The organism is Mumia sp., from assembly GCF_028803055.1.
Taxonomy (GTDB): Bacteria; Actinomycetota; Actinomycetes; order Propionibacteriales; family Nocardioidaceae; genus Mumia.
Genome location: NZ_JARBCJ010000005.1, coordinates 1 through 43,443, shown reverse-complemented (window position 1 = coordinate 43,443; position 43,443 = coordinate 1). Strand labels below are relative to the sequence as shown.

37 protein-coding genes and 1 pseudogene are annotated in these 43,443 nt (G+C 70.8%); 25 read left to right on the top strand and 13 right to left on the bottom strand.

Annotation, left to right across the window (positions count from 1 at the left end; all coding sequences use genetic code 11):
- Positions 1 to 506: galactokinase family protein (locus tag PV363_RS01260; protein ID WP_301021519.1), on the bottom strand; the 506-nt coding region annotated here is incomplete at its 3' end.
- A gap of 41 nt (positions 507 to 547) precedes the next feature.
- On the opposite strand from PV363_RS01260, the gene PV363_RS01255 reads away from it, so the two are divergent.
- From PV363_RS01255 to PV363_RS01235, 5 genes are all read left to right on the top strand, one after another.
- Entirely contained in the window at positions 548 to 1,882 is a 1,335-nt protein-coding gene (locus PV363_RS01255) for a hemolysin family protein (RefSeq protein WP_301021518.1), read from the top strand.
- Positions 1,875 to 2,897, top strand: a complete 1,023-nt coding sequence (gene trpS / locus PV363_RS01250) for a tryptophan--tRNA ligase (RefSeq protein ID WP_220341952.1) — start codon at positions 1,875 to 1,877, stop codon at positions 2,895 to 2,897. Before PV363_RS01255 ends, trpS begins: the two co-directional genes overlap by 8 nt.
- Before the next feature lie 68 nt (positions 2,898 to 2,965).
- A complete protein-coding gene (locus PV363_RS01245) occupies positions 2,966 to 3,478 on the top strand; it encodes a 2'-5' RNA ligase family protein (protein ID WP_220341951.1) in 513 nt (170 codons plus the stop codon).
- Between the two features lie 31 nt (positions 3,479 to 3,509).
- A complete protein-coding gene (locus tag PV363_RS01240) occupies positions 3,510 to 4,598 on the top strand; it encodes a YihY/virulence factor BrkB family protein (protein ID WP_220341950.1) in 1,089 nt (362 codons plus the stop codon).
- Positions 4,595 to 5,554, top strand: a complete 960-nt coding sequence (locus tag PV363_RS01235) for a serine/threonine dehydratase (RefSeq protein ID WP_220341949.1) — start codon at positions 4,595 to 4,597, stop codon at positions 5,552 to 5,554. The genes PV363_RS01240 and PV363_RS01235 overlap by 4 nt, the downstream gene beginning before the upstream one ends.
- A 30-nt stretch (positions 5,555 to 5,584) precedes the next feature.
- Here PV363_RS01235 and PV363_RS01230 read toward each other — a convergent pair whose 3' ends face one another.
- Positions 5,585 to 6,511, bottom strand: coding sequence for a LysR substrate-binding domain-containing protein (locus PV363_RS01230; protein ID WP_220341948.1), 927 nt, complete (start codon positions 6,509 to 6,511; stop codon positions 5,585 to 5,587).
- Between the two features lie 87 nt (positions 6,512 to 6,598).
- Here PV363_RS01230 and PV363_RS01225 point away from each other — a divergent pair, with 87 nt between their 5' ends.
- The 14 genes from PV363_RS01225 (at position 6,599) to PV363_RS01160 (ending at position 23,924) form a co-directional block, all read left to right on the top strand.
- The gene (locus PV363_RS01225) at positions 6,599 to 7,318 is read left to right on the top strand and encodes a succinate dehydrogenase cytochrome b subunit (RefSeq protein WP_220341947.1); all 720 of its coding nucleotides are present in this window, start codon (positions 6,599 to 6,601) and stop codon (positions 7,316 to 7,318) included.
- Between the two features lie 4 nt (positions 7,319 to 7,322).
- Positions 7,323 to 9,296, top strand: coding sequence for a fumarate reductase/succinate dehydrogenase flavoprotein subunit (locus PV363_RS01220; protein WP_220341946.1), 1,974 nt, complete (start codon positions 7,323 to 7,325; stop codon positions 9,294 to 9,296).
- Positions 9,293 to 10,039 (top strand): succinate dehydrogenase/fumarate reductase iron-sulfur subunit, encoded by a 747-nt coding sequence (locus PV363_RS01215; protein ID WP_220341945.1) that lies wholly within the window; start codon positions 9,293 to 9,295, stop codon positions 10,037 to 10,039. Before PV363_RS01220 ends, PV363_RS01215 begins: the two co-directional genes overlap by 4 nt.
- A 99-nt stretch (positions 10,040 to 10,138) precedes the next feature.
- A complete protein-coding gene (locus PV363_RS01210; protein ID WP_220341944.1) occupies positions 10,139 to 11,317 on the top strand; it encodes an amidohydrolase in 1,179 nt (392 codons plus the stop codon).
- A 156-nt stretch (positions 11,318 to 11,473) separates the two neighbouring features.
- Complete coding sequence (locus PV363_RS01205; RefSeq protein WP_220341943.1) at positions 11,474 to 12,544, top strand: BMP family ABC transporter substrate-binding protein; 1,071 nt, start codon at positions 11,474 to 11,476, stop codon at positions 12,542 to 12,544.
- A gap of 110 nt (positions 12,545 to 12,654) precedes the next feature.
- Complete coding sequence (locus PV363_RS01200) at positions 12,655 to 14,160, top strand: ABC transporter ATP-binding protein (protein WP_220341942.1); 1,506 nt, start codon at positions 12,655 to 12,657, stop codon at positions 14,158 to 14,160.
- On the top strand, positions 14,157 to 15,248 hold the full coding sequence (locus tag PV363_RS01195; protein ID WP_301021517.1) for an ABC transporter permease: 1,092 nt from the start codon (positions 14,157 to 14,159) through the stop codon (positions 15,246 to 15,248). The genes PV363_RS01200 and PV363_RS01195 overlap by 4 nt, the downstream gene beginning before the upstream one ends.
- Positions 15,245 to 16,504, top strand: a complete 1,260-nt coding sequence (locus PV363_RS01190; RefSeq protein ID WP_220341940.1) for an ABC transporter permease — start codon at positions 15,245 to 15,247, stop codon at positions 16,502 to 16,504. Before PV363_RS01195 ends, PV363_RS01190 begins: the two co-directional genes overlap by 4 nt.
- 17 nt (positions 16,505 to 16,521) lie before the next feature.
- Entirely contained in the window at positions 16,522 to 16,917 is a 396-nt protein-coding gene (locus PV363_RS01185) for a cytidine deaminase (RefSeq protein WP_220342527.1), read from the top strand.
- Positions 16,918 to 16,940: 23 nt separating this feature from the next.
- A complete protein-coding gene (locus PV363_RS01180; RefSeq protein ID WP_301021516.1) occupies positions 16,941 to 18,152 on the top strand; it encodes a cytochrome P450 in 1,212 nt (403 codons plus the stop codon).
- Entirely contained in the window at positions 18,149 to 19,438 is a 1,290-nt protein-coding gene (locus PV363_RS01175) for a thymidine phosphorylase (RefSeq protein ID WP_301021515.1), read from the top strand. The genes PV363_RS01180 and PV363_RS01175 overlap by 4 nt, the downstream gene beginning before the upstream one ends.
- A 23-nt stretch (positions 19,439 to 19,461) precedes the next feature.
- Positions 19,462 to 20,529 carry an adenosine deaminase gene (locus PV363_RS01170; RefSeq protein ID WP_220341937.1) on the top strand — a complete coding sequence of 356 codons (1,068 nt, stop codon included), beginning with the start codon at positions 19,462 to 19,464 and terminating at the stop codon, positions 20,527 to 20,529.
- Positions 20,530 to 20,594: 65 nt separating this feature from the next.
- Positions 20,595 to 22,202, top strand: coding sequence for a substrate-binding and VWA domain-containing protein (locus tag PV363_RS01165; protein ID WP_301021514.1), 1,608 nt, complete (start codon positions 20,595 to 20,597; stop codon positions 22,200 to 22,202).
- A gap of 96 nt (positions 22,203 to 22,298) precedes the next feature.
- Positions 22,299 to 23,924, top strand: a complete 1,626-nt coding sequence (locus PV363_RS01160) for a substrate-binding domain-containing protein (protein ID WP_220345268.1) — start codon at positions 22,299 to 22,301, stop codon at positions 23,922 to 23,924.
- Between the two features lie 38 nt (positions 23,925 to 23,962).
- Here PV363_RS01160 and PV363_RS01155 read toward each other — a convergent pair whose 3' ends face one another.
- From PV363_RS01155 to deoC, 4 genes are read right to left on the bottom strand one after another with little or no spacing between them, the layout of a single operon-like run.
- A complete protein-coding gene (locus tag PV363_RS01155) occupies positions 23,963 to 24,580 on the bottom strand; it encodes an ATP-binding protein (protein ID WP_301021513.1) in 618 nt (205 codons plus the stop codon).
- Entirely contained in the window at positions 24,577 to 25,437 is an 861-nt protein-coding gene (locus tag PV363_RS01150; RefSeq protein WP_220341934.1) for an aldehyde dehydrogenase family protein, read from the bottom strand. Before PV363_RS01150 ends, PV363_RS01155 begins: the two co-directional genes overlap by 4 nt.
- Positions 25,434 to 26,912 carry an aldehyde dehydrogenase family protein gene (locus PV363_RS01145; RefSeq protein ID WP_301021512.1) on the bottom strand — a complete coding sequence of 493 codons (1,479 nt, stop codon included), beginning with the start codon at positions 26,910 to 26,912 and terminating at the stop codon, positions 25,434 to 25,436. The genes PV363_RS01150 and PV363_RS01145 overlap by 4 nt, the downstream gene beginning before the upstream one ends.
- A 7-nt stretch (positions 26,913 to 26,919) precedes the next feature.
- On the bottom strand, positions 26,920 to 27,870 hold the full coding sequence (deoC, locus tag PV363_RS01140) for a deoxyribose-phosphate aldolase (protein WP_220341932.1): 951 nt from the start codon (positions 27,868 to 27,870) through the stop codon (positions 26,920 to 26,922).
- A gap of 60 nt (positions 27,871 to 27,930) precedes the next feature.
- On the opposite strand from deoC, the gene PV363_RS01135 reads away from it, so the two are divergent.
- The 5 genes from PV363_RS01135 to PV363_RS01115 all read left to right on the top strand — a co-directional run bounded on the left by PV363_RS01135 (position 27,931) and on the right by PV363_RS01115 (position 32,884).
- Positions 27,931 to 28,767 (top strand): universal stress protein, encoded by an 837-nt coding sequence (locus PV363_RS01135; protein ID WP_220341931.1) that lies wholly within the window; start codon positions 27,931 to 27,933, stop codon positions 28,765 to 28,767.
- Positions 28,768 to 29,121: 354 nt separating this feature from the next.
- A complete protein-coding gene (locus PV363_RS01130; protein ID WP_301021511.1) occupies positions 29,122 to 30,099 on the top strand; it encodes a GH25 family lysozyme in 978 nt (325 codons plus the stop codon).
- Positions 30,100 to 30,218: 119 nt separating this feature from the next.
- Positions 30,219 to 30,893 (top strand): PadR family transcriptional regulator, encoded by a 675-nt coding sequence (locus PV363_RS01125; RefSeq protein WP_220341929.1) that lies wholly within the window; start codon positions 30,219 to 30,221, stop codon positions 30,891 to 30,893.
- 174 nt (positions 30,894 to 31,067) lie between these two features.
- Positions 31,068 to 32,111: an ATP-binding cassette domain-containing protein gene (locus PV363_RS01120; protein ID WP_220345264.1), complete on the top strand. Its 1,044-nt coding sequence runs from the start codon at positions 31,068 to 31,070 to the stop codon at positions 32,109 to 32,111.
- Positions 32,108 to 32,884, top strand: a complete 777-nt coding sequence (locus PV363_RS01115; protein WP_220364995.1) for an ABC transporter permease — start codon at positions 32,108 to 32,110, stop codon at positions 32,882 to 32,884. The genes PV363_RS01120 and PV363_RS01115 overlap by 4 nt, the downstream gene beginning before the upstream one ends.
- Positions 32,885 to 32,893: 9 nt before the next feature.
- On the opposite strand, the gene PV363_RS01110 is transcribed toward PV363_RS01115, so the two are convergent.
- Genes PV363_RS01110 through PV363_RS01095 form a run of 4 tightly spaced genes read right to left on the bottom strand, consistent with a single transcriptional unit; the run spans position 32,894 to position 38,157 of the window.
- A complete protein-coding gene (locus tag PV363_RS01110; protein ID WP_301021510.1) occupies positions 32,894 to 34,924 on the bottom strand; it encodes an alkaline phosphatase family protein in 2,031 nt (676 codons plus the stop codon).
- A gap of 43 nt (positions 34,925 to 34,967) precedes the next feature.
- A complete protein-coding gene (locus tag PV363_RS01105; RefSeq protein WP_220345262.1) occupies positions 34,968 to 36,593 on the bottom strand; it encodes a phospho-sugar mutase in 1,626 nt (541 codons plus the stop codon).
- Positions 36,593 to 37,384 (bottom strand): NAD(P)-dependent oxidoreductase, encoded by a 792-nt coding sequence (locus PV363_RS01100; protein ID WP_220341924.1) that lies wholly within the window; start codon positions 37,382 to 37,384, stop codon positions 36,593 to 36,595. The genes PV363_RS01105 and PV363_RS01100 overlap by 1 nt, the downstream gene beginning before the upstream one ends.
- Positions 37,384 to 38,157, bottom strand: a complete 774-nt coding sequence (locus PV363_RS01095; protein WP_220342525.1) for a purine-nucleoside phosphorylase — start codon at positions 38,155 to 38,157, stop codon at positions 37,384 to 37,386. The genes PV363_RS01100 and PV363_RS01095 overlap by 1 nt, the downstream gene beginning before the upstream one ends.
- 92 nt (positions 38,158 to 38,249) lie before the next feature.
- Between PV363_RS01095 and PV363_RS01090 the strand changes: the two genes are divergently transcribed.
- Positions 38,250 to 38,846, top strand: a complete 597-nt coding sequence (locus PV363_RS01090) for a TetR/AcrR family transcriptional regulator (RefSeq protein WP_220341923.1) — start codon at positions 38,250 to 38,252, stop codon at positions 38,844 to 38,846.
- Between the two features lie 87 nt (positions 38,847 to 38,933).
- Here the strand turns inward: PV363_RS01090 and PV363_RS01085 are convergent, their stop codons facing one another.
- From PV363_RS01085 to PV363_RS01075, 3 genes and pseudogenes are all read right to left on the bottom strand, one after another.
- On the bottom strand, positions 38,934 to 40,850 hold the full coding sequence (locus PV363_RS01085; RefSeq protein WP_301021509.1) for an Ig-like domain repeat protein: 1,917 nt from the start codon (positions 40,848 to 40,850) through the stop codon (positions 38,934 to 38,936).
- Between the two features lie 37 nt (positions 40,851 to 40,887).
- The gene (locus tag PV363_RS01080; protein ID WP_301021508.1) at positions 40,888 to 43,032 is read right to left on the bottom strand and encodes a hypothetical protein; all 2,145 of its coding nucleotides are present in this window, start codon (positions 43,030 to 43,032) and stop codon (positions 40,888 to 40,890) included.
- Positions 43,029 to 43,443 (bottom strand): annotated as a pseudogene (locus PV363_RS01075) (hypothetical protein); the annotation flags it as partial. The gene PV363_RS01080 and the pseudogene PV363_RS01075, both read right to left, overlap by 4 nt.

Here is a 43,443-nt window from a genome sequence, read left to right as displayed (position 1 = left end):
CACATCGACGCGAGCTGGTCCATCGAACCCGTCGGGGCTCCCGCGTAGTCGTTCTCGCCCCGCTGGCAGATCAGGGCCGTCTCGACCGGGTCGACCTCCCAGCCCTCCAGGCCGGCCAGCGCCACCGCGATACCGCACTCGATCGCGGCCGAGCTGGAGAGGCCGGCGCCGAGGGGGACGTCGGAGGAGATCACGAGGTCGGCGCCCCCGGTCGTACGGCCGGACTCTGCGAGGGCCCACACGGTGCCTGCCGCGTAGCGCGCCCATCCGTCGACGTCGCCGGGGGCGGTGTCGGCGCCGAACTCGACCGACCGGTCGGTGATCCCCGACCACACACGCACACGGCCGTCCGTGCGCCGCCGAGCCTTCACGGTGGTCTGCAGGTCGATCGCGATGGGGAGGACCGGGCCGCCCACGTAGTCGAGGTGCTCGCCGATCAGGTTCACGCGTCCGGGAGCCGCCCAGACACCGACCTGACCATCGGGAACGGGCTCGGCTGCAGTCATGCGAGCCATCCTCGCGCATGGCGTCTCGCTACGCTGGAGGGGTGGACGAGACCCTGTGGAACATCGCCCTCGTGCTCGAGATCATCCTCCTCGGCGGTGTGTTCGCCGCGGCGGAGATGGCGCTCGTCTCCCTCCGTGACTCCCAGCTCCCCGAGATCGCCAGCCGGGGCAAGCGCGGCGCGACCGTCGCGCGACTGGCGTCGGACCCGAACCGCTTCCTGTCGGCGGTGCAGATCGGTGTCACCCTCAGCGGGTTCCTGTCGGCCGCCTTCGGTGGCGCGACGCTCGCCAACGACCTGAGCCCGCTCCTCGAGGAGCTCGGCCTGTCGTCCGGCGTCGCCTCCGTCGCCGCGCTGATCCTCACCACCGTCGTCATCTCGTACCTGTCGATCGTCTTCTCGGAGCTCACCGCCAAGCGCCTCGCGATGCAGCACTCCGTGGCGTTCGCGCTCGCGCTCGCACCGGGGGTCGACGCGATCGCCCGGTTCGCGACGCCGGTGATCTGGCTGCTGTCGGTGTCGACGAACGTCGTCGTGCGGATGCTCGGGGGCGACCCGTCGGCAGCCCGGCAGGAGATCACCGACGTGGAGCTGAGGGGCCTGGTCCAGACGACGCAGGGTCTCTCGGACGAGGAGCGCAGCATCGTCGAGGACGTCTTCGCCGCGGGTGACCTCCAGGTCCGCGAGGTGATGCTGCCGCGGACCGAGGTCGACTTCATGGACAGCTCGCTGCCGGTCTACAAGGCCGTGCAGCTGGCCCGCGAGAAGCCACACTCCCGCTACCCGGTGATCCGGGGGACCGCGGACGAGGTCGACGGCTTCGTCCACGTCCGCGACCTGTTCGACCCCGGCATGCGAGACCGCGCCGTACGGGTCGGTGAGCTGGTGCGTCAGGTCGTGATGATCCCCGGGACGCGGCCGGTGCTCGCCGCGATGACCGACATGCGTCGTGCCAACACCCATCTCGCGATCGTGGTGGACGAGTACGGCGGCACCGACGGGATCGTCACGCTCGAAGACCTCGTCGAAGAGCTGGTCGGCGACATCCGCGACGAGTACGACACCGCCGACTCCGAGACGACCCGGTTGCTCGGCGGCGCCGTCGAGGTCGACGGGCTGCTCAACCGTGACGCCTTCGCCGACGAGACGGGGATCGAGCTTCCCGAAGGCCCGTTCGAGACGGTCGCGGGATATCTGGTGGCCCGGCTCGGCCGGATCCCCGAGGTGGGGTCGTCGGTGCCGATCGACGGGTACCGCCTGACGGTGACCGCGATGGACGGGCGCCGCGCAGCGCGCCTGCGGGTCGAGCCCGAGTCCGCCGCAGCGAATCCGGAGGCGCCGCCCGAGGAGGGGCTGGCAGAATCGGAGCATGCCTGACGCCGCTACCTCGCCCCGCCGTGTGCTCTCCGGGATCCAGCCGACCGCGGACGCGTTCCACATCGGCAACTACCTCGGCGCGGTGCGGCACTGGGTGGCGCTGCAGGAGGACCACGACGCGTTCTACTTCATCCCCGACATGCACGCGATCACCGTCGCGTTCGATCCCGCCGTCGTGCACGCCCGGACCTACCGTGCCGCCGCGCAGCTGATCGCGCTCGGCCTCGACCCGCGGCGGGCGACGCTGTTCGTCCAGAGCCATGTCCCCGAGCACGCCGAGCTCGCGTGGGTCCTCAACTGCATCACCGGGTTCGGCGAGGCCCGCCGGATGACGCAGTTCAAGGACAAGTCGGCCAAGGGCGGCATCGAGCAGGCCTCGGTCGGGCTCTTCACCTATCCGGTCCTGATGGCTGCCGACGTGCTGCTCTACCAGGCCGACGGCGTCCCGGTCGGAGAGGACCAGCGTCAGCACCTCGAGCTGACCCGCGACCTCGCGCAGCGTTTCAACAGCCGCTACGGCGACACCTTCACCGTGCCGAAGCCGCTCATCGTCGCCGACACCGCCAAGATCCTCGACCTGCAGGACCCGACGATCAAGATGAGCAAGTCGGCGTCGTCGCCGAAGGGCATCCTCGAGATCCTCGAGGAGCCCAAGTCGGCGGCCAAGAAGATCCGGGGCGCGGTCACCGACTCCGAGGCGGAGGTGCGCTTCGACGCTGAGGAGAAGCCGGGTGTGTCCAACCTGCTCTCGATCTACTCGGCCCTCACCGGGCGGTCGGTCGACGACATCGTCGCCCAGTACGCCGGCGGCCAGGGCTACGGCACCTTCAAGGTCGACCTCGGTGAGGTCGTCGCCGACTTCGTGACACCGCTGCGCCAACGCACCGAGGCGCTGCTCGCCGACAAGGCCGAGCTGGACGCCGTCCTGCGCGACGGCGCGCAGCGGGCACGCGAGGTCGCGTCCAAGACGCTCGGCGACGTGTACGACCGTGTGGGGTTCGTCCGCGCACGCTGACACGAGCCGTCGGCGGGGATCACTCGCTGCCCGGCCAGCCCGTACGGCCGAGCGCTAGGGTGGTCGCCATGCCCACGATCGGCGTCGCCATTCCCGTCCCCGAACCCTGGGGAAGCGAGCTGCGCGAGCACCGCGCGGAGTTCGGCGACACCCAGGCTGCGCTGATCCCGTCCCACGTGACCCTCCTCCCGCCGATGGAGGTCTCCGAGCGTGCGCTCGAGATGGTCAACGACAAGCTCCGCGTGGACGCTCGTGCCATCGAGCCGTTCGTGATGAGGCTCCGGGGGACGGGCACGTTCCGGCCGGTCTCCCCGGTGGTCTTCGTCGCGGTCAGCGAAGGCATCTCCAGCACCGAGCAGCTCGCCAAGCACATCCGCGACGGACTGCTCGACGAGGGTGAGCTCGAGTTCCCCTACCACCCGCACGTCACCGTCGCGCACCGCGTGAGCGAGGCCGCGCTCGACCGGGCCTACGAGGAGCTCGCCGACTTCTCGTGCGAGTTCGAGGTCCGCGCGTTCGCGGCGTACCGGCACGACGACGAGGTGGGATGGGTTCCGTACCAGGAGTTCGAGCTCGGCTGAGGTCGCGGACGCGCGGACGGGGGGAGCGTCGTTGGGCAGGCTGATCGAGCGGGTCAAGGCCTGGTTCGCGTCGGTACGTCGTCGACGACCGTTCGTGGACCACGTGGCCCGGACCGTCGCGCACTTCATCGCGGTACGCGGCAACATCCTGTCGGGAGGCATCACCTACTTCGGGTTCCTCTCGGTGTTCCCGATCCTGGCGCTGGCCTTCTTCGTCGTCGGCTACCTCTCCGAGTACGTCCCCGGCGCGCAGGATGCGCTGGAGACCGCGATCGACCAGATCCTGCCCGGCATCGTGACGACGCAGAGCCCACCGCCCGACGGCATGATCTCCTTCGACCAGATCGCGGCGAGCCGCAACATCGCCGGTGTGCTGGGTGTCCTGGGTGTCCTCTACACCGGCCTCGGCTTCGTCTCGAACCTGCGGACGTCGCTCGAGGCGGCGTTCGTGGTGCCGCCCAAACGGACGTACGGATTCCTGCCCGGCAAGCTGCGCGACCTCGCAACGCTCGTGCTGGTCGGCATCATCCTGCTGCTCTCGGTCGGGATCTCCGGCGCGGTCACCCGCTACACCGGTGACCTTCTCGACCGGATCGGGATCTACAGCCTGCCGATCGAGATCGCCGTCGGCGTGCTGAGCGTGGTGCTGGGCGTCGCCTCGAGCACCCTCCTGTTCTTCGCGATGTACGCGATCCTTCCGCACACCGACGTGCCCCCGCACGCCCTGTGGCGCGGCGCGTTCCTCGCAGCGATCGGGTTCGAGGCGATCAAACAGCTCGCGTCGTTCGTCCTGGACGCCGCTGCCGGTGGGGGACTCGCGTCCCTGGCGCTCGCGGTGACGCTGCTGGTCTGGATCCACTTCTTCGCCCAGCTCACCATCTACGGCGCTTCCTGGGCGCTGACCTCGCCCGAGTCCCGCACGCGCGGCGTCGTCGTCGAACCCACGATCGTGCCGTCGGTCGGCGCAGAGGTCACTCCGGCAGGCCTCGCCCCAGCGCCGCAGGCGGCGCCAGGGCGAGAGGAGACGGCCACGCCGTCGCGCGTCCTCCTGCTCCTGGCCGGCCTGGCTGTGGCAGCGTGGGCCTGGCTCCGGCACGACAAGGCGAGGAACACACTGTGACCAGAAGACTGCCCTCGAACGCCGAGATCGAGGAGGCGTACGCACGGGTGCGCCCGCTGGTGCGCCGCACTCCGGTCGTCGAGATCGACGGTGGAGACGTCGGGGTCGCCGGACGCGTCCTGCTCAAGCTCGAGCTGCTGCAGCACACCGGCTCGTTCAAGGCGCGCGGCGCGCTCAACACGGTGCTGAGCATGCCCGAGGGCACGACAGGTGCCGTGGCCGCGTCGGGCGGCAACCACGGTGCCGCGGTGGCGTGGGCCTGCGGCATCGCCGGCATCGAGGCGGACGTCTTCGTCCCCTCGACCTCTCCGACCGAGAAGGTGCGGCGGATCGAGCAGTACGGGGCGACCGCGCACGTCGTCGACGGCTGGTACGCCGCCGCGTACGAGGCCTCGCGTGCCTGGGCGGAGGGCCGCGCCGTGGTGCCGGTGCACGCCTACGACGAGGACACGATCGTGGCCGGGGCGGCGGGGGTCGGGGTCGAGATCGGCGACCAGGCGCCGTACGCCCGACGGGTCCTGGTGCCGTGTGGTGGCGGCGGGCTCTACAGCGGCACCGCGCTCGCCCTGCGCGACCAGATCCCGGTGGTCCCCGTCGAGCCGGACCGCTGCCCCTCGCTCACCGCCGCGCTGGCCGCCGGTGCGCGGGTCGACGTCGAGGTGTCGGGGGTGGCGGCGGACTCGCTCGGCGCGGCGCGGACCGGTGAGCGGGCGTTCGCGGTCGCCCGCGAGCTCGGAGCCGAGCCGATGCTGGTCAGCGACGACCAGATCCTCGCCGCACGACGTCTGCTGTGGGACGAGTGCCGGGTGCTCGCCGAGCCCGGAGGTGTGACCGCGCTGGCGGCGCTGGTCGCGGGCAAGGCGGACGTCCGCGAGGGCGAGACGGTGGTCGTCGTCATCTCCGGCGGCAACCACCCGACCATCCCCGACGACGTGGTGGCCACGGTCTCTCGCTGACTCGTGGCCGAGGCAGGTTGAGAGGCAGGGTCAGCCGATCAGGTCCACGTCGACGCCCAGGTCCTCGGCGGCGAGCCCGCGCAGGTGCTCGACGAGGAGGTCCCGGAAGGCGCGGGGGGCCAGCGGGAGCGCCTCCGTACGGCGGTGTGCGAGCGCGATGGTCCGGGTGAGCTCCGGCTCGCCGATCGGGGTGCCGCGCAGCGACGGGCGTGACGGCAGCACCATGCCGGGGACCACCGCGTAGCCGAGCCCGGCCTCGACGAACCGCAGGACCGCGTTCATCTCGCCGCCCTCGATCGCCAGGGTCGGCTCGAAGCCAGCGTCGAGGCAGGCCTTCATCGTGGTGTCGCGCAGGTCGTAGCCCTCGCGGAACATCACCAGCGGCACGCCCTCGAGGTCGCGGACGGCGAGGGGATCCTTGCCGGGAGCCGGCGCGTCTGCGGGCCCGGCGACCACCAGGCGCTCGCGCAGCAGCGGCGTGGCGACGAGGTCGGGATCGTCGCTGCGCAGGGGCACGATCACGAGCGCCAGGTCCAGGTCTCCTCGGCCGAGCGCGCGGGTCAAGGTGCGGGAACCGCCCTCGGTCACCTCGAGCTCGATCCCCGGGTAGGTCGAACGGAAGGCGATCAGGGCGTCGGCCATCAGGCCCTCCCACATCGAGGGCGTCGCCCCGACGCGGACGCGACCGCGTTGGAGGCCGGCCACCTCCCTGACGGCGCGCAGGCCCTCGTCGTGCTCGATGATGATCTCCTGGGCGTGGGGGAGAAGCGCTTCGCCGGCGGGGGTGAGCCGGACGGCTCCACGCTCACGCTCGAACAGCGCGGTGCCGAGCGAGTTCTCCAGCACTCGGATCTGCTTGGACAGGCTCGGCTGAGAGACGCCGCAGTCGTCCGCGGCCTGGGTGAAGTGCCGCGTGCGGGCGACCGCGACGAAGTAGGTCAGCTGCTGGATCTGCACGACTCCAGTGTGCCATGCCTGTTGGCTATGAAAGTGAGCCTCAGTATGACTTAGCGCAGTCGGTGGAGTGCGGCCTATCGTGAGCGGGTGGCGACAACCGAGATCACCAAACCGCGACCGGGCGCCCGACGCTCCACGGTCGCGCTCAAAGCACTCATGGCGGTCAGCGGCCTCATCATGGTCGGCTACCTCCTGCTCCACATGTACGGCAACCTCAAGGTCTTCAGCGGCCAGGCGGCCTTCGACGAGTACTCGCACCACCTGCGCACGCTCGGCGAGCCGCTCCTCCCTTATGAGGGACTCCTCTGGATCATCCGCGTGGTGCTGCTCGCGGCGATCATCGCCCACGTCTACGCGGCCGTGGTGCTGACGATCCGAGACCGCAAGGCGACCCGCACCTCCCCGGGATCCCGATACAAGTCGAAGAAGAACAAGCGCGGCTTCCAGCGCAGCTACGCGTCGTTCACCCTCCGGTGGGGCGGCGTGATCATCTTCCTCTTCATCATCTTCCACCTGCTGAACCTCACGACGAACGACATCGCCCCGGGCGGCGCCTCGCCGAGCCCGTACGAGCGGGTCCTCAACACGTTCGGCGAGTGGTACATGGTGCTCGCCTACACGGTGGCGCTGCTGGCGGTGGGCTTCCACCTCCGTCACGGCGTGTGGGCCGCGGGCATGACCCTCGGCGCCAACACCAGCGCCAAGGCACGTCGCAACCTCAACCTTCTCGCGTACGCGGTCTCGGGAATCATCACCATCGGCTTCCTGATCCCGCCGTTCGCCATCTTCTTCGGATGGGTGGGCTGACCCCATGACCGTCAACGTCTCGGAACGCACCGACGACTTCACCGACCTCTACGACCTCGGCGCCCCGATCGCCGACACGAAGGCGCCCGACGTCGACGTGACCAAGCGCTGGGAGACCCGCCGCTTCGAGGCCAAGCTGGTCAACCCGGCCAACCGCCGCAAGCTCAAGGTCATCATCGTCGGCACCGGCCTCGCCGGCGCCTCGGCGGCCGCCACCCTGGGTGAGGCCGGCTACCAGGTCACCAGCTTCTGCTACCAGGACAGCCCGCGACGGGCGCACTCGATCGCCGCGCAGGGTGGCATCAACGCCGCCAAGAACTACCGCAACGACGGCGACTCGATCTATCGGCTGTTCTACGACACGGTCAAGGGCGGCGACTTCCGGAGCCGGGAGTCCAACGTCTACCGGCTCGCCGAGGTCTCGGTCGAGATCATCGACCAGTGCGTCGCCCAGGGCGTGCCCTTCGCCCGTGAGTACGGCGGACTCCTCGACAACCGCTCGTTCGGCGGCGTGCAGGTCTCGCGCACGTTCTATGCGCGCGGCCAGACCGGCCAGCAGCTGCTGATCGGCGCCTACCAGGCGCTGGAGCGTCAGGTCGCCGCGGGGACCGTCGTCAACCACACCCGCCACGAGATGCTCGAGGTGATCGTCGCCGACGGCCGCGCCCGCGGGGTCGTGGTGCGTGACATGGTCACCGGCGAGATCGAGTCGCACTTCGCCGACGCCGTCGTCCTCGCGACCGGCGGCTACGGCAACGTCTTCTTCCTGTCGACCAACGCGATGGGGTCCAACGTCACCGCGCCCTGGCGGGCGCACCGCAAGGGCGCCTACTTCGGCAACCCCTGCTACACGCAGATCCACCCGACCTGCATCCCCGTCTCGGGCGCCTACCAGTCCAAGCTCACCCTGATGAGCGAGTCGCTGCGCAACGACGGCCGCATCTGGGTCCCCAAGAAGGCCGGCGACGACCGTCCGGCCGCGGAGATCCCCGAGGAGGAGCGCGACTACTACCTGGAGCGCCAGTACCCGGCGTTCGGCAACCTCGTGCCTCGTGACATCGCCTCGCGCGCCGCCAAGTACGTCTGCGACGAGGGCCGTGGCGTCGGTCCCGGCGGCCTCGGGGTCTACCTCGACTTCGCCGACGCGATCGCCCGCCTCGGACGCGCCACGGTCGAGGCGAAGTACGGCAACCTCTTCGACATGTACGCCCAGATCACGGGCGAGAACCCGTACGAGACGCCGATGCGGATCTATCCGGCCGTGCACTACACGATGGGCGGGCTGTGGGTCGACTACGACCTGCAGAGCTCCATCCCGGGCCTGTTCGTGACCGGCGAGGCCAACTTCTCCGACCACGGCGCGAACCGTCTCGGGGCGAGCGCGCTGATGCAGGGTCTGGCCGACGGCTACTTCGTCCTGCCCAACACGCTGGCGAACTACCTGGCCGACGGCCCGTACGAGCCGGTCGACGAGTCGCACCCCGCTGCCGTCGAGGCCAAGCAGCAGGTCACCGACCGCATCGAGAAGCTGCTGTCGATCAACGGCACCCGGACGGTCGACTCCTTCCACCGCGAGCTCGGCACCATCATGTGGGAGTACTGCGGCATGGCGCGGTCCGAGGGCGGGCTGCTCAAGGCGATCGAGCTCATCCGTGAGCTGCGCACGGAGTTCTGGCGAGACGTCAAGGTGACCGGCGTCAACGAGGACCTCAACCAGACCCTCGAGCGCGCCGGCCGGGTGGCCGACTTCATCGACCTCGGCGAGCTGATGTGCATCGACGCGCTCCACCGCCGCGAGTCCTGCGGAGGCCACTTCCGTGTCGAGAGCCAGACCGAGGACGGTGAGGCGCTGCGTCACGACGACGAGTACGCCTACGTCGCGGCCTGGGAGTTCGGTGGGGACGGCGGCAAGCCGGTCCTGCACAAGGAAGCACTGGTGTACCAGAACGTCGAGATGAAGCAGCGGAGCTACAAGTGAAGATCACCATTCGTGCGTGGCGTCAGGCCAACACTTCCGACCAGGGCACGATGGTCGGCTACGAGCTGGACGACGTCTCGGAGCACATGTCGTTCCTCGAGATGCTCGACGTGCTCAACGAGCGCCTCACCCTCGAGGGGGAGGAGCCGATCGCCTTCGACAGCGACTGTCGCGAGGGCATCTGCGGCATGTGCGGCGTGGTCATCAACGGGCTGGCGCACGGCCCGGAGCGTACGACCACCTGCCAGCTGCACATGCGGTCCTTCAACGACGGCGACGTCATCGACATCGAGCCGTGGCGCTCGGCGAGCTTCCCGGTGGTCAAGGACCTCGTCGTCGACCGCGGGGCGTTCGACCGCATCATCCAGGCGGGCGGCTACATCAGCGCTCCGACCGGATCGGCGCCCGAGGCCAACAACCTCCCCGTTCCCAAGGAAGACGCCGACCGCGCCTTCGAGGCGGCCGCCTGCATCAGCTGTGGCGCTTGTGTCGCCGCCTGCCCGAACGGCTCGGCGATGCTCTTCACCGCCGCCAAGATCACCCACCTCGGCCTGCTCCCGCAGGGACAGCCCGAGCGCGCCGAGCGCGTGGTGAGCATGGTGGAGCAGCACGACGCCGAGGGCTTCGGCAACTGCACCAACATCGGCGAGTGCACGGCAGCCTGCCCCAAGGGCATCCCGCTCGAGACGATCTCGCGGCTCAACCGCGACCTGCTCGGAGCGCTTGCCAAGGGCAAGGACTGACCGACGTCCGTCCGACGGCCCGCACCTGGAGCAGGTGCGGGCCGCCGACTTGCCGCCGGCCGGGGCGGTGCGACCGAGACCTCGCGATAACCTGAGGCCATGCCCACGCCCGCGGACCTCGTCGCGGCCGTCGACGCACTCGTGCCCGACCTGCTCGACGTCCGCCGTGACCTGCACGCCCATCCGGAGCTGTCCTGGCAGGAGCACCGCACCACCGACGTCGTGGCGGGCTGGCTGGACAAGTTCGGGATCGAGTCGACGCGACTGGACCCGACAGGGCTCGTCGCCGAGGTCGGTGACGCCGAGGGACCCGTCGTGGCGTTGCGCGCCGATCTCGACGCCCTGCCCATCACAGACAAGACCTCCGACCCGTGGCGCTCGTCCGTGCCCGGTGTGACGCACGCGTGCGGCCACGACGTCCACACCGCGGCCCTCATCGGGGCGGCCGGCGCCCTCGCGCGGCACGCGCACGACGGAGGGCTCCCTGTCCGGGTGCGGCTGGTGTTCCAGCCCGCCGAGGAGGTGATGCCCGGTGGTGCGCTGTCGATCCTCGCCGCGGGCGCGCTGTCGGGCGTCTCGCGGGCGTTCGCGCTGCACTGCGACCCCTCTCTCGACGTCGGGCTCGTGGGGCTGCGAGAGGGCTCCATCACCGGTGCCGCCGACCGGGTGCGGGTCCAGCTCAGCGGCCGTGGGGGACACACGTCGCGTCCTCACCTCACCCAGGACCTCACCTTCGCCCTGGCGACGCTCTGCACCCAGCTGCCCGCGGCGCTCTCGCGACGGCTCGACCCGCGCGCCGGGGCCAGTCTCGTGTGGGGCAGCATCAACGCGGGCAGCGCTCCCAACGTCATCCCCGCGACCGGCGAGGCCTCCGGGACGCTGCGCATGCTCGACGCCACCGCCTGGCACGAGGCGGAGCACCTCGTGCGGGCGCTCGTCCGCGAGATCGTCTCTCCGTACGGCGTGGATGCCGAGGTCACCTACACCCAGGGCGTCCCGCCGGTCGTCAACGACGTGGAGTCGACCGAGATCCTGCGCGACGCGGTCGCCGTCGCCCTCGGCCCGACCGCCGTGACGACGACCAGCCAGAGCCTCGGAGGCGAGGATTTCGCCTGGTTCGTCGAGTCGGTCCCTGGATCGATGGGACGGCTCGGGACCCGCACACCTGGCGGACCGACGTACGACCTCCACCAGGGCAACCTGCGCATCGACGAGCGGGCCGTGGCGATCGGCGCGAAGGTCCTCGCCATGTCGGCGCTGGCGAGCGCGACGGTCTGACCACCCCGCGCGGACCGGTGTGGCGCCGATAACAAGTGCGCATCTACCTGGGGGTCTGTGGTTCGTGCCGCAGACGTCGGGGTTATGGTTCGAAAATCCTCCGGGCCTGGCCCGGGCACGAACAAATTTCCTGACTGAGGAGTCCCCTTGCGTCGAATGGGCAAGATCACCGCGCTGGCCGCGGTGGCTGCGCTGGCTCTCGCCGGCTGCGGCAGCGACGATGACAGCGATGACGACAACGCGAAGTCGGGCGGCAACGCGCTCGACTGCGCGGCCGCCAAGGGGGACGGCCCCAACGTCGGCATCGCCTACGACGTGGGCGGTCAGGGCGACAAGTCCTTCAACGACGCCGCCGCCGTCGGCGTCAAGAAGGCCGTCGACGAGCTCGACGCCACCTGCACCGAGGCCGAGGCCCAGGACGGCGAGGCCGAGTCCGCTCGTGAGGACCGTCTCCGCCAGCTCGCCGACGGAGGCCACAACCCGATCCTCGCGGTCGGCTTCCTCTACAGCGAGTCGGTCAACAAGGTCGCTCCGGACTACCCGGAGGTCAACTTCGACGTCGTCGACGGCTTCGATCCCGACGACCAGCCCAACGAGAACGTCGCCTACCTCGGGTTCGCCGAGGAGCAGGGCTCGTTCCTCGTCGGCGCTGCCGCGGCACTCAAGTCCAAGACCGGAACCGTCGGCTTCGTCGGCGGCGTGAACTCCGACCTCATCAACAAGTTCGAGGCCGGATACGTCGCAGGCGCCAAGCAGGCCAAGCCGGACATCAAGGTCCAGGTGAAGTACATCGAGGAGTCCGACGCGAGCGGCTTCAACGATCCCGCCGGGGGCAAGGCCGCCGCAACCGGGATGTTCGACCAGGGCGCCGACGTGGTCTACCACGCCGCCGGCGGCTCGGGTGCCGGTGTCTTCCAGGCCGCTGTCGAGGCCGGTGACGGCATGTGGGCCATCGGCGTCGACTCCGACCAGTGGCTGACCGCCTCGAAGTCCGAGAAGCCGCACATCCTGACCTCGATGCTCAAGCGCGTCGACGTCGCCAGCTTCGACGCGATCAAGGCAGTCGACGAGGGCAAGCCGCTCGTCGGCTACAAGGTCTACGATCTCAAGTCCGACGGCGTCGGCTACGCCACCTCCGGTGGGTACGTCGACGACATCGAGGGTGAGCTCAACGGCTACGCGGACGAGATCAAGAGCGGCAAGATCAAGGTTTCGGCAGCGCCGTGATCGCCAGGTAGGGCCTCGAGTCCTATCGTGACGGTCGTGGCAGCGGACCCGGGGTGGCGTCCAGTCACCCCGGGTCCGAGCCCGTTCAGCTGGAGTTCAGAAGGAGCACGATGACGACCTCCGCGGTGGAGCTCCAGGGAATCGAGAAGCGCTTCCCCGGCGTAGTCGCGAACCACGACGTCAACATGCGGATCGCGCCGAGCACGGTCCACGCCGTCATCGGCGAGAACGGCGCGGGCAAGTCGACGTTGATGAAGATCCTGTACGGGGTGCAGAAGCCGGACGCGGGGACCATCCAGGTCGACGGTGAGGTCGTCTCGTTCTCGAGCCCGTCCGATGCGATCGCGCACGGGATCGGGATGGTCTTCCAGCACTTCATGCTGGCCGACAACCTGACGGTCCTCGAGAACGTCGTCCTCGGGGCCGAGAAGCTCCATGGCACCGGCGCGAAGGCTCGTGCCGAGGTCCGAGCGATCTCCGAGCGATTCGGGTTCCACCTGGACCCCGACGTGCTCGTCGAGTCGCTGGGCGTCGCCTCCCGGCAGCGGCTCGAGATCCTGAAGGTGCTGTACCGCGGCGCCAAGATCATCATCCTCGACGAGCCGACCGCCGTGCTCGTCCCGCAGGAGGTCGAGGCGCTCTTCGCGAACCTCGAAGGACTGAAGGCCGAGGGTCACACCATCCTGTTCATCTCCCACAAGCTCGACGAGGTCCTGTCGATCGCCGACGCGATCACGGTCCTGCGTCGCGGGACCACCGTCGGCCACCCCGACCCGTCGAGCGCCACCAAGCGGCAGCTGGCCGAGCTCATGGTCGGGTCCGAGCTGCCGTCGCCCGCGACCGAGGAGTCGACCGTCACCGAGACCGTCCAGCTGTCGGTCGAGGACCTCACGATGGTCGACGAGTTCGGCCGTACGGTCCTCGAGGGGATCAACCTGCAGATCCACCGCGGCGAGGTGCTGGGCATCGCCGGCGTGGAGGGCAACGGGCAGAACGAGCTCGTCGAGGGCATCCTCGCCATGCGGCCCGCCACCGGCCGGGTGCGCCTCGGGGACGAGGACATGTCCCGCTGGGGGACACGACGCCGGCGCGCAGCAGGTGTGGGCTACATCCCGGAGGACCGGCACCGGCACGGACTCCTCCTCGACTCCCCGCTCTGGGAGAACCGCGTCCTCGGGCACACCTACGAGGACGTCGCCGTCAAGGGCGGCTGGATCAACCGCGGTGGATCGCGGCGGGACGCGGAGCGGATCGTCGAGCAGTACGACGTCCGGACCCCCGGCATCGACACGATGGCCCGCGCGCTGTCCGGCGGCAACCAGCAGAAGTTCATCGTCGGGCGCGAGCTCTCCGGTGAGCCGAGCCTGCTCATCGCCTCCCACCCCACCCGAGGCGTCGACGTCGGTGCCCAGGCAGCGATCTGGGACCAGATCAAGGACGCCCGCCGGGCGGGCCTCGCGGTCCTCCTGATCTCTGCCGACCTCGACGAGCTCATCGGCCTCTCCGACCGGATCGAGGTCATCCTGCGGGGTCGTCTCGTCGGCACCTTCGACCCGCGTACGGTCACCCCGCAGGACCTCGGTGAGGCCATGACGGGCGGACAGGAGGAAGAATGAACCGCCTGCGCAACATCGCCGTGGCCGTGGCCGCGCCCCTCCTCGCGATCGCGTTCTCGCTCGCGGTCACGAGCCTGGTCATCGAGATCTCCGGCGGCTCTGCCGCTGACTTCATCGGGATCATCTTCTCCTGGCCGGCCGACCGGATCCTGGTCAACATCGCCAACCAGACGTCGTTGATCTATCTCTCCGCGCTCGCCGCCGCCGTCGGCTTCCGGATGAACCTCTTCAACATCGGTGTCGAGGGCCAGTACCGCATGGCCGCGTACGCCGGTGCGCTGTTCGCGGGGGCTGCGCTCCTGCCCGGTGCTCTCAACGTGATCGGGGCGCTGCTGGTGGCCGTGGCGGCCGGCGCCGCCTGGGCCGGGATCGCAGGCCTGCTGCGCGTGACGCGCGGCGTCAGCGAGGTCATCTCGACGATCATGCTGAACGCCATCGCGGTGACGATCACCGGCTACCTGATCAACACCTACGGCGTCAAGGCCGGTGACTCCCGCCGTACCGAGGTGATCCCCGAGTCCAGCCAGGTGCCGGGCTGGCAGCCCTTCGAGAAGGCCGCCGGGGAGGTCTGGACCCTCGGCCTGCTCGCCGTCCTCGCGGGAGTCGCCTTCTGGCTCGTGCTCAACAAGACACGGTTCGGCTTCGACCTGCGAGCCACCGGGCAGTCGGAGTCCGCCGCGGTCGCGAGCGGTGTGAACACCAAGAAGATGACGATCCTGACGATGCTCATCTCCGGTGGCATCGCCGGTCTCATCTGGATGCCGTCGCTGTTCGGCAGCGCCCACTACTACGGCACCACCTTCCAGGTCGGCCTCGGCTTCACGGGTATCGCGGTGGCGCTCCTCGGACGCAACCGAGCGCTGCCGATCGCCTTCGCCGCCCTGCTGTTCGCCTATCTCAACGAGCAGTCGAACCGCCTCACGATCGAGGCCGGCATCTCGGTCGAGGTCATCCAGATCACCCAGGGCATCATCGTGCTCGCCGTGGTCATCGCCTACGAGCTGGTGCGTCGATATCGCGTCCGGTCCGAGGAGCAGAGGGTCGCCCAGACCCGCCAGGACACGACCACCGAGGAGGTCCCGGCATGAGCACCGTGGTCACGACGACGACGCCGCCGCCTCCTCCCGCACCGTCGGCCTCGGTCGGACGGTCGTACCGCTGGCTGATCGTCACCTTCGGCTTCCTGGCGATCGTGTCGTCGGTGCGGCTGATCAGCGGCGCCCACGAGATCGACTCCGTGGGCACCATCCAGGCCGCTCTGATCGCGACCTGCCCGATCCTGCTCGCCGCGCTCGGCGGCGTCTGGGCCGAGCGCGCCGGCATCGTCAACATCGGGCTCGAGGGACAGATGATCCTCGGGACCTGGGGTGCGGCCTACTTCACCTACTTCTACGGTCCGTGGGGCGGCCTCCTCGGTGCCGCGCTCATGGGCGCCCTCGGCGGCCTCCTTCACGCCGTCGCCACGGTGACGTTCGGGGTCGACCACATCGTCTCCGGTGTCGCGCTCAACATCATCGGCGCCGGAGCCGTCGCGTTCCTCGCCGAGGCCTACTTCCGGGACCTCGACGGCGGCGGCATCAAGCAGCTCACCGGTCTCGAGACGCCACCCAAGGTGGAGATCCCCTGGCTGGGCGACGCCGCGGCCGAGCTCGCCGGCAAGCACTGGTTCGTGATCTCCGACCTCGCGGCGGTGGTCGCAGCGCTCACCCGCAACATGTCGATCATGGTCTACCTGGTGGCGGCACTCGTGCTGTTCACGGCATGGATCCTGTGGCGCACGACCTTCGGACTCCGGCTGCGCTCGTGCGGAGAGAACCCGCAGGCTGCGGAGACCCTCGGGGTCAACGTCTACCTCTTCAAGTACGTCGCGGTCGTCATCTCCGGTGTCTTCGCCGGTCTCGGTGGCTACATGCTCGTGCTCGTGGCCTCCAGCGGCTTCGTCACCGGGCAGACCGGTGGCCGTGGCTACATCGGGCTCGCGGCCATGATCTTCGGCAACTGGCGACCGTTCGGCGCCGCGGGCGCCGCGACGATGTTCGGCTACACCGACGCGATGCAGCTGCGCAACGCCGACGCCGTGCACGCGCTGCTGCTCCTGGTCGCGGTGCTGCTCCTGGTCTTCACCGTCCTGCGCCTGCGGCAGGGCGACCGCAAGAACGCGATCCTCTTCGCCGCCGTGGGTGTCGGCTTCCTGGCCTGGTTCCTGCTGAGCGACGAGGTGCCGCGCGAGTTCGCCGGCATGACGCCGTACGTCGCGACGCTGCTGGTGCTCGCGCTCGGGACGCAACGGCTGCGGATGCCCGCGGCCGACGGGAAGCCGTACCGGAAGGGGCAGGCAGGATGACGGACGCAACACCCACGGTGACCGTCGACTGGCCCGCCCTGCGCGAGGCGGCTGTCGCGGTGATGGAGCGCGCGTACGCTCCGTACTCGCGCTACCGCGTGGGTGCGGCGGGCCTGGTCGACGACGGCCGTGTCGTGGTCGGCTGCAACGTCGAGAACGCGGCGTACGGGGTCGCGCTCTGCGCCGAGTGCGGGATGGTCTCGGCGCTGCACTCCACCGGAGGTGGTCGCCTGGTCGCCGTGGTGTGCGTCGACGGCCACGGCGACCCGGTGATGCCGTGCGGTCGGTGCCGTCAGCTGCTCTGGGAGAGCGGTGGGCCCCAGATGCTCCTGGACGGGCCGCGTGGCGTCGTGCCGATGACCGAGGTCCTCCCGGACGCCTTCGACGACGGCGACCTCGCGACGGGCCGCTGAGCGCCGCGGGCGATGATGGAGGCGTGAAGACCGACGTCGACCTCAGCGATCCCGCGTTCGTCGCGGATCCGTACCCGGTGCTCGCCGAGCTGCGTGCCGCAGGCCCGCTGCTGTGGCACGAGCCGTCCCGGCGCTGGCTCGCCACCACCCACGACGCGGTCAGCCAGACGCTGCGCAACCGACGGCTCGGCCGCCTCTGGCGGGACTGGGAGCCGGTCGACGACATGGAGCCGTTCAACGCTCTGCACCGCAACCAGATGATGGAGAACGAGCCGCCCGCACACACGCGGCTGCGGCGGCTCGTCGCCGGTGCCTTCGGGCGCGGCCACGTCGAACGGATGCGGCCACGCGTCGAGGCGCTGACCGCAGGGCTGCTCGACGGGCTCTCGGGCACGGCCGACATCCTCGGCGACTACGCCGAGCCGCTGCCGGTCTACGTGATCTGCGACCTGCTCGGTGTGCCGGGCGCCGACCACGCGCAGCTGCGCGCGTGGTCGCAGGCCATCGTGCACATGTACGAGCAGGGCGTCGACGACACGACCAAGCGGGAGGCCATCGAGGCGAGCGTGGCCTTCAGCGCGTACGTCGCCGAGCTGGTGGACGAGCGCAAGGCGCAGATGGCGCAGGGCATCCGCGGGGAGGACCTTCTCACCGACCTCATCGCCGAGCGAGACACCGCCTCGGGCGGCGCGGCCCGCCTCAGCGAGGACGAGCTGGTCGCCACCGTGGTGCTGCTGCTCAACGCCGGTCACGAGGCCTCGGTCAACGTCTTCGGCAACGGAGTCCATGCGCTCCTGTCGCACCCCGAGCAGCGTGACCGCGTGCTCTCCGGGGAGGTGTCGGTGACCACGGCGCTCGAGGAGATGATCCGTTACGACGCGGCGCTGCAGATGTTCGAGCGGACGGCGACCGAGGACGTCGACGTCGCCGGCACCCTGGTCCGCGAGGGCGACACGGTCGCCTGTCTCATGGGATCGGCCAACCGTGACGCCGCCGTCTTCACCGACCCCGAGGCGTTCGACGTCGCCCGCGATCCGAACCCGCACGTCGGCTTCGGGATGGGACTGCACTTCTGCCTCGGTGCACCGCTGGCCAGGATGGAGCTCGAGATCTCGATCTCGCGCCTCCTCCAGCGGTTCCCCCGGCTGGAGCTGACCGGGGTCGCCCCGCGTCGGCCCACCTGGGTGCTGCGAGGCTTCGAGTCCGTACAGATCAACCTCGGGGAGGCAGCATGACGATGTCAGGGCACGACGCGGTCGAGGTGATCGCGGCGAAGCGGGACGGCCACGTGCTGACCGGATCTCAGATCGACTGGGTCGTCGACGGCTTCACCAGCGGTGAGGTCGCCGACGTGCAGATGGCCTCGCTGGCGATGGCGATCGTGCTCAACGGCATGGAGTTCACCGAGATCGCCCGGTGGACCGACGCGATGATCCGCAGCGGTGAGCGGATGGACTTCTCCGGTCTCTCGTGGCCGACCGCGGACAAGCACTCGACCGGGGGAGTGGGCGACAAGATCACGCTCCCGCTCGCCCCGCTCGTCGCGGCCTGCGGCGTCGCGGTCCCGCAGCTGTCGGGCCGTGGACTGGGCCACACCGGTGGCACCCTCGACAAGCTCGAGTCCATCCCGGGCTGGCGCGCCGAGATCTCCAACGAGGAGATGATGGCCCAGCTCGAGGACGTGGGCGCCGTGATCTGCGCGGCGGGCAAGGGGTTGGCGCCGGCCGACAAGAAGCTCTATGCGCTGCGCGACGTCACCGGCACCGTCGAGTCGATCCCGCTGATCGCGAGCTCGATCATGAGCAAGAAGATCGCCGAGGGGACGGGCTCGCTGGTCCTGGACGTGAAGGTCGGGTCCGGCGCGTTCATGAAGGACCTCGACGCCGCACGCGAGCTCGCCCGCACGATGGTCGCGCTCGGCAAGGACGCAGGCGTCGACACCCGCGCCCTGGTCACCGACATGTCGACACCTCTCGGGCTGACCGCGGGCAACGCGATGGAGGTGCGCGAGTCGGTCGAGGTGCTCGCGGGCGGTGGTCCCGCGGACGTCGTGGAGCTCACGGTCGCCCTGGCGCGGGAGATGCTCTCGGCCGCCGGCCGAGAAGACGTCGACCCGGCCGACGTGCTGGCGTCCGGTCGCGCGATGGACGTCTGGCGCCGGATGATCACGGCCCAGGGTGGGGACCCCGATGCCGAGCTGCCTCGTGCCCGCGACATCCAGGTGGTCGCTGCCGAGCGTGACGGCTTCGTCACCCGGCTGGACGCGATGGCCGTCGGGCTCGCCGCCTGGCGCCTGGGCGCAGGCCGCTCGCGGCCCGGGGAGTCGGTGCAGGCGGCGGCCGGTGTCGAGCTGCACGTGCGGCCCGGTGACGCCGTGCGCGAGGGGGAGCCGATCATGACGCTGCACACGGACACGCCGGAGCGGTTCCCCCGCGCCCTCGCCGCGCTCGAGGGTGGCTACGACATCGGCGACGCGGCGCCCTCCGTGGCCGGCTCCCCGGTCCTGGAGCGCATCGTCTGACGGCGGCGAACTAGGCTGACCCGATGGTCAGTCCCGAGCAGATCGCACGCGTCCCGAAGGTCCTCCTGCACGACCACCTCGACGGCGGTGTGCGTCCGTCGACCGTCGCCGACATCGCGGACCGCACAGGGCACGAGCTGCCGGTCGACGATCACGCCGCGCTCGGGCAGTGGTTCGCCGACGCCGCGAACTCGGGCAGTCTCGTGCGCTACCTCGAGACGTTCGAGCACACGGTCGGTGTCATGCAGACCACCGAGGACCTCGTGCGTGTGGCGCGCGAGTGCGCCGAGGACCTCGCCGACGACGGCGTCCTCTATGCCGAGGTGCGCTGGGCGCCCGAGCAGCACCTTCGTGAAGGGCTCTCGCTGACCGGCGCCGTCGACGCGGTACGCGAAGGCTTCGCCCAGGGGACGGCGGAGGCCGCACGTCGCGGCCGCACGATCCACGCGCGGCAGATCCTGACGGCCATGCGGCACCAGGCGCGGTCGTTGGAGATCGCCGAGCTGGCGGTCGCCTACCGCGATCGCGGTGTCGTCGGTTTCGACATCGCCGGAGCCGAGGCCGGCTATCCTCCGACCCGCCACCTCGACGCCTTCGAGTACATGCATCGCGAGAACGCCCACTTCACCATCCACGCGGGTGAGGCGTTCGGGCTGCCGTCGATCTGGCAGGCGATCCAGTGGTGCGGTGCCGACCGGCTCGGTCACGGCGTGCGCATCATCGACGACATCGACATCAGTGACCCAGAGCGTCCCCGACTGGGCCGGCTGGCGGCGTACGTCCGTGACAAGCGCATCCCGCTCGAGCTGTGCCCGTCGTCGAACGTGCAGACCGGGGCGGCCGCGTCGATCGCCGAGCACCCCATCGGCACGCTCGCTCGGCTCGGCTTCCGGGTGACGGTGAACACCGACAACCGCCTCATGAGCCAGACCTCGTTGTCACGCGAGATGGGCCTTCTCGTGGACGCCTTCGGCTACGACCTGGACGACCTCAGATGGTTCACGGTGAACGCGATGAAGAGCGCGTTCCTGCCGTTCGACGAGCGCCTCGCACTGATCCAAGATGCGATCAAGCCTGCTTATGGTATTTAGCAATTCGGACTCTGCTACCTTGTGCGCAGTCGTGTGTGAAACGTGCCACGAGTTAGGGAGATTCTATGGGCGGGCGTCATGCCGTTGCCAAGGAGTCCGATTCCGGCCACAAGTGGCAGTACGGCATCGGGCTCGTGGTCATCGCCACCATTTTGACCGGGGTGTTCGTCCTTCAGGAGGACGACAACCCCGCTGCTGCGTCGTGCTCCACGACGCGCGACGTCACCGTCGCGGCCGCGCCTGAGATCGCGCCGGTCGTCGAGGCGGCGACCAAGCGCGTCAGCGGCGACGCGTGCGCGAAGTTCACGGTCGAGCCACAGGCTCCCGCTCTCGTCGCGCAGACGTTGGCGATCGGCGAAGGCGCACCCGATCTCTGGATCCCGGACTCGTCGCTCTGGCTCGCCCGCGTCAGCGCGCAGCTCGTCGAGGGCGCGCAGGGGCCTCAGGAGATCGCCAAGTCGGTTGCCCTGTCACCGATCGTCCTGGCGCTGCCCAAGGACGGCCCCGGGCGTCCGGAGACGTGGCTCCAGGCGATGTCGGACCCGAAGTTTACGACCGGGGACGCGCTCGCCACGACCTCGGCGGCTGTCCCTCTGCTTGCGGCGCAGGCCGAGGCGGCCAAGGGGCTGATGAGTGCCGACCAGGTCAGCGCGACGATGGTCACCATCGCCCAGCGGCAGTCGGTCACCACACCCAAGACCAATCCGTCGGAGCTCCTCGCGGAGGTTGCGAAGGCCGGGGGCAGCACGGTCGTGAGCGAGCAGGCGTTTGCCGCGCAGGAGGCCAGCCCGTTCGTCGCGGTCGTCCCCCAGACGGGCAGTCTGCTACTCGACTACCCGATGGCGGCGACGTCGGACAACCCGGGCAACAAGGAGGTCGGCAAGGCGCTCGCCTCGGCGCTCGGTTCGGCCGACGGCGTCAAGGACCTCACCGCCGCCGGGTTCCGGACCCCGAAGGGCGAGCCCCTGCCCGAGGGCGTGGGCGTCGGCAAGTTCGCCCCCATCACGATCGACAACCCTCAGCTGGTCGCGCAGACGTTGCGCAAGTGGTCCGTCATCGCCCTGCCGGCGCAGATGCTCTCGGTGGTCGACGTGTCGGGCTCGATGGAGGCGCAGGCCGGTGACTCGAGCCGGATGGCGTTGACCGTCGAGGCGGCGCTGACCGGCCTGTCGCTGATGCCCGACTCCTGGTCGGTCGGCTCGTGGGCCTTCTCCCACCGGATCGACGGCACGCAGGACTGGAAGAAGCTCGCCGCGATCCGCAAGCTCGGCACCGTCACCGATGGCGTCAAGCACCGTGATCTCGGCGTCGACGCGACGCGATCGATGCCCTCGCTCGTCGGAGGCGGCACCGGCCTGTACGACACGACCCTCGCGGCGTGGCGCACGGTGCAGGCGCAGTACGACCCGAAGTCGATCAACTCGGTCGTGATCCTGACCGACGGAAAGAACGAGGACGCCAACAGCCTCTCGCTGTCGGAGCTGCTCGCCACGCTGCAGCGCGAGCGTGACCCCGCTCGCCCGGTGATCGTCATCACGATCGGCATCACGAAGGACGCGGACGCATCGGCGCTCGAGAAGATCGCGAAGGCCACGGGCGGCCAGTCCTACATCGCCCGTGAGCCGGACGAGATCGCGAACGTGTTCGTCAAGGCACTGGAAGCCCGCGGTTAGCTCCACCCGCATGCCGTCGCTCCGCCCGGGACATCGGGGCGGAGCGGCGGCGTCGAGGGACGCCGCCGGCAGCCGTTCACGAGTCAAGGAGCAGACATGGGCGGGCGACACGCCGGGGACAAGGACCTGGGGGCTCGCGGGGGCCTGAAGTACGCGGTCGGTGCCGTGGCGCTCGTGGTCGCGGTCGCGGTGGTCGGCGTTCTGGTGGCTCGCCACGACGACCCTTCCGCATCAGCAGGGTGCGGCTCGGACGTGGTGGTCCGGGTCGCCGTCGCCCCGGAGGCGGAGGATCTCGTCGCCGCGGCAGCACGACGTGTGGATCGCGGCTCGTGCCTCACCTATGACGTGGTGGGAGAGCCCCCGGCGCTCACCGCGCAGTCGGTGGCGATCGGTGACGGCGCGCCGGAGCTGTGGGTCCCGGACTCGTCGGTGTGGGTGTCGCGGGTGTCGTCCCAGCTCGTCGAGGGCGTCGCTGCGCCGAAGACGGTCGTGCGTTCGATCGCCAGCACCCCTGTGGTCCTGGCGTGGCCGAAGTCAGACGGACCCCACCCCTCGTCCTGGCTCTCGGTGCTCACCAGCGCGACGTTCACCGCGGGCGACCCGCTCGCCACTGCCACCGCCGCGGGGCCGCTCCTCGCTGCCTACGCGGAAGCTGCCCGCGGAGTCTCGCCCACGACGTTCAACACCGTGAGTGCCGCTCAGGTGAGGCTCGCGCAGCGCCAGTCCGGCAACCCGCCTCCGACCGATCCCGCGGCGCTGCTCGCGGCGGTCGCGAAGTCGGGCGGCAGCACGGTCGTCAGCGAGCAGGCGTTCAACGCCTGGTCCGAGTCGTCTGCCGCGTTCGACCCGGTGCTGCCGACCTCGGCCAGCCTCGCGCTCGGCTATCCGCTGGTGGCGGTCTCCGGTGACTCCGAGCACGACGAGGCGGCGGAGGCACTGGGTGATGCGCTGATGTCGAAGCCTTCACAGGCCGCGTTCACGAAGGCCGGGTTCCGCTCTCCTCTGGGTGAACCCTTGGAGTCGGGACGGAGCGTCGGTGACTTCGAGGCGATGTCCCTCTCGGACGACGCGATCGTCGCCGACACCATCAAGCGGTGGTCGCTCATCGCGATGCCGGCCCGGGCGCTCGCGGTGATCGACGTGTCCAAGCAGATGAAGGCGCGTGCTGGCGGGTCGACCAAGATGGCGCTGACCGCGCAGGCCGCACTCAAGGGCCTTGGCCTGATGCCGGACTCGTGGGCGCTCGGTACGTGGGTGTTCTCCGAGAAGCTCGACGGCAAGAAGGACTGGAAGGCGCTCGCATCGATGCAGCGCCTGGACGCGAAGGACGGGGCGGGCACCCAGCGCCAGAAGGTGACCCGTGTCATCCAGAGTCTGCCCAAGCGGGTCGGTGGGCGCACCGGGCTCTATGACGTGACGCTCGCGGCCTACCGTGAGGTGCAGGCGTCCTACGATCCCAAGACGGTCAACTCGGTGATCATCCTGACCGGCGGGCGCAACGACGACCCCGGGAGCATCTCCCAGGGCGAGCTCGTGGCGGCGCTGCAGCGCGAGCGGGACCCAGCCCGTCCGGTCGTGGTGGTGGCGATCGGTATCACCCAGGACGCGGACGGCTTCGCCCTGCAGAAGATCGCCACGGCCAGCGGCGGGCAGGTCTACCTCGCGCGCGAGCCGGACGAGATCGTGGACGTCTTCATCAACGCCTTGCAGTCGCGCTACTGAGCCTTCGCGCTACTGAGCCGTCACCCTCGTCGCCGTCGTCACCGTCGTGTGGCGGCGGCGACGATGTCGATGTGGCGCTCGGCCCGGCGTGGCGTCATCGGGCGGCAGCCGTGGTCGACCGCCTCCGCGACGACGGTCGGTTCCTCCCGCATGAGGTGCCAGCCGCGTCGGAGGAGAACGGGGAGCGGCTTGCGCTTCTCGCGCAGGTCGCGCACGAGCCGGAGGACGAATGTGACGACGCGGTGGTGCCGCACGCAGATGGCGTCGGCGAGGAGCCCGCGCCGCGCGAGCTCGGCGACGACCGCCTGGGCGAACAGCCCTTCGGCCACCACCGTTGTGGCGTCACCGAGAGCGACCGTGTGCCTCCCCGTCTGCCGGCTGAGGGCGATGTCGTACACAGGGACCTCGACCTCGCCGGTCGTGCACAGGCGCTCGAGGGCGTCGCACGCGGCGGCGGCGTCCCACGATCGGGCGTCGTCCCAGTCGACGACCTCGGTGTCGCCGAACGTGATGGTCGGCAGCAGCGGGTCGTCGCCCTCGCGGTAGAAGTCGTCGAGCCGGACCACGGGCAGGCCGCTGCGTTCGGCCACGCGGGACTTGCCGGAGCCTGACGGCCCGGTGAGGACCACGACCCCGGGGGAGCGGTGAGCGGTCACACGCCGACGGGGTGCCAGACGGTCTTCGTCTCGAGGAAGGCCGTCATCCGGGAGAGCGACGGCTCTGCAGCCCAGTCCGGCCTGCTCGGGCGTACGACGCGCTTCAGGTTGACGGCGGCCTCCGCCTCGAGGTCGGTGGCGAGCGAGGCGTCGTCGACGCCGGTGAGGTCGAGCCCGTTGACGTCCAGATGACCGGCGAGCCACGGGGCGACGTCCGCTGCGTCCGCAGTGAGGATGTTGACGACCCCACCGGGCACGTCGGACGTGGCGAGGACCTCGGAGAGCGTCACCGCCGGGAGCGGGCGGGCGTACGACGTCACGACCACCGCGGTGTTGCCGGAGACGATGACGGGAGCCAGCACGCTGACGAGCCCGAGGAGGCTGTCGTCCTGCGGCGCGACCACGACGACCACGCCCGTCGGCTCGGGGGACGACAGGTTGAAGTAGGGGCCGGCCACCTGGTTGGCGTTGCCGGTGACCTGCGCGAGCTTGTCGGCCCACCCTGCGTACCAGACCCACCGGTCGACCGCGGCGTCGACGACCTTCGAGGCCTGCTGGGTGTTGAGGCCCTCGGCCGAGACGACGTCGGACATGAACTGGTCGTGGCGACCCTCGATCATCTCGGCCACCCGATAGAGGATCTGTCCGCGGTTGTAGGGGGTGCGGGCGCTCCAGCCGCCGAAGGCCTTCCGGGCCGCACCGACCGCGTCTCGGCCGTCCTTGCGCGACGCCTTGGCGGCGTTGGCGAGGAAGCGTCCCTCGGTGTCGAGGACCTCGTAGGTGTGCCCCGACTCCGACCGCGGGAACGACCCGCCGATGTAGAGCTTGTAGGTCTTGCGCACGTCGAGCCGGCTCATGCGGTCTCGCCCTCCTGCAGGTATGCGGCGAGGCCCTGGCGGCCACCCTCGCGGCCGTAGCCGGACTCCTTGTAGCCGCCGAAGGGCGACGCCGGGTCGAACTTGTTGAACGTGTTGGCCCACACCACGCCGGCTCGCAGCCGGTCGGCGATGGCCAGGATGCGCGAGCCCTTGTCGGTCCACACTCCGGCCGAGAGGCCGTACGGGGTGTTGTTGGCCTTCGCGACCGCCTCGTCGGGTGTCCTGAAGCTGAGGACCGACAGCACGGGGCCGAAGATCTCCTCGCGCGCGATCCGGTGCGCCTGCGTGACGCCGGTGAACACCGTCGGTGCGTACCAGAAGCCGGAGCTCGGCAGCTCGCACGGTGGCGACCAGCGCTCGGCACCCTCGGCGTCACCCGCGTCGGCGAGCTCGGTGATGCGCTCGAGCTGCTCGCGCGAGTTGATCGCCCCGATGTCGGTGTTCTTGTCGAGCGGGTCGCCCACGCGCAGGGTCGCCATCCGGCGCTTGAGCCGTTCCATCACCTCGTCGTAGACGTTCTCCTGGACGAGCAGCCGCGACCCGGCACAGCAGACGTGGCCCTGGTTGAAGAAGATGCCCGAGACGATGCCCTCGATCGCCTGGTCCATCGGCGCGTCCTCGAAGACGATGTTGGCGGCCTTGCCGCCGAGCTCGAGGGTGAGTCGCTTGTCCGTGCCCGCGACCGCGCGGGCGATCTGTCGACCCACGTCGGTGGAGCCGGTGAACGCGACCTTGTCGATGCCCGGGTGCGACACGAGCGTCTGACCGGTCGTTCCCGCGCCCGTCACGATGTTGACGACGCCCGGCGGGAGATCGGCCTGCTGGCAGATCTCGGCGAACAGCAGCGCGGTGAGGGGCGTCGTCTCGGCCGGCTTGAGGACGACGGTGTTGCCGGCGGCGAGGGCCGGCGCGATCTTCCAGCTGAGCATGAGCAGCGGGAAGTTCCACGGGATGACCTGTGCGGCGACGCCGAGCGGGCGCGGGTTGGCGCCGAGGCCGGCGTACGACAGCTTGTCGGCCCATCCCGCGTAGTAGAAGAACCACTGCGAGACCAGCGGGATGTCGACGTCGCGCGACTCGCGGATCGGCTTGCCGTTGTCGAGCGACTCGAGCACGGCCAGCTCTCGGCTCCGCTCGGCGAGGATGCGGGCGATCCGGTAGAGGTACTTCGCGCGCTCGCGGCCCGGCATCCGGGACCAGCCGGCGAACGCCCGCCGCGCGGCGTCCACGGCGAGGTCGACGTCGGCCTCGGTGGCCTCGGTGACCTCGGCGAGGACCTCTTCGGTGGCGGGGTTGACCGTCTTGAACGTACGGCCGTCGCTGCCCTCGGTGAACGCGCCGTCGATGAACAACCCGTACGAGGGCTGGAGGTCGACGACGGAGCGCGACTCGGGGGCGGGCGCGTAGTCGAGCCCGGTCGGGGGGACAACGGGGGGATCGGTGAACTCAGCCATCGGTGCCTCAGTCGATCGTCACGTAGTCGGGGCCGGAGTAGCGACCGGTCTTGAGCTTCTGTCGCTGCATCAGCAGGTCGTTCAGCAGGCTCGACGCGCCGAACCGGAACCAGGTCGGCGTCATCCAGTCGATCCCTGCGGTCTCGTTGACCGTCACGAGGTACTTGATCGCGTCTTTGGTGGTGCGGATCCCGCCGGCGGGCTTCACGCCCACCTGGCGGCCGAAGGCGTCGCGGTAGTCGCGGACCGCCTCGAGCATCAACAGGGTGACCGGCAGCGTGGCGGCCGGGGAGACCTTGCCCGTGCTCGTCTTGATGAAGTCGGCGCCGGCCAGCATCGCCAGCCACGACGCCTTGCGGACGTTGTCGTACGTCGCGAGCTCGCCGGTCTCCAGGATGACCTTGAGGTGGGCGTGGGTGCCGTCGGGGCGCTCGCACGCGGCGCGGATCGCGACGATCTCCTCGTAGACCTTCTGCAGGTCGCCGGCGAGGAAGGCGCCCCTGTCGATGACCATGTCGATCTCGCTCGCGCCGGCAGCGACGGCGTACTCGGTGTCGATCACCTTCACCTCCAGCGGTGCGCGGCCGGAGGGGAACGCGGTCGCGACGCTGGCCACGCCGACAGGGGCGTCGCCGAGGGCCTCGCGCGCTGTGCCGACGAGGTCGGGATAGACGCAGACGGCGGCGACACGGGGGCAGGTCGGGTCGGAGGGGTCCGGACGCAGCGCCTTGGCGGCGAGGGAGCGGACCTTGCCGGGGGTGTCGGAGCCCTCGAGGGTGGTCAGGTCGACCATCGAGATCGCGAGGTCGATCGCGGTGCGCTTGGCGTCCTTCTTGATCGATCGGGTCGCGAGCGCGGCGGCGCGTGCCTCCAGTCCGACCTGGTCGACGCCCGAGAGGTCGCCCAGCACGGTCCGGACGTCAGCGGCGTTGCCGAGGTCGGTCGGTGTCGTGGTCACCCCGACAGTCTAGGCGGGGGCCTTGGGGCGCCGTCCCCGCGCTGCGGGCATGCTGGGGTCATGACTGACGCACACGCACCCGTCCTGGTCGGTATCGACGGTTCCGACGACAGCATCCGAGCACTCCGCTGGGGCATGCGGTACGCGCGAGCGGTGGGAGCGCCGGTGCGCGCAGTCGGCGTCCTCACCGACGACCTGGCGGCCTCCGAGGCCGCCGACGAGGTCGAGGAGAGCCTTCTCGCCGAGGCTCGCGCCCTCCTCGACGGTGACGGCGTGCCGTCGTACGAGGTCGAGACCCGCACCGGCAAGCCGGCCGAGCAGCTCGTCCGCTGCGCCGAGGAGTCCTCGGTGGTCGTGATGGGCAGCCGGGGGCACAGCACGCTCTCGGACCTCGTCGTGGGGTCGGTCAGCCAGCACGTCGCCCGGCAGTCCCCGCGCCCGGTCATCGTCGTCCGTGAGCAGGCGCAGGCTCAGGCGACCCGCGTCGTGGTGGGCACCGACGGCTCGGACGGCAGCCGCCCCGCCCTCGAGTGGGCCTTCGCGTATGCCGAGGCCGCGGGCGTCGAGCTCGCGGTGGTCTACGGGTTCCAGACGTCGGCGTCGAGCCCGGCGATCCTGTCCGGCTTCATTCCCACCACCGTGGGGGACGAGATCGCCGTCGCGGAGGACATGCTGAAGGACGTGGTGGCGCCGTACGCGGCTCGTTTCCCCGGCGTCGCGGTGACGCGAGAGGCGATCACCGTCCCGGCCTCGGTCGCGCTCGCGGAGGCCTCGGAGACCGCGGCGCTGGTCGTCGTCGGGTCCCGTGGCCGCGGGGCCTTCGAGGGCATGCTCCTGGGCTCGGTGAGCCAGGGCCTGCTGCACCGTGCGCGCTGCAGCGTGGCCGTCGTGCGCTGAGGGGTAACGAACGAGGACCAGGGATCGTGGCCGCCACCGGCCGCGATCCCTGGTCCCTTTGTCACACCCCAGAGTTCTTGTGTCCGGTTTGTCATGATATGTAGGCTTGACCCATTGGAGAACGGCCGAGGTTCTGGCCGTGTGTGCTGAAACCCCGGTCCCCCGACGGGTGGTGGTCGGCGCAGGATGACGACGATCCGCTCCTGACGTCCGGCGCCCGCCGGTCAATCCGTACGCCGTGACCCCCGGAGCGTACGAGCACCTCCGTAAATGCTGAGACCCCTCGGCTGCTCGTGCCTGTCTTCCCTGCTCCTCCGTGGTCGCGGAACCCCCGCCCCGGAACAGGAGAAGTCCATGGCGACCCATGCCCTCGCCCTCACGACTCGCCGCGCGATCACGATCGCCCTGGCAGTCATCACCGTGCTCGGCCTCACAGCCTTCGCGTCGCCCTCGACGGCCTCCGCCGCCATCGACGACTCGGCCCGCAAACAGGCCGTCCGCGGGATCGACGTCTCGGGTCACCAGCACCCCCGTGGCCGTGCGATCAACTTCCGCAAGGTCCGCAAGGCCGGCTACGGCTTCGCGTTCGTCAAGGCCACCGAAGGCCGCGGCTTCGTCAACGAGTACGCGAAGGTGGACGGCCGCGCCAGCGTCCGAGCCGGCCTCGCGACCGGCTTCTACCACTTCGCGCGACCGACGAGCTCCGCGCGTGCACAGGCTCGCCACTTCGTCCGGCAGGTGCGGCGGACCGATGTGAAGGCGCCGATGCTCGTGCTGGACCTCGAGGTCTCCGACGGCCGCTCGCCGGCCCACATCCGAGCGTGGACCAAGACCTGGCTCACCACCGTCGAACGGCTCAGCGGCCAGCGGCCGATCATCTACACCGGTCCCGGGTTCTGGTCGAGCAACGTGGGGGCGCGTCGCACGTTCGCGCGCTACCCCCTGTGGGTCGCCCATTACGGGACCAGGCTGCCGAAGGTGCCGTCCCCGTGGAACAAGTACGCGATCTGGCAGCACTCCAGCACCGGTCGCGTCCCGGGTGTCCCCGGTCGTGCTGACGTGAACATCGCTCCCCGCAAGGTGCTCAACGCGCTGGCTGCCGGGGAGACCCTTCCCGGGCGCGCCACGGCGCCGCCGGTGAGCCGCAGTGCGAAGCGCCCGGCAGCGGGCACGGCCAAGGCTCCCGCGCGTCAGCCCGCCGCCAAGAAGCCGGCTGCCACGAAGCCGGCGGCCAAGCCGCTCCCGGACTTCGTCCGGATGGCGCCGGTGCCGGACTTCCTCTCGCACGTCGGCCCGCACCTCGGGATCACGATCCCCTCGCAGGCCGACTGACGCTCGACCCGACCCTCGGCCCTCGACGGCCCTCTCGCTTCTCGGCGAGAGGGCCGTTGACGTCTTACTCCCGCAGTAATACTCTGAGTCGGGTACTCGATTTCGAGGAGAAGGTGGCCATGGCCGTACGCCGACCGTCCAACGCGCTCGCGCTGGCGGTGCTGTCGCTGCTGTCGGAGCGCCCGATGCATCCGTACGAGATGTCGAGCACACTGCGCCAGCGTCACAAGGAGGAGAGCATCCGTCTCAACTACGGCTCCCTCTACTCCGTCGTCGAGTCGCTGCAGAAGAAGGGCCTGATCTCCGCGCGCGAGACGGTGCGCGAGGGGCGACGCCCTGAGCGGACGGTGTACGAGATCACCCCAGACGGTCAGGTCATGATGACCGACTGGCTGAGCGAGCTCTTGAGCGAGCCGACGGCGCAGTTCACCGACTTCGAAGCGGCGCTGTCGCTCGTCGCGACGCTGCCACCGGAGGACGTCGTGCCGCTCCTCGAGCGCAGGCTCGCCGAGCTCGCCTTCCAGAGACGGGCGTACGAGGCGATCCGCGCGGCGGTCCCCGGCGGCTTCCCGCGGCTGTTCGTCGTCGAGAGCGACTACCAGCAAGCCCTGCGCGACGCCGAGCACGCGTTCGTCTCCGGCCTCCTCGCGGAGATCCGCGAGGGATCCTTCGGCGGGCTGGGCGTGTGGCGGCGCATGCACGAGCTGCGCGACGAGGGCCTCTCGCCCGACGAGACGCAGCAGCGGCTCGTCGAGGAGTTCCCCGAGCTGAGCAACCCGATGCCCGAGACCTGACCCACGACACCCGTACGCCGCACCCGCGGCCGTACGGACACAAGCGCGGTCCCCGACCGACTGGCATCGACCGGGGACCGTGACCATCGAGTCCGACGCTGACGCCGAGCCACGACGGCTGCACCTCAAGGCTACGGCACCAGCGGTGGACTCCTCACCTCAAGGAGCACCACCATGTCCACCACGACCGATCCTCGGTCGGCGATCACGGTCGCCGATCTGACGAAGACCTACCGTGCCCGGGACCGTGAGGTCCGGGCGCTCGACGGTGTCGGCTTCACCGTCGACGCCGGCACCGTCCTCGGACTTCTCGGCCCCAACGGCGCCGGCAAGTCGACCGTCGTCAAGATCCTCACCACCCTCTCCCAGGCCGACTCGGGGACCGCCACCGTGGCGGGCTACGACGTCCGTCGCGACGGACGGCACGTACGACGGGCGATCGGCTACGTGTCTCAGAAGCCCGGCTTCGACCCCCTCGGCACAGGCGTGGAGAACCTCGTCCTGTCCGGACGGATCTACGGCATGTCGCCACGAGCCAGCCGCGGACGCGCTGAGGAGCTGCTCGAGCGGTTCGGGCTCGCCGACGCGGGACGCCGTCTCGCCCGTACCTGGTCCGGTGGCATGCAGCGCAAGCTCGACGTCGCCATGAGCCTCGTGCACCGGCCCCACGTCCTGTTTCTCGACGAGCCCACCACCGGGCTGGATCCCGAGGCACGGGCCGACCTCTGGGCCGAGATCAGCCGTCTCGCCTCCGACGACGGGCTCACCGTCCTGCTCACGACCCACTACCTCGAGGAGGCCGACCACCTCGCCCAGCGGCTGGTGATCGTCGACCACGGTCGTGTGGTCGTCAGCGGGACGCCAGAGGCGTTGAAGCGCGGGCTGTCGGGGGACGCGATCGCGGTGGACCTCGCCGACCGCGACGATGCCGACCGCGCCGTCGGCATCCTCGGGAGACTCGGCGGCGTACGCGAGCTGACCCGCGACGTCGGCACGCTCCGCGCGAGGGTCGATGACGGTGCCGCCGCACTCCCACCGGTGATGGCGGCACTCGACGCCGCCGGTCTCCGGCTCGCCGCCGTCACGGTGTCGAGGCCGTCGCTGGACGACGTCTACCTCCGCTACGCGGGGCGTTCCTTCGCCGCCGCTGCCGAGAGCGCCGCGTCGAGGCCTGACGGGACGGGGCCTGACGGGACGAGCGCGGAGGTGGCGGCATGAGCACGTCGCTCGTGCACACGCGGCTGCTCACCGAGAGATCGCTGCGGACCCTCGCACGCCAGCCTGCGTACCTCGCGTTCACGCTCGTCCAGCCGCTGGTCTGGCTGCTGCTGTTCGGGCAGCTCTTCCGCAACGTCGTGGAGCTTCCCGGCTTCGGGTCCGACAACTACCTGACCTACCTCACTCCGGGAGTCGTCGTCATGACGGCGATGTTCTCCGCAGGCTGGGCAGGGACAGGGTTCATCGTGGCGATGGACCGAGGCGTGATGGACCGTGACCTCACCTCGCCGGTGAGCCGCGCGGCGCTGATGGCGGGTTCGCTGACCTCGCAGTCGGCCACCGTCGTCGTGCAGACGCTGATCGTGATGGTGGTGGGAGTGGTCGCGGGGGCACGGTTCGACGGCGGTCCGCTCGGGTGGATCGTCGTGGTGGCCGCCGCGGTCCTTCTCGGCTGTGTGTTCGCTGCCCTGTCGAACGCCGTCGCGCTGCTCGTCCGCCAGCAAGAGGCGCTGATCGGCATCTCACAGTTCCTCGTCCTGCCGCTGACCTTCCTGTCGTCGGTGATGCTCGCGCCGTCCCTGATGCCTGAGTGGGTCGCCGACGTGTCGCGGTTCAACCCGGTGGACTGGGCGGCAGTCGCGTCACGAGAGGCGCTGTCTGCCGCACCGGACTGGTCGGTCGTCGGAGGTCGGCTCGGCCTCCTGCTCGTGCTCGCCGTCGGGATGGCGTGCCTCGCGACACGGGCCTTCGGGAGCTATCGACGCTCCGTCTGACCGACGATCCTAGGCGCCGAGCTCCGTCCGCCAGCCCTGCAGCACCCGGTGGAGGGAGTCGGCGCCGAGGATCGAGGCGGGCGGGGCGCCGAGGTCGGCCGGTGCCAGCAGCACGGCCCGGTCCTGCCAGCCGCCCAGCCCGCCGTGGCTGCCCACCAGCTCCTCGAAGGCGTGGACGGCCCCGGTCGACACGTCACACGCACTGATCACGTAGAGGTCCGGGGCCACCGCACGATCCGCGGCGGGGAGCAACCGCTCGCACGCACCGGCGCCGTACGCTGCCAGCGGGTCGCACCCGCCGACCACGGCACCGGTGCGGAGCACGTGGAGGCCGTCGGGCCCGATCGCCACCGGGCCGTCGGCAGCAGTCATCGCGACCACGCACCCGATGGTCGGGCGGGCGACGAGCCCTGGCACCAGCCCCGGCCACCGCTCGTCGATCTCGTGCAGGAGAAGACGGCGCTCGGTACGGGCCTGGATCAGCCCGAGGTTGCCCGAGGCGAGCACCAGGAGGTCGCTGTCGGCGGCCGCGGCCGGTGCATTGTCGCCGTCGGCCACGGTACGGCCGGGCGGGACGCCGCCCGGGGTCGCGCCACCGTCCGCAACTACCGACGTCCGCTCGTCGAGCCGGGCGGCGGCACGCCGCGCCGCGCCCGAGCCGGCGCCAGTCTCGGCCATGTCCTCGGCGAGAGCACGCAGCCGGGCGTAGTCCTCGCCGGTCGTCTGCACCGCCTGCACCGAGCCCGACGTGAGCTCGGCGACGGTGTCTGCGAGCGTCACGCCGTCGGCCTGGAGAAACGTGTCGCCCTGGGACTGCCCGTGGTCGCTGACGACCACGATCCGATACCGGCGCGACGCCGTCTCGGCCACCGTCTCGAGCGTGGCGAGGACCGTGTCGAGCGTCGCGAGGACGGCGAGCGACTCCTGGCGGAACAGGCCGGCATGGTGAGCCACCTCGTCGTAGTCGACGTAGTCGACGTAGACGATCGGCGTCCCCCGCAGCATCTCCTGGGCTACCACGGCGGTGGAGAGGTCGCGGATGACGCCGTTGGTGACCGCCCGCAGCAGCGCGAACGCCCAGTCCCTCGTGATCCGCGGTCGCAGGTCGCGCCGGACCTGGCGCCTCGCCTGGGTGCGCTCGCGCACGATCTCGCCGACGGCGCGAAAGAGGCTGCGCGCGAACCCGTCGGGCCGTAGGAGGAACCACGCCACCGCCTCCCGGGTGATCGTCGTGCCGCGTGCGACGCGCAGGCGCGACAGCACCATCGCCGAGCGGTCGGCGCCGCCGCTGAACAGGTTGGACACCGAGACGCCACCGTCGGCCAGCAGCCCTGGTCCGGGCGCGCGGGCCTCGATGATCGCGGCGTCCGCCGGATGGTTCGCGGTGAGGACCCGCCCCAGCTCGCGGTCGTACCACCGGAAGGCCGGCACCGGCTCCACCGTCCCGTGCAGGATCCCGAGCTGGCTGGCCGGGGTCGTCGCCGGGACGGTCGGCCGCCACTCGTGGAGCGTGTGCGAGCCGTCGCGCAGCCAACGGTCGACGGTCGGGGCGTTGCCGGCGGCGAGCGCCCACGTGAGGACCGGGTAGGGCAGACCGTCGAGCTGGACCACCAGAAGGCCGTCGGGGAGAGGGCCGTCCGTACGCGGCCGGGACCGTCGACCGCGGCGCGCCAGTGAGACGGCGAACCCCTCGTCGGTTCCTGCCGTCCCCAGCCAGGCCAGCACCGAGCCGACCAACGCGGCCAGCCACGCACTGATGACAGGGGCCCACCACGACTCCACCTCGACACCCGGGACGACCGCGAGGGCGACGGCGACCACGAGTGCCTGGCCCACGACGGCGAGCGCGATCACGGCGAGCCATCCCACCCGTGCCGCGACGGCGACGAGCAGCGGGTGCAGCACGAAGCCGATGAGACCGATCACCGCCGACGCGACGATGGGCGTCCACCAGGCGGTGAACCGGAGGTCGTCGAGCAGGACGTCGACGACCACCAGGGTGACGGTGCCCGCCACCCAGGCGACGAGGAGCCGCGCCACGTCTCCTCTGCGAACGCGGAGGATCCTCGTCGGCGCGGCCACGTCAGATCCCCAGCGCCGCCGACAGGTCGCCACGGATCGCGTCGAGGCGGGCGGCCGCGGCGATACGTGCGGCGCCGGGCCCGTCAGGTGTGGGGACCACTACCTCGAGATAGCACTTCAGCTTGGGCTCGGTCCCCGACGGACGCACCACCACGCGCGCTCCCTCCGCGAGCACGAACCTCAACCCGACGGTCGGTGGAAGCGTGCGTGATCCGCGCTCCAGGTCGTCGACGCGCTCGACGTCGAAGCCGCCGAGCCTCGGCGGCGGCGCCTCGCGCAGGCGCGTCATGGCCGCGCCGATCAGGCTGAGGTCGTCCACGCGGACCGACAGCTGCGCGGTGGCGTGCAGGCCGAAGCGCTCGGCGATCTCGTCCAGACGGTCCACGAGGCTGCGTCCCTCGGCCCGGAGCTCGGCCGCCAGCTCGAGGATGCGGACCATCGCACTGATGCCGTCCTTGTCGCGGGCGATCTCAGGCGCCACCGCGTAGCCGAGCGCCTCCTCGTACCCGTAGGCCAGACCCGGCACGCGTCCGATCCACTTGAATCCGGTCAGGGTCTCGGCGTACGGCTGGTCGTACGCCGCCGCGAGTCGGCCGAGCAGGGACGAGGACACGATGGTGGTGGCGTACGTCCCCTCGACGCCGCGGCGCAGGAGGAAGTCGGCGAGGAGCACACCGACCTCGTCGCCGGTGAGCGCGTGCCATCCGTTCGCGGTCGGGACGGCGACGGCGCACCTGTCCGCGTCGGGATCGTTGGCGACGGCGAGGTCGGCGCCGGTCCGCTCGGCCAGGGCGAGCAGGAGGTCGGTGGCGCCCGGCTCCTCGGGGTTCGGGAAGGCCACCGTCGGGAAGTCTGGATCGGGGTCGGCCTGCTCGGCCACCACGTGGAGCGGAGCGAAACCGGCCGCCTCGACCGCACGCTCGGCGGTCACGCGGCCGACACCGTGCATCGGCGTGTAGGCGACGGTGAGCTCACGAGCCCCGGGGGCGGCAAGGGCTGCCACCGCCGCGACGTACGCGTCCTCGACCTCGCTCCCGAGCACCGCGTACGAGGTGTCTCGGGGGAGGGCGTCGACAGGGCCGACCGCCGCGATCGCCGCCGCGATGTCACGGTCGGCCGGGGCGACGATCTGGCTGCCGTCGCCGAGATAGACCTTGTAGCCGTTGTCCTGCGGAGGGTTGTGGGACGCGGTCACCATCACGCCGGCGTCGGCGCCGAGGTGCTGGATCGCGAAGGCCAGCACGGGTGTCGGCAGCGCCTCGGGCAGGAGGAGAGCACGGATGCCCATCGCCTGGGCGATCTCGCAGGTGTCGCGCGCGAACACGGCCGAGTTGTGCCGCCCGTCGAAGCCGACGACCAGCGCGGGGGACCCGCTCTCGGCCCGCGACAGGACGTACGCCGCCAACCCGGCGGCGGCCTGGGCGACGACCACGCGGTTCATCCGGGTCGGGCCGGCGCCGAGCGGCCCGCGCAGGCCGGCGGTGCCGAACTCGAGACGGCCGCCGAACCGTACGGCGAGCCCCGCCTCGTCACCCGCAGCGAGCAGGTCCTCCAGCTCGGCGCGCGTGTCCGGGTCAGGGTCCTGGTCGATCCAGGCGCGCACCTCGTCCTCGAGGGGGGTCGTCATCAGATCGCCTTCCCGAGCGGCATCACGGCGAAGGGTCCGCCTGCGTACGCGCCCTCGCCCTCGTCCTCGCTGCGCGCGCCGATCTGGTCGGCGTACGCCTCTGCGTCGTCGCGCGGCTCGTAGCCGAGACGTCGCCCGGCCTCCAGGTCCCACCAGGCGCGGGAGTTCGCGGAGATGCCGTAGACGGCGGCGAACCCCTCCACCGGGGCAGTGAGCGCGGCGTCGACGAGGCGGACCGCGTCGCCGTACGACAACCAGGTCGACAGCTCGCGCACGGTCGTCGGCTCGGGCAGGAACGAGCCGATGCGCAGCGCGACGGCGGCGATGCCGAAGCGGTCGGCGTACAGGCTGAGCAGGCCCTCGGCCGCGACCTTGGCGACACCGTAGAACGTGTCGGGCCGTGGGCGTGCGTCCGCGGCGAGCAGGTCCGTGCGCGGAGAGAGCCCGACCGCGTGGTTGCTGCTGGCGAAGACCATCCGCGGCACGCCCGCCTCGACCATCGCGTCGAGGAGCGCCGCGGTCGTGTGGGCGTGCGAGGCGAGCGACTCCGGCAGCGTCGCCTCGTCCGGGTGGCCCGCCAGGTGCACGACGGCGTCGACGTCCGACACGACACTCGCCGCGATCACCGGGTCCGTCACGTCACCGACCACGGCGCCCAGGGGCAGGAGCCCGGTCAGCTCCGTGTCGGCCTCGGCCCTGTCGACCCCGCGCAGGGCGTGCCCCTGCGAGGAGAGGCCGGAGACGACCGTCCGGCCGATCGCGCCGGACGAGCCGGTGACGAGGACGCGCATCAGATGCGGTCCACCACGCTGGCGAGAAGGTGCCCCATCGTCTCGGCCGACGCAGCCCCGGCGGCGAGGACCTCGTCGTGGTCGAGCGGCTCCGCGGAGACACCCGCAGCGAGGTTGGTCACGAGCGAGATGCCGAGCACCTCCAGATTGGCGGCACGGGCCGCGATCGCCTCGAGCGCCGTGGACATGCCGACGAGGTCGCCTCCGATGGCGCGCACCATGCCGATCTCGGCCGGCGTCTCGTAGTGCGGCCCGGGCACCTGGACGTAGACACCCTGGGCGAGCGTCGGGTCGACGTCGAGGCAGAGGGCGCGGAGCCGGGACGCGTAGAGGTCGGTCAGGTCGACGAAGTTCGCGCCGTGCAGCGGCGACGTCGCCGTCAGGTTGATGTGGTCGCTGATCAGGACGGGGGTGCCGGGCACCCACTCCTCGCGGAGCCCGCCGCACGCGTTGGTGAGGACCACCGCGCGGCAGCCCGCCGCCGCTGCGGTACGGACGCCGTGGGCGACCGCGTCGACGCCGTGGCCCTCGTAGAGGTGGGTGCGACCGAGGAAGACCAGCACCCGGGCGTCACCGACGCGGACCGAGCGGATCGTCCCGCCGTGCCCTGCGACCGAGGGCGCACGGAAGCCGGGAAGGTCGGTGGCGGGGATCTCGTGCTCGGGCTCACCGAGGATGTCGGCAGCGGGACGCCAGCCCGACCCCATCACGAGCGCGACGTCGTGGTCGCCTCCGGTGCGCTGGCGCAGCACCTCTGCGGCGGCGGTCGCCATCTCTTCGGGGGAACGGGGCTGGGGGCTCTCGGCTGCGACACTCACCTCGGTACATTAACCCAGCCTCACCGACACCCCGGTAGGTTGTCGGGGTGCCGAAGATCATCGGGGAGAGCCTGGCCGAGCACCGCGTCGAGACCCGACGTCGGGTGCTCAGCGCGTTCGGCGACCTCCTGACCGAGCGCGGCTACGATGCCGTGCGGCTCGCCGACGTGGCCACCCGCGCCGAGATCGGGCGTACGGCGATCTACAACCATTTCGCCGACAAGGAAGCCGTCCTCCTCGCCTTCGCGATGGAGGAGACCGAACGCTACGTCGGGGCGATCCGTTCCGCGCTCGAGGACGTCGCCGATCCGGTCGGACGTCTGCGCACCTACGTCCGCATGCACGTGGCGCTCTCGCGGGAGATGCACATGGGTCTCGGACCGCAGCTGTACTCGGTCCTCTCGCGCGATGCGCTGCTCCACATGCGCGAGCACGTGATCGTCGTCGAGGACCTGCTCCGTGACGTGCTCGAGGACGGGATGGCGCAGGGAGCGTTCGTCGTCGACGACCTCCGAGCGACGACCGGGCTCGTCCTGGCCTGCCTGCAGAGCCGACAGGTCACGCACCCCGAGGCGTCCGAGCGTGACGCCGCGGTGGCGGTCACGGAGCGGTTCGTGCTCCGCGCCGTCGGTGTGGCCGCCTGACACCGCCCCGCCCCCCGCTGGCAAGAGGACCCGACGTCCCACCCGCTGCGGGGAGGAACGCCGGGTCCTGATGCCGGATGGCCGTCGTCAGCGCGCGACCTTCACCTTCACGGTCTTCTTCGAGCCCGAGTGGGTGCTGGTCGCGGCGAACGTCGCGGTGACCTTGTAGGTGCCCTTCTTCTTGAGCTTGGGCAGTGTCACGACGACCTTGCCGTTGCGCACTGTCGCGCGAACGGTCTTCTTGATGCCCTTGCCCTTGATGACGAGAGTCACCCGGCCCTTCGCCTTCGGCGTGCCCGAGACGGTGACCCTGGCCTTGCCGGCCTTCTTGCGGGTCGGCTTCTTCGTCACCTTCAGAGCGGTCCTGGTGGCGACCTTGGCGATCGACAGCGTACGGACGGCCGACGAGGACGACCTCACGACCGGAACGTTGCCCGACACGAAGCGGGCCGACAGGCGGTGAGCGCCGACCGTGAGGTTCTTCGGGAGTGTGAACGACACTCTGCCCGCGCCGACGGGACGGGTGCCCAGGACCCTGGTGCCGTCGAGCAGCTGGATCGAGCCCGTCAGAGCCCTGGACGCCCTCACGGTCACCGTCGCCGTGCCGGTACGGCCGTACGTGAGCTTCGTCGGGGCGGACAGCGTCGTCGTGGACGCGACCGCGGGCGCGAAGGTGATCGGGGTGAACGTCTCGTACAGCGCCTGCTGCGGACCGCCACCGGCGTACGTGTAGATGCCGAGGTTCGCGAGCTTGTCCTTGGACGCGTCGATCGCGGCCTTGGAGATCGAGAACGAGGTCGTGAAGGTCCCGTCGGGCTTCAGCTCGATCGCCCCGGCGGCCGGCCCGCCGATGGTGGCCATGTCCTCGGCGAGGACGGCCCACCTCTGCGTGATCGACTTGCGTGTGCTCGACGGCGCGCCCGCGCTCGGCCTCCACACGTCGGCGACGGTGCCGAGGACGACGTAGGCGCCGGTGGGCTTGCCTGCGAGCGGCGGGCGGGTGCCCGTGGCGAGCGACGGGTCGAAGCCGCTGCCCTTGACCGTGACCTGGTGGGTGCCGGTGTCCGGGATCGTGGTGCTGCTCACCGTCACCTTGGCCGGGCCGGGGAACGACACGGTGAGGGGGAGAGGAGTCTTGTTCTTGTCGACCGAACCGCCGGTGGAGTACCAGTACGCGGCCTGGCCCGTCGGCTCGACGAACGTCACGAACGACGAGGGCCACGATCCCCAGCCCGTGGTCGTACGGCTCTGCGGCACGGCGGTGCTCTCGTACTCCACGCCGGCGAAGTCAGGGGTGACCGTGATGCCGGCGGGCGTCACGTCGACTCCGGAGAACGTGGCGAGGGTGACCCTGGCGCTCTCGAGGTCGGTCCACACGGAGGTGTCGTCCTGCTTGGTCCCGTAGCCGTCCAGCGTCGCGGTGACCGTGCCGACGCCGTCGTCGACGCTCAGCGTGGGGTCGGAGACGTAGAAGAACGTCATGCCGGAGTAGCCCAGGACGGTGAAGTCGCCGCTCCAGGTGATCGTGGCGTCGTCCGCCGCGACATCGGCAGAGCCGGTGCCGCCCTTGATCGCCACGCGGTGGTCGCTGAAGGTGCTGCTGGTCGGGGGCGAGATCGACGCGCCGCTCGGGCTGGTCTTGAGGCCCGCCCACGTCGCGGTCGCGTATCCGCCGGCGACGGTCTTCTTCTGGATCTCGACGTTGCCGGCCCTGGCGCTCCAGCCGGCGGCCGCGCCGTTGCTCCACGAGGTCGCCGACGTCAGCGTCTGACCTCCCACACCCGGGTTGGCGATCTTGCCGGCCGAGAGCATGTTGGCGGTGCCCGGCGCGAATCCGGCGTTGTTGGCCTCGTTGGAGAGGCCCCAGGCGAACACAGCGCCGGCGACCGGCGTGGTGGCCGCCTGGGCGGGCGCGGCCATGGCGGCCAGCGAGCCCGCCGCGAGTGCCGTGGCGGCGGTGGCGGCGACGAGACGCCGCAACCGCCGGGGGAGGGACGTGGACATGGTGTTGCTTCCCTTCGTGTGGGTGAGGAGGTTCAGCTCAGGGGGTACGCGCGGTGAGGACTCGCGCGCCTGCGGTGACGGCCAGCGCCGCGACGACCAGACCCCCGCCGAGCCACCAGGGCCAGGCCGGGGACGAGCCGCCGAGCGGTTGGGCGACGGGACGGATGCCTTCGGTGGTGCCGACGGGGACGGTGGCGCCGTGGACGGTGCCGGGTGTCGTGGCCGCAGCGGGGACCCCGCCGATCGGGACGGGACCGGCAGCGCGCCCGCCTGCGCCCGGCCCGCTCGCGGACGTGCTCGTCGTGCCTGTCGTACCCGTCGCCTGCGGGCCGCCGCCGCCCGACCCGCTCGTGGGGGCCGCCGCGGGACGGTCGGCGTCATAGCTCACGGTGATCGGCAGGGCGGCCTTGAACCGGTCCGTCGCGGCGCCGCTGGTGTACCAGTACGCTGCGGTGCCGACCCGCTCCTGGAACCGGACGAACGACGTGGGGAAGGCGCCCCACCCCGGCGTGCTCCGGTTCTGGGCGGCCGCACCGGCCGGAGGGTCGTACCGGACACCGGCGAAGCGCGGCGTCGTGCTGAACCCGCGCGCGTTCGAGAGGCTCGGGACGCGTGCGTCGGCGAGGCGCACCCTTTTCGGTGCGAGGGGCTCCCAGAGCGAGGCGTCCTCGCGGTCCGAGGCGTAGCCGCCGAGGGTGCCGTCGAGCCGCGCGGTGCCCGCGGTCACGGTGAGGACAGGGTCGGTGACGGTGAAGGTCGACAGCCCGCTGTAGAGCACCACCGTGAACGTGCCCGTCCAGCGGATCGTCGCGGTCTTCGTCGCGGGGTCGACCGTTCCCGTCCCGCCGTCGATGACGACGGTGTGGTTGCTGAGCAACCCGTTGGTCGCCGACCCGAGCGGGCGGCCGTCGGGGGTGGTGCCGAGGCCGGCCCACGTCGCGAGCCGGTGTCCTCCGCCGGCAGTCTGCTTCTCGATCCGGACGTTGCCGCGGCGGGCCGCCCAGTCGCCGGCGGCGACCGACGTGCCCCCGCGTCCTGGGTTGCGGATCGTGCCTGCGGAGAAGAAGTTGCGTGTGCCCGGGGCGAACGCCGAGTTGCTCATCTCGTCGCTGAGGCCCCACCGCAGCTGGGCGTCGGAGACCGTGAACGCCTTCGTGGCCGTGCCGCCGGGCCGTGGGGAGGGGGGCGGGGTGGTCGTCGGCGCGCCGCCCGGTGAGGGCGCGGGCGTGGCGGGCTCCGGGTCGACCGGGACCCCGGGGTCGTCCGGGTCGGAGGCGAGGGGATCGCCCAGCGACCACGCGAAGGTCACGGGCAGCGGGGGCTTGTTCGCGTCGATCGCACCGCCGGAGGTGTACCAGTACGAGGAGGTGCCGGTCTCGGCGAGCCACGCCACGAAGGAGGCGGGCCACGATCCCCAGCCGGGCACCGTGGTCAGCTGGTCGGAGGCACCGTTCTTCACACCCGCGTACGCCGGCGTGACGGTGACACCGCCCTCACCGATCTCGACCTCGGGGAACGTCGCGAGCGTGACCTTCTTCGGGGCCACGGTCTTCCAGACCGACTGGTCGTCGAGCGAGGAACCATAGCCGCTGAGCGTCGCGGTGAGCGTGCCGGAACCGTCCCGGCCGACGTTCAGCTGGGGGTCTGCGACATAGAAGAAGAGCATCCCGGAATAGAAGACGACCGAGAACGATCCCTTCCAGGACAGCGACGCCCGACCCGTCTGCGGGTCGGCCCAGCCGGCGCCGCCGGAGAGCACCACCTGGTGGTCGCTGAAGCTCCGGCTCGTGGGCGGGTTGATCGACCCGCCGGTGGGCGACGTCGTCAGTCCGCTCCAGGTCGCCGGTGCGTATGAGCCGCCGGCGGTCTGCTTCTCGATCGACACCGCGCCTGCCGAGGCCTTCCAGCCCGCAGCCCTGCCGTTGGTCCACTCTGCAGCGTTCTTGAGCGTCTGGCCGCCCGCTCCCGGGTTGCCGATCTTGCCGGCGGACAGGAAGTTGTACGTCCCCGGCGCGTACGCGGAGTTGTGGACCTCGTTCGACAGGCCCCAGCGCAGCGTGGCGCCGCTGACGGCGCGGGCCGTGGTCTCGCTCTCCCCCTCGGCATCGGCGGCGGCAGGGGCGAACGGCACCGTGAGCGCGACGAGCGCGACGGAGGCGAGCAGGGCGAGTCGGCGCATCATCGGGTCACCGTCGTGGGAGTCGGCGTGGTCGTCGTGGGGGGAGCCTGCGCGCTCGGGGTCTCGGGAGCACGTCGCGCGCGGCGCACCCGCAGCACGGCGGCGACGACCGCGACGAGCAGGAGGACGGCAGCCGCGGCGAGGAAGATCCACGCCGCTGCGGTCGGGTCCTCGTCCGCGACCGGCGCCGTGGCGTCGACGACCGGGGTGCCGGCGGCGACCGGGAAGGCGATCTCCGGCGCGGCGCCGCTGGCAGCACCGGTCAGCCGCAGGACGTGCGTGCCCGGCTGGATCGAGACGGGGAGCTGGAGGACCCCGGCGACCTCGCCGGACTGCCCGGCCGCGAGCGGACCGACCGCGGCGACACCGTCGTCGAGGGTCGCGACGACCTGCTCGCCTGGCTGGAAGGACGTG

Excerpts from the sequence above, each read along its gene's own strand:
- PV363_RS01220 (WP_220341946.1), top strand. The coding sequence starts at position 7,323 with ATGACCGTCAACGTCTCGGAACGCACCGACGACTTCACCGACCTCTAC.
- PV363_RS01205 (WP_220341943.1), top strand. The coding sequence starts at position 11,474 with ATGGGCAAGATCACCGCGCTGGCCGCGGTGGCTGCGCTGGCTCTCGCC.
- PV363_RS01105 (WP_220345262.1), bottom strand. The coding sequence starts at position 36,593 with ATGACGACCCCCCTCGAGGACGAGGTGCGCGCCTGGATCGACCAGGAC.
- PV363_RS01210 (WP_220341944.1), top strand. The coding sequence starts at position 10,139 with ATGCCCACGCCCGCGGACCTCGTCGCGGCCGTCGACGCACTCGTGCCC.
- PV363_RS01095 (WP_220342525.1), bottom strand. The coding sequence starts at position 38,157 with ATGGCGACCGCCGCCGCAGAGGTGCTGCGCCAGCGCACCGGAGGCGAC.
- PV363_RS01145 (WP_301021512.1), bottom strand. The coding sequence starts at position 26,912 with ATGGCTGAGTTCACCGATCCCCCCGTTGTCCCCCCGACCGGGCTCGAC.
- PV363_RS01085 (WP_301021509.1), bottom strand. The coding sequence starts at position 40,850 with ATGTCCACGTCCCTCCCCCGGCGGTTGCGGCGTCTCGTCGCCGCCACC.
- PV363_RS01170 (WP_220341937.1), top strand. The coding sequence starts at position 19,462 with ATGGTCAGTCCCGAGCAGATCGCACGCGTCCCGAAGGTCCTCCTGCAC.
- PV363_RS01200 (WP_220341942.1), top strand. The coding sequence starts at position 12,655 with ATGACGACCTCCGCGGTGGAGCTCCAGGGAATCGAGAAGCGCTTCCCC.
- PV363_RS01115 (WP_220364995.1), top strand. The coding sequence starts at position 32,108 with ATGAGCACGTCGCTCGTGCACACGCGGCTGCTCACCGAGAGATCGCTG.
- PV363_RS01175 (WP_301021515.1), top strand. The coding sequence starts at position 18,149 with ATGACGATGTCAGGGCACGACGCGGTCGAGGTGATCGCGGCGAAGCGG.
- PV363_RS01125 (WP_220341929.1), top strand. The coding sequence starts at position 30,219 with ATGGCCGTACGCCGACCGTCCAACGCGCTCGCGCTGGCGGTGCTGTCG.
- PV363_RS01150 (WP_220341934.1), bottom strand. The coding sequence starts at position 25,437 with ATGAGCCGGCTCGACGTGCGCAAGACCTACAAGCTCTACATCGGCGGG.
- PV363_RS01160 (WP_220345268.1), top strand. The coding sequence starts at position 22,299 with ATGGGCGGGCGACACGCCGGGGACAAGGACCTGGGGGCTCGCGGGGGC.
- PV363_RS01120 (WP_220345264.1), top strand. The coding sequence starts at position 31,068 with ATGTCCACCACGACCGATCCTCGGTCGGCGATCACGGTCGCCGATCTG.
- trpS (WP_220341952.1), top strand. The coding sequence starts at position 1,875 with ATGCCTGACGCCGCTACCTCGCCCCGCCGTGTGCTCTCCGGGATCCAG.
- PV363_RS01100 (WP_220341924.1), bottom strand. The coding sequence starts at position 37,384 with ATGCGCGTCCTCGTCACCGGCTCGTCCGGCGCGATCGGCCGGACGGTC.
- PV363_RS01195 (WP_301021517.1), top strand. The coding sequence starts at position 14,157 with ATGAACCGCCTGCGCAACATCGCCGTGGCCGTGGCCGCGCCCCTCCTC.
- PV363_RS01080 (WP_301021508.1), bottom strand. The coding sequence starts at position 43,032 with ATGATGCGCCGACTCGCCCTGCTCGCCTCCGTCGCGCTCGTCGCGCTC.
- PV363_RS01130 (WP_301021511.1), top strand. The coding sequence starts at position 29,122 with ATGGCGACCCATGCCCTCGCCCTCACGACTCGCCGCGCGATCACGATC.
- PV363_RS01165 (WP_301021514.1), top strand. The coding sequence starts at position 20,595 with ATGGGCGGGCGTCATGCCGTTGCCAAGGAGTCCGATTCCGGCCACAAG.
- PV363_RS01190 (WP_220341940.1), top strand. The coding sequence starts at position 15,245 with ATGAGCACCGTGGTCACGACGACGACGCCGCCGCCTCCTCCCGCACCG.
- PV363_RS01135 (WP_220341931.1), top strand. The coding sequence starts at position 27,931 with ATGACTGACGCACACGCACCCGTCCTGGTCGGTATCGACGGTTCCGAC.
- PV363_RS01245 (WP_220341951.1), top strand. The coding sequence starts at position 2,966 with ATGCCCACGATCGGCGTCGCCATTCCCGTCCCCGAACCCTGGGGAAGC.